The organism is Paracholeplasma brassicae, from assembly GCF_000967915.1.
Taxonomy (GTDB): domain Bacteria; phylum Bacillota_I; class Bacilli_A; order Acholeplasmatales; family UBA5453; genus Paracholeplasma; species Paracholeplasma brassicae.
In genome coordinates this window covers 288,357-346,027 of sequence record NC_022549.1, presented here as the reverse complement: position 1 = coordinate 346,027, position 57,671 = coordinate 288,357, and the positions used below count along the sequence as shown (strand labels likewise).

General features: G+C 37.7%; 52 protein-coding genes and 2 other annotated features (1 of these 54 only partly in view). Of the genes, 2 read left to right on the top strand and 50 right to left on the bottom strand.

All coding sequences use genetic code 11. The features are described 5' to 3' along the window. The 50 genes from rpsF to BN853_RS01385 all read right to left on the bottom strand — a co-directional run. Window positions 1-280, bottom strand: partial view of a 30S ribosomal protein S6 gene (gene rpsF / locus BN853_RS01630; RefSeq protein ID WP_030004199.1) — the 5' portion only. It extends 8 nt beyond the left edge of the window; the window shows 280 of its 288 coding nt (coding positions 1-280); it begins with the start codon at window positions 278-280; its stop codon lies off the left edge, out of view. A gap of 111 nt (window positions 281-391) precedes the next feature. Then, on the bottom strand, window positions 392-865 hold the full coding sequence (locus BN853_RS01625; protein ID WP_030004198.1) for a CinA family protein: 474 nt from the start codon (window positions 863-865) through the stop codon (window positions 392-394). Further along, on the bottom strand, window positions 865-1,641 hold the full coding sequence (locus BN853_RS01620; protein WP_052591123.1) for a hypothetical protein: 777 nt from the start codon (window positions 1,639-1,641) through the stop codon (window positions 865-867). Before BN853_RS01620 ends, BN853_RS01625 begins: the two co-directional genes overlap by 1 nt. A gap of 11 nt (window positions 1,642-1,652) precedes the next feature. Beyond that, the gene (locus BN853_RS01615) at window positions 1,653-2,717 is read right to left on the bottom strand and encodes a S1C family serine protease (RefSeq protein ID WP_030004196.1); all 1,065 of its coding nucleotides are present in this window, start codon (window positions 2,715-2,717) and stop codon (window positions 1,653-1,655) included. 1 nt (window position 2,718) lies between these two features. Further along, on the bottom strand, window positions 2,719-3,480 hold the full coding sequence (locus BN853_RS01610) for a TatD family hydrolase (protein WP_030004195.1): 762 nt from the start codon (window positions 3,478-3,480) through the stop codon (window positions 2,719-2,721). A gap of 192 nt (window positions 3,481-3,672) precedes the next feature. Beyond that, complete coding sequence (gene tuf / locus BN853_RS01605) at window positions 3,673-4,857, bottom strand: elongation factor Tu (protein ID WP_030004194.1); 1,185 nt, start codon at window positions 4,855-4,857, stop codon at window positions 3,673-3,675. Between the two features lie 87 nt (window positions 4,858-4,944). Next, the gene (fusA, locus tag BN853_RS01600) at window positions 4,945-7,014 is read right to left on the bottom strand and encodes an elongation factor G (RefSeq protein ID WP_030004193.1); all 2,070 of its coding nucleotides are present in this window, start codon (window positions 7,012-7,014) and stop codon (window positions 4,945-4,947) included. A 15-nt stretch (window positions 7,015-7,029) separates the two neighbouring features. Then, a complete protein-coding gene (rpsG, locus tag BN853_RS01595) occupies window positions 7,030-7,500 on the bottom strand; it encodes a 30S ribosomal protein S7 (protein WP_030004192.1) in 471 nt (156 codons plus the stop codon). 49 nt (window positions 7,501-7,549) lie between these two features. Next, on the bottom strand, window positions 7,550-7,984 hold the full coding sequence (gene rpsL / locus BN853_RS01590; protein ID WP_052591120.1) for a 30S ribosomal protein S12: 435 nt from the start codon (window positions 7,982-7,984) through the stop codon (window positions 7,550-7,552). 247 nt (window positions 7,985-8,231) lie between these two features. Further along, complete coding sequence (gene rpoC, locus BN853_RS01585; protein ID WP_030004190.1) at window positions 8,232-12,329, bottom strand: DNA-directed RNA polymerase subunit beta'; 4,098 nt, start codon at window positions 12,327-12,329, stop codon at window positions 8,232-8,234. Window positions 12,330-12,331: 2 nt separating this feature from the next. Beyond that, window positions 12,332-16,786, bottom strand: coding sequence for a DNA-directed RNA polymerase subunit beta (rpoB, locus tag BN853_RS08795; RefSeq protein ID WP_030004189.1), 4,455 nt, complete (start codon window positions 16,784-16,786; stop codon window positions 12,332-12,334). 116 nt (window positions 16,787-16,902) lie between these two features. Further along, window positions 16,903-17,499: a class I SAM-dependent methyltransferase gene (locus BN853_RS01575; RefSeq protein WP_030004188.1), complete on the bottom strand. Its 597-nt coding sequence runs from the start codon at window positions 17,497-17,499 to the stop codon at window positions 16,903-16,905. 61 nt (window positions 17,500-17,560) lie between these two features. Continuing rightward, window positions 17,561-17,929 carry a 50S ribosomal protein L7/L12 gene (gene rplL, locus BN853_RS01570; protein WP_030004187.1) on the bottom strand — a complete coding sequence of 123 codons (369 nt, stop codon included), beginning with the start codon at window positions 17,927-17,929 and terminating at the stop codon, window positions 17,561-17,563. 49 nt (window positions 17,930-17,978) lie between these two features. Beyond that, complete coding sequence (gene rplJ / locus BN853_RS01565) at window positions 17,979-18,476, bottom strand: 50S ribosomal protein L10 (protein ID WP_030004186.1); 498 nt, start codon at window positions 18,474-18,476, stop codon at window positions 17,979-17,981. A gap of 18 nt (window positions 18,477-18,494) precedes the next feature. Then, window positions 18,495-18,614: a sequence feature (ribosomal protein L10 leader region), on the bottom strand. Beyond that, window positions 18,615-19,307, bottom strand: a complete 693-nt coding sequence (gene rplA / locus BN853_RS01560) for a 50S ribosomal protein L1 (protein ID WP_030004185.1) — start codon at window positions 19,305-19,307, stop codon at window positions 18,615-18,617. It abuts the feature before it with no gap. A gap of 82 nt (window positions 19,308-19,389) precedes the next feature. Further along, entirely contained in the window at window positions 19,390-19,815 is a 426-nt protein-coding gene (gene rplK / locus BN853_RS01555) for a 50S ribosomal protein L11 (RefSeq protein ID WP_030004184.1), read from the bottom strand. Between the two features lie 122 nt (window positions 19,816-19,937). Beyond that, the gene (locus BN853_RS01550; protein WP_030004183.1) at window positions 19,938-20,336 is read right to left on the bottom strand and encodes a hypothetical protein; all 399 of its coding nucleotides are present in this window, start codon (window positions 20,334-20,336) and stop codon (window positions 19,938-19,940) included. A gap of 68 nt (window positions 20,337-20,404) precedes the next feature. Beyond that, window positions 20,405-20,944 (bottom strand): transcription termination/antitermination protein NusG, encoded by a 540-nt coding sequence (nusG, locus tag BN853_RS01545; protein ID WP_030004182.1) that lies wholly within the window; start codon window positions 20,942-20,944, stop codon window positions 20,405-20,407. Then, window positions 20,944-21,351, bottom strand: coding sequence for a preprotein translocase subunit SecE (secE, locus tag BN853_RS01540; protein ID WP_030004181.1), 408 nt, complete (start codon window positions 21,349-21,351; stop codon window positions 20,944-20,946). The genes nusG and secE overlap by 1 nt, the downstream gene beginning before the upstream one ends. Before the next feature lie 10 nt (window positions 21,352-21,361). Further along, window positions 21,362-21,511, bottom strand: a complete 150-nt coding sequence (gene rpmG / locus BN853_RS01535; protein ID WP_030004180.1) for a 50S ribosomal protein L33 — start codon at window positions 21,509-21,511, stop codon at window positions 21,362-21,364. A 78-nt stretch (window positions 21,512-21,589) separates the two neighbouring features. Then, window positions 21,590-22,129 (bottom strand): sigma-70 family RNA polymerase sigma factor, encoded by a 540-nt coding sequence (locus tag BN853_RS01530; RefSeq protein WP_030004179.1) that lies wholly within the window; start codon window positions 22,127-22,129, stop codon window positions 21,590-21,592. A gap of 8 nt (window positions 22,130-22,137) precedes the next feature. Beyond that, a complete protein-coding gene (gene rlmB, locus BN853_RS01525; RefSeq protein WP_030004178.1) occupies window positions 22,138-22,833 on the bottom strand; it encodes a 23S rRNA (guanosine(2251)-2'-O)-methyltransferase RlmB in 696 nt (231 codons plus the stop codon). An 11-nt stretch (window positions 22,834-22,844) separates the two neighbouring features. Then, on the bottom strand, window positions 22,845-25,304 hold the full coding sequence (locus BN853_RS01520) for an HAD-IC family P-type ATPase (protein ID WP_030004177.1): 2,460 nt from the start codon (window positions 25,302-25,304) through the stop codon (window positions 22,845-22,847). After that, window positions 25,297-25,695 carry a Mini-ribonuclease 3 gene (locus BN853_RS01515; protein ID WP_030004176.1) on the bottom strand — a complete coding sequence of 133 codons (399 nt, stop codon included), beginning with the start codon at window positions 25,693-25,695 and terminating at the stop codon, window positions 25,297-25,299. Before BN853_RS01515 ends, BN853_RS01520 begins: the two co-directional genes overlap by 8 nt. Next, complete coding sequence (gene cysS / locus BN853_RS01510) at window positions 25,692-27,005, bottom strand: cysteine--tRNA ligase (protein ID WP_030004175.1); 1,314 nt, start codon at window positions 27,003-27,005, stop codon at window positions 25,692-25,694. Before cysS ends, BN853_RS01515 begins: the two co-directional genes overlap by 4 nt. Before the next feature lie 71 nt (window positions 27,006-27,076). Then, complete coding sequence (locus BN853_RS01505) at window positions 27,077-28,909, bottom strand: DUF2779 domain-containing protein (protein WP_030004174.1); 1,833 nt, start codon at window positions 28,907-28,909, stop codon at window positions 27,077-27,079. Window positions 28,910-29,018: 109 nt separating this feature from the next. Beyond that, window positions 29,019-30,659: a GLUG motif-containing protein gene (locus BN853_RS01500; protein ID WP_030004173.1), complete on the bottom strand. Its 1,641-nt coding sequence runs from the start codon at window positions 30,657-30,659 to the stop codon at window positions 29,019-29,021. After that, window positions 30,656-32,002 (bottom strand): glutamate--tRNA ligase, encoded by a 1,347-nt coding sequence (gene gltX / locus BN853_RS01495; protein ID WP_030004172.1) that lies wholly within the window; start codon window positions 32,000-32,002, stop codon window positions 30,656-30,658. Before gltX ends, BN853_RS01500 begins: the two co-directional genes overlap by 4 nt. A gap of 190 nt (window positions 32,003-32,192) precedes the next feature. Continuing rightward, window positions 32,193-36,524, bottom strand: coding sequence for an InlB B-repeat-containing protein (locus BN853_RS01490; RefSeq protein WP_030004171.1), 4,332 nt, complete (start codon window positions 36,522-36,524; stop codon window positions 32,193-32,195). A gap of 16 nt (window positions 36,525-36,540) precedes the next feature. After that, the gene (locus BN853_RS01485; protein ID WP_030004170.1) at window positions 36,541-36,996 is read right to left on the bottom strand and encodes a hypothetical protein; all 456 of its coding nucleotides are present in this window, start codon (window positions 36,994-36,996) and stop codon (window positions 36,541-36,543) included. A gap of 4 nt (window positions 36,997-37,000) precedes the next feature. Beyond that, window positions 37,001-38,770, bottom strand: a complete 1,770-nt coding sequence (locus BN853_RS01480) for an exopolygalacturonate lyase (RefSeq protein WP_030004169.1) — start codon at window positions 38,768-38,770, stop codon at window positions 37,001-37,003. After that, entirely contained in the window at window positions 38,767-39,645 is an 879-nt protein-coding gene (locus tag BN853_RS01475; protein ID WP_030004168.1) for a hypothetical protein, read from the bottom strand. The genes BN853_RS01480 and BN853_RS01475 overlap by 4 nt, the downstream gene beginning before the upstream one ends. A gap of 8 nt (window positions 39,646-39,653) precedes the next feature. Continuing rightward, window positions 39,654-40,556, bottom strand: coding sequence for a carbohydrate ABC transporter permease (locus BN853_RS01470; protein WP_030004167.1), 903 nt, complete (start codon window positions 40,554-40,556; stop codon window positions 39,654-39,656). A 4-nt stretch (window positions 40,557-40,560) separates the two neighbouring features. Further along, window positions 40,561-41,445: a carbohydrate ABC transporter permease gene (locus tag BN853_RS01465; RefSeq protein WP_030004166.1), complete on the bottom strand. Its 885-nt coding sequence runs from the start codon at window positions 41,443-41,445 to the stop codon at window positions 40,561-40,563. Between the two features lie 2 nt (window positions 41,446-41,447). Then, window positions 41,448-42,767, bottom strand: coding sequence for an ABC transporter substrate-binding protein (locus BN853_RS01460; RefSeq protein WP_030004165.1), 1,320 nt, complete (start codon window positions 42,765-42,767; stop codon window positions 41,448-41,450). A 2-nt stretch (window positions 42,768-42,769) separates the two neighbouring features. After that, the gene (locus BN853_RS01455; RefSeq protein WP_030004164.1) at window positions 42,770-44,656 is read right to left on the bottom strand and encodes an immunoglobulin-like domain-containing protein; all 1,887 of its coding nucleotides are present in this window, start codon (window positions 44,654-44,656) and stop codon (window positions 42,770-42,772) included. A gap of 214 nt (window positions 44,657-44,870) precedes the next feature. Beyond that, window positions 44,871-45,266: a 30S ribosomal protein S9 gene (gene rpsI, locus BN853_RS01450; protein WP_030004163.1), complete on the bottom strand. Its 396-nt coding sequence runs from the start codon at window positions 45,264-45,266 to the stop codon at window positions 44,871-44,873. A 1-nt stretch (window position 45,267) separates the two neighbouring features. Then, entirely contained in the window at window positions 45,268-45,702 is a 435-nt protein-coding gene (gene rplM, locus BN853_RS01445) for a 50S ribosomal protein L13 (protein ID WP_030004162.1), read from the bottom strand. Between the two features lie 158 nt (window positions 45,703-45,860). Next, window positions 45,861-46,745 (bottom strand): YitT family protein, encoded by an 885-nt coding sequence (locus BN853_RS01440; protein WP_030004161.1) that lies wholly within the window; start codon window positions 46,743-46,745, stop codon window positions 45,861-45,863. A 12-nt stretch (window positions 46,746-46,757) separates the two neighbouring features. Continuing rightward, window positions 46,758-48,314, bottom strand: a complete 1,557-nt coding sequence (gene metG, locus BN853_RS01435) for a methionine--tRNA ligase (RefSeq protein ID WP_030004160.1) — start codon at window positions 48,312-48,314, stop codon at window positions 46,758-46,760. A 39-nt stretch (window positions 48,315-48,353) separates the two neighbouring features. Beyond that, window positions 48,354-48,562, bottom strand: a binding site (T-box leader). A gap of 98 nt (window positions 48,563-48,660) precedes the next feature. Continuing rightward, window positions 48,661-49,515: a 16S rRNA (cytidine(1402)-2'-O)-methyltransferase gene (gene rsmI / locus BN853_RS01430; RefSeq protein ID WP_030004159.1), complete on the bottom strand. Its 855-nt coding sequence runs from the start codon at window positions 49,513-49,515 to the stop codon at window positions 48,661-48,663. A gap of 1 nt (window position 49,516) precedes the next feature. Then, window positions 49,517-49,927 carry a hypothetical protein gene (locus BN853_RS01425; RefSeq protein WP_052591115.1) on the bottom strand — a complete coding sequence of 137 codons (411 nt, stop codon included), beginning with the start codon at window positions 49,925-49,927 and terminating at the stop codon, window positions 49,517-49,519. Further along, a complete protein-coding gene (locus BN853_RS01420; RefSeq protein WP_030004157.1) occupies window positions 49,902-50,660 on the bottom strand; it encodes a tRNA1(Val) (adenine(37)-N6)-methyltransferase in 759 nt (252 codons plus the stop codon). Before BN853_RS01420 ends, BN853_RS01425 begins: the two co-directional genes overlap by 26 nt. Next, window positions 50,650-51,456 carry a PSP1 domain-containing protein gene (locus tag BN853_RS01415; RefSeq protein ID WP_030004156.1) on the bottom strand — a complete coding sequence of 269 codons (807 nt, stop codon included), beginning with the start codon at window positions 51,454-51,456 and terminating at the stop codon, window positions 50,650-50,652. Before BN853_RS01415 ends, BN853_RS01420 begins: the two co-directional genes overlap by 11 nt. An 18-nt stretch (window positions 51,457-51,474) precedes the next feature. Next, the gene (locus BN853_RS01410) at window positions 51,475-52,419 is read right to left on the bottom strand and encodes an AAA family ATPase (RefSeq protein WP_030004155.1); all 945 of its coding nucleotides are present in this window, start codon (window positions 52,417-52,419) and stop codon (window positions 51,475-51,477) included. Further along, the gene (tmk, locus tag BN853_RS01405; RefSeq protein ID WP_030004154.1) at window positions 52,419-53,021 is read right to left on the bottom strand and encodes a dTMP kinase; all 603 of its coding nucleotides are present in this window, start codon (window positions 53,019-53,021) and stop codon (window positions 52,419-52,421) included. The genes BN853_RS01410 and tmk overlap by 1 nt, the downstream gene beginning before the upstream one ends. Before the next feature lie 18 nt (window positions 53,022-53,039). After that, the gene (gene truA / locus BN853_RS01400; RefSeq protein WP_030004153.1) at window positions 53,040-53,768 is read right to left on the bottom strand and encodes a tRNA pseudouridine(38-40) synthase TruA; all 729 of its coding nucleotides are present in this window, start codon (window positions 53,766-53,768) and stop codon (window positions 53,040-53,042) included. Further along, a complete protein-coding gene (locus tag BN853_RS01395; RefSeq protein WP_030004152.1) occupies window positions 53,758-54,732 on the bottom strand; it encodes an energy-coupling factor transporter transmembrane component T family protein in 975 nt (324 codons plus the stop codon). The genes truA and BN853_RS01395 overlap by 11 nt, the downstream gene beginning before the upstream one ends. Continuing rightward, on the bottom strand, window positions 54,725-55,576 hold the full coding sequence (locus BN853_RS01390) for an energy-coupling factor transporter ATPase (RefSeq protein ID WP_030004151.1): 852 nt from the start codon (window positions 55,574-55,576) through the stop codon (window positions 54,725-54,727). The genes BN853_RS01395 and BN853_RS01390 overlap by 8 nt, the downstream gene beginning before the upstream one ends. Continuing rightward, the gene (locus tag BN853_RS01385) at window positions 55,552-56,367 is read right to left on the bottom strand and encodes an energy-coupling factor transporter ATPase (RefSeq protein ID WP_030004150.1); all 816 of its coding nucleotides are present in this window, start codon (window positions 56,365-56,367) and stop codon (window positions 55,552-55,554) included. Before BN853_RS01385 ends, BN853_RS01390 begins: the two co-directional genes overlap by 25 nt. Window positions 56,368-56,485: 118 nt before the next feature. Between BN853_RS01385 and trxA the strand changes: the two genes are divergently transcribed. Then, window positions 56,486-56,797, top strand: a complete 312-nt coding sequence (trxA, locus tag BN853_RS01380; RefSeq protein ID WP_030004149.1) for a thioredoxin — start codon at window positions 56,486-56,488, stop codon at window positions 56,795-56,797. Window position 56,798: 1 nt separating this feature from the next. Then, on the top strand, window positions 56,799-57,656 hold the full coding sequence (locus BN853_RS01375) for an NAD(P)/FAD-dependent oxidoreductase (RefSeq protein WP_030004148.1): 858 nt from the start codon (window positions 56,799-56,801) through the stop codon (window positions 57,654-57,656). Window positions 57,657-57,671 lie beyond the last annotated feature (15 nt).

Here is a 57,671-nt window from a genome sequence, read left to right as displayed (position 1 = left end):
CGTCTTTTACAACGATGTAACGAATCACTGATTCAGTAATGCGAATCACACGGTTAAACTCATCGATCGCTTCGTTATTAGCGTTAACTAGTGTCCACACATAGTAACCCTTTTTAAGATGGTCGATTTCATATGCCAAGTCTTTCAATCCGATTTCTTTAAGTTCTAAAACTTGTGATTGTCTTTCAGTAAAAATGTTACTTAAGTTCGCAATCACTGCTTTGGTTTCTTCACTTTCTAAGTTCGGACGAATGATGTACATAATTTCGTATTTCTTCATCTTCATACCTCCTTTTGGTCTATTGGTCTTATTCGAAGATAAGACAAGGATGGTTATATATAATATAAACCACGCTTTGATATTATATCACAAGTTTCCTTGGAATACAAACTATTTTTTTAACAACTGATTGAGCATTGAATAGACCACTTTAACGGTTTGCTCAATGACTTCTTCTCTACTTAATTGTTTGAGCTGTAGATGATAAGAATACACCTCACCTAAGTAGTCTACTGCGACCCAAACTTCGCCTACCTGAGCGTTTCCTGTGGCTGTTGGACCAGCATTTCCAGTGATACCAACCCCAATATTTGATTCTGCAATTTGTCTAACTGACTTTGCCATTTCCATGGCAATCACATTAGAAACAACACCATGAATATCAATCAGCATTGGATTGATGTTTAAGTGTTTGATTTTTACTTGATCACTATAAGTGACGACCGAATAGCCAATGACATCAGATGCCCCTGGATTTAACACCAGGTTAGAGGCAAGTGCCCCACCGGTCATGCTTTCTGCAAACGCAATCGTGTAGTTGTATTTCAGTAGTTGTAAAAATACATCCTTTGAGTAATTAGTCACTACACCACCTCCCTAAGAGGTAGTGATTTTTTAAGACAGTCATAACTCTTGTAACTTAAGCGAAAGACGGTACCATTATTTAGTTTTAATGTGACATAATGTCTGTCTGTCATATACTGATTTTGATCTAAAAAATTCTTAAAGTAGGTTTCATATTTCTTGATTTTTACTTTTTTATCAACTGGATAATCGTCATTCGATAAGCGGAAATTTTCAATCATACTGACATCAAGTAATATACGCGATTGATCGTTTTTATCTTTATCTATGACACGCATATAGATTGTTTGCCCATTAGATAAATAGCTTGGTAACTGATACGCAGTATCTTTAAAATAGTCGTCAATAAATAGAATGTGAAACCCATCAGATAATAAGTAAATCTTTGAAGATCTTAAGCTTCTAATGTGTGGTGATTTATGTTGACCTATGTAGTATAGATCAAAATGATCAAGTCCTTCAAACTTGGTCTCATAAAACTTTTCCACCGCTTGAAGATACTTCATAATATTTTTTCTTTTTGGAAAAATTGTGACATACAAATAAACTAGAAACACCACAAAACTCGCCAAGTAAAGAATGGCTGGTTCGACTTCTTTAATGGTATTTGTATAGGCCATTAAAACCAATATTAGGATTAATACGCCAAAAAACAAATTCATTAGGGCTCTTGAAAACGATGGGATTAAATATAATCTAGAGGCTAATTTCTTTTCTTGCTTTTCACTTAAAGGCTGTCCTGTTTCAATTTTTAATAACAAACCTCTTAACATCATATAACCACTCCCTACATTATAATTGTAACTTCGATTGTTTTAAACTGATTATCCACAAAGCGTCTGAGTTTAATCGTAAATGTATCACCATAGTTTGCTTGTGACACAAGAGGAATTAAATCCTCAGTGGTTGAAATCGCGATACCATTAACCTCAATGATTATATCTTTTGAAAGAATGACACCATATGAAGGTCTTAGTGGCACAACACTACTGACAAACACACCATCAGTTTGAGTGCTTTCAATAAACTCAGGTCTTACACCCTCATATACTTCATCAATCACTTTTGCTACATCAATCACCGTTACACCAAGTTTAGGTTGTGCAAATGTAGAATTGCCAGCTCTTAGGTTGTTGACCTCAGGTACTGCAATAAACATCGAAATTGCCATACCAATGCCCTCAACGGAGATGGTGCCATCACTCGTGGTGGTTTCGGCACGTTTCCATGTGTTAAAACCGAGTAGATTGCCATTTAGATCAAATAGTGGGCCACCACTATTACCTGGGTTAATGGCTGCGTCGTGTTGAATCACGCCTAGATTGGTCGTCACACCAACAATCCCTAAGGTTGCGGTATTAAAATAATCAAGATCAAGCGGGGTACCTACGGCAATCACAAACGAACCCACTTTTGGTGAAACAAACGTAGAGCCTGTGAATTGTTCTGTGCCATAAACTTCTAAATCCGCCGTCGTTTCAAATGAAACAATCGCTAAATCTTTATTCTCATGAACGGCGTGAGGCATTGCTTCATAATAGGTATTTTTGCCCATGTATATTTTTAGATACGCCTGAGATTCAACGACGTGGTAATTCGTTATCACAAAGTATTTAAAGCCTGTGGTGGTTTCAATCTTATCGTAAAGTAGGCCTGAACCGTGCCCTGCGTAAGTTTGATAATCTTCTAAATAGGAAACAACCGCGACTGTAAATGGGCTGACCTCGTCATAAACATCCACAATCTGGCCTTGGACATCTTCTAATGTAAAGGTTGTGGTTTCTGTGTTAAAACAACCAGTTAAAATTGAAAAACTTAAAATAATTAATAAGAAAGTTACTATTTTCTTCATGTTATCCCTCCATTTTATTAAATAAACGCTTAGCGTTTTTTGTCGTAATGTCATTAAGATCTTCTTTTGTCATTTGTCTTAACTGTGCAATCGCTTCTAGCACGTAAGCGGTATACGCCGGCTCATTTTTCTTTCCTCTATGTGGCGTTGGCGCCAAATAAGGACTATCCGTTTCAACTAAAAGCCTTTCTAGTGGCACGTTTTTAGCCACTTCTTTGACTTCTTTAGCATTTTTAAATGTCACAACCCCACCAATACCAATGTAAAACCCGAGATTTAGAAATTGATTAGCCCAGGACATATCATCAGAAAAGCAGTGCATCACACCCGTGATTCTTCCTTGATATTCTTTTAGAACCTCATAGATTTCACTGCTTGAATTTCTGCTGTGGACAATGATTGGTAACTTGTGTTTGATGGCAAGTTCTATTTGTTTTTTAAAGTACCTAATTTGTTTATCAAGATTGTCTTTTACCCAGTAAAGATCGATGCCAATTTCACCAAGTGCAACCACTTTCTCATCTTGTAACTGCGCCTCAAGTAGAGAAAAATCAATACCTTCATCCACATACGATGGGTGTAGTCCAACGCTTGCGTACAGGTTATGGTACTGTTTAGTTAACGTTAGTGCCTTTTGGTTTGCTTCTTCGTACATACCAACAACGATAATTTCATCAACACTTGCTCGTTTTGCACGGTTGATGACGTCTTCTAACTCATCTTCAAACGCTTCGATATTCAAATGTGCGTGTGTGTCAATCATCTTATATTATACTCCTATTTTCTTTAACTGTTAATCCTAATCTTTATGATACGTATTACTATTTTACCACGATTCGACTTGATTTTTAACTAAGAAACATTGATTAATATTAATAAAGATTAGACTTACTCGTGGTAACAAAAAAACCACAAGCTTTTGCTTGTGGTTTATCCATTTAAGTTTTGGTGGTTACTATTCTAAAATCTTAGTAACTGAACCAGCGCCTACGGTACGTCCGCCTTCACGGATTGAGAACTTAGTACCATCTTCGATAGCGATTGGGTGGATAAGTTCAACGATCATAACCGTGTTGTCGCCTGGCATAACCATTTCTGTACCTTCTTGAAGTGTAATAACACCTGTAATGTCAGTTGTACGGAAATAGAATTGAGGACGGTAGTTTGAGAAGAACGCTGTATGACGTCCACCTTCTTCTTTAGAAAGAACGTATACTTGTGCTTCAAACTTGCTATGAGGTTTAACTGAACCTGGTTTAGCTAATACTTGACCTCTTTGGATTTTGTCACGTGTAACACCACGTAATAAAGCACCAATGTTGTCTCCAGCTTCTGCTCTGTCTAATAATTTACGGAACATTTCAACACCTGTAACAACTGATTTTTGAGTGTCAGTGATACCGATGATTTCAATTTCTGTATTGACTACGATTGTTCCACGTTCTACTCTACCTGTAGCAACTGTACCACGACCTGTGATTGTGAATACGTCTTCTACTGGCATTAAGAATGGCTTGTCAGTTTCACGAACTGGGTTGTCGATGTAAGTATCAACAGCTTCCATTAATTCGTCAATTTTTGCAGCCCATTTTTCGTCGCCTTCAAGCGCTCTAAGAGCTGAACCACGGATAACAGGAACGTCATCACCTGGGAAATCATATTCTGAAAGTAATTCACGAACTTCCATTTCAACTAAGTCGATTAATTCTTCATCATCAACCATGTCGCATTTGTTTAAGAATACAACTAGTTTAGGCACACCAACTTGACGTGATAACAAGATGTGTTCACGTGTTTGTGGCATTGGGCCGTCTGCAGCTGATACAACTAAGATACCACCATCCATTTGAGCAGCACCTGTGATCATGTTTTTAACATAGTCGGCGTGACCTGGGCAGTCAACGTGTGCATAGTGACGTTTTTCAGTTTGGTATTCAACGTGTGATGTATTAATTGTAATACCACGTTCTTTTTCTTCTGGAGCTGAGTCAATTGAAGCATAGTCTCTCATTTCTGCGAAACCTTTTTTAGCTAAAACTGTTGAAATTGCAGCTGTTAATGTTGTTTTACCGTGGTCAACGTGACCGATGGTTCCAACGTTAACGTGTGGTTTTGTACGTTCAAATTTTTGTTTTGCCATTTTAATATTCTCCTTTATAATTTGTATTTATATTTATTTTCTAATCCAAGTTATATTTTAACTCAAATTTATATATTTTGCAAGCGTCTACGCGTTGCGCTTCTTAATGATTTCTTCAGTGATTGACTTCGGTGCTTTTTCGTAGTGGTCAAATTGCATTACGAATGTTGCACGTCCTTGAGAGTTTGAACGAAGTGAGGTTGCATAACCAAACATTTCTGATAGTGGTACCATCGCTTTAATTGAGATGGCGTTTCCTCTATTTTCTTGTGACTCAAGGCGTCCACGTCTTGATGTAATATCACCAATAACGTTACCTACATAATCCTCAGGTGAAACAACTTCCACAACCATGATTGGTTCAAGAAGTGCTGGTTGACATTTTTCCTTAGTTGCTTTAAGTGCGATTGAAGCCGCAATCTTATAAGCCATTTCAGAGGAGTCAACGTCATGGTATGAACCGTCAAATAGCGTTGCTTTAATGTCCATTACAGGGTAACCTGCAACAATCCCATTTGGCAATGCTTCTTCAAGTCCTTTTTGTACCACACCGATGTATTCTCTAGGTACAGTACCACCAACAATTGCGTCAACGAATTCAAAGCCTTTACCAGGATTTGGTTCAAACTTAATCCAAACGTGACCGTATTGTCCACGACCACCTGATTGACGAATGAACTTACCTTCAATATCTGCAGTTCCACCAATGGTTTCTCTGTAAGATACTTGAGGTGCACCAACGTTCGCTTCTACTTTAAATTCACGTTTCATACGATCAACTAAGATGTCAAGGTGAAGTTCACCCATACCTGAGATGATGGTTTGTCCTGTTTCTTGGTCTGTATAAGTTCTGAATGTTGGATCTTCTTCTGATAATTTAACAAGAGCGTTTGACATCTTGTCTTGGTCATTTTTGGTTTTTGGTTCAATTGCTACTGAGATAACAGGCTCAGGGAATTTCATACTTTCAAGAATGATTGTATCTTTTTCACCAGCAAGTGTATCACCCGTAGTTGTGTCTTTTAAACCAATCGCAGCTGCGATGTCCCCAGCGTAAGCTTCTTTAATTTCTACTCTGTGGTTCGCATGCATTTGTAGTAAGCGTCCTAGACGTTCTTTCTTACCTTTGGTTGTATTTAAAATATATGAACCTGATTGTACGCTACCCGCATAAATACGGAAGAACGTTAAACGTCCCACGAATGGGTCAGTCATTACTTTAAATGCTAAAGCGGTAAATGGTTCGTCATCAGAAGCATGTCTTACTACCTCAGCGCCGTATTCGTCATGACCAATAACCGATTCGATATCGGTTGGTGCAGGCAAGTAGTCAACTACTGCATCAAGCATTTTCTTAACACCTTTGTTTTTGAATGCAGATCCACAGATCACTGGGAAGAATTCAACTGCAAGGGTTCCCTTACGGATTGCACGTTTGATTTGTTCGTTAGTGACTTCTTCACCTTCAAGGTAATTCATCATAATTTCTTCATCAAAATCAGCAACCGCTTCGATTAAGTCATTGCGTTTTTCAGTAGCAACATCTAATAAATGCGCTGGGATTTCTTTTTCGACAGAATTTTCATCGGCGTTACCATCATAGTAGTAAGCTTTCATTGTAATTAAGTCGATCATACCTTCGAATTGAGTCTCTGCACCAATTGGCCATTGGATAGGGTTTGCTTTAACTCCTAAACGATTGCTAATTGATTTAACTGAGTATTCGAAGTCCGCACCTGTTTTGTCCATTTTGTTAATGAAAACAATACGAGGTACTTTATATTCAGTTGCTTGACGCCAAACAGTTTCTGTTTGTGGCTCTACACCAGCTTGAGCGTCAAGTACGGTTACGGCACCGTCTAATACACGTAGGGAACGTGAAACTTCTACTGTGAAGTCCACGTGGCCTGGGGTGTCAATTACGTTGATGCGGTGTTCTTTCCAAAAAGCAGTGGTTGCTGCTGATGTGATGGTAATACCGCGTTCTTGTTCTTGTTCCATCCAGTCCATTTGAGACGCACCATCGTGCGTTTCACCAATTTTGTGAATTTTCCCAGTGTGGTATAAGATGCGTTCTGTAGTTGTAGTTTTTCCCGCGTCAATATGGGCCATAATCCCAATGTTACGCGTTTTGTTTAATGGGAATTCACGAGACATAACTTATACTCCTTCTTACCAACGATAGTGAGCAAATGCTTTATTTGCTTCAGCCATACGATGGGTATCTTCACGTTTTTTGACAGCTGCACCTGTACCGTTAGCAGCGTCCATAATTTCTTTCGCTAGTTTTTCTTCCATTGTTTTTTCATGGCGTAGTCTAGCGTAGTTGATTAGCCATCTTAATCCAAGCGTTTGTTTACGCTCTTGACGCACCTCAACTGGTACTTGGTAGTTTTGTCCCCCGATACGTCTAGAACGTACTTCAAGGATTGGCATAATATTTTTCATTGCTTCATTAAATACTTCGATTGGGTCTCTTCCTGTTTCTTCTTTAATGCGATCGAACGCACCATAAAGAATACTTTGAGCAGTACCTTTTTTACCGTCTAACATGATTGTATTGATAACTCTAGTTACTAATTTTGAATTGTAAATTGGGTCAGGTAATACGTCACGTTTTGCAATATGTCCTTTTCTTGGCATATTTACATCCTCCTTTCAGATTATTAATCTATATGATTTTTATTAGTTTTTATTTTTTAACTGGTGCTTTTCCAGCTTTTGGACGCTTAGCGCCATATTTAGAACGAGCTTGTTTACGGTTAGCAACACCGGATGTATCTAGGGTACCACGTACGATATGATATCTTACCCCTGGCAAGTCTTTTACACGTCCACCGCGAATTAAAACAACGCTGTGTTCTTGTAATGAGTGACCTACACCAGGAATGTACGCATTAACTTCGATACCGTTTGATAATCTAACACGAGCGTATTTACGTAGTGCTGAGTTAGGTTTCTTTGGTGTCATGGTTGTAACACGGACACAAACCCCACGTTTTTGTGGTGAGTTTAAAGAAGTTTCCTTCTTTTGTAAGCTATTATATCCAATCCCAAGGTAAGGTGATTTAGATTTCGTAACTTTGTCTTGTCTTCCGTTTCTAACTAATTGTGCAATAGTAGGCATAATTTGATCTCCTTTCTTTCTAGAACACATATCCGTGTGTTCCTTTTTTCTTTCAAAAAATATATTTTGGCGTAGTAACTAGCCAAAACTGTCCTTTAGACATAACATTTTTACAGCGTTTTAATTATATCGTTTTTGATTCTTAATGTCAATACTTTTAATCAAGAAAAAATATTATTTGTTTAACTCTTCATTTAAAAAAATAGATGCCCCAATTTTTATTGAGGCATCCATCCTAATTTAAATATTATAAATCTAATTCGTCTTCTTCATCAAACTCTTCTGCTTTTTCATAATGGAAGAATTTGTCTTTCAAGATTCCGGTACCCGCTGGAATTAATCCACCAATGATGACGTTTTCTTTTAAGCCATGAAGTTCATCGACTTTTCCTCTAATCGCTGCATCGGTTAAGATACGCGTCGTTTCTTGGAAGGAAGCCGCTGATAAGAATGAATCTGATTGTAGCGATGCTCTAGTAATACCAAGTAATTCTGGTTGACCTACCGCAGGTCTTACACGATTTTTGAATGCTTCAAAGTTTGCACGTTTGAATTCAGCAATCGATACTTTTGATCCAGGTAGTAATGTCGTATCACCTTCATAAATGATGGTAATCTTACGAATCATTTGACGAACAATGATTTCAACGTGTTTGTCAGAAATTTCAACCCCTTGAGAACGATAAACTTTTTGCACTTCTTCGACGATGTATTTTTCCACGGCTTCAGATGATGACACACGAATCAATTCTTTTGGATGAATTGAACCCTTGTTTAGTTTTTCGCCCGCTTCAATTTGTTGGCCTTTTTTCACAAGTATTTGAGCATTTGCGTCTAATTGGTATTTGTATTCTTTAGGTTCTTCACCGTTTTGTGAATCGCCTAAGATGGTTACGATTGAACCAGCTTGTTTTGTTTCGATTTGTCTAACTTTACCACTAACTTCTGAAATGGTTGCTTGTCCTTTAGGTTTTCTTGCTTCAAATAATTCTTGAATACGTGGAAGACCCGCGGTGATATCGGCAGCAGATGCCACCCCACCGGTATGGAATGTACGCATGGTTAACTGTGTACCAGGTTCACCAATCGATTGCGCAGCAACTACCCCGACGGCTTCCCCTACTTCAACGGATTTATTCGTTGCAAGGTTTCTACCATAACAGTGTTTACATACCCCATTTTCAGAGTCACAGGTTAGAACGCTTCTAATTTCAACGGATTCAATGCCTGCTTTAATAATGTCTTCACCAATTTCATTTGAAATCAGTTTGTTTTTATCAATAATGAGTTCCTTAGATCTTGGGTCAAAGACTGGTTGAGACGTATAACGTCCGATGATACGGTCGTATAGAGGTACCACTTCTTTGTCATCCTCACCCTTAACGGCTTCCATAACTACCCCTTTATATGAGCCACAATCCTCTTGATCAATGATCACGTCTTGTGAAACGTCAACGAGACGTCTAGTTAAGTAACCTGATTCCGCCGTTTTTAACGCGGTATCGGTTGACCCTTTTCTCGCACCATGGGTTGAGATAAAGAATTCGGATACGGTCAAGCCTTCTCTAAAGGACGCTTTAACTGGAATTTCGATGACTTCCCCGGTTGGGTTGTTCATCAGTCCACGCATACCAAGTAACTGTGCGAAGTTCGATTTCGATCCACGCGCACCTGAATCATACATCATGTAGATGTGGTTATTGTGGTCGAACTCTTTCATAACACCAGCTTCGATGTCATCACGAGCAGTCTTCCATTCGTCAACAACGAGTTTGTAGCGTTCTTGATCGGTTAACACACCATCTTCAAAGTATTCTTCAAGTTGTGAAATCTTCGTTTCTGCTTGATCAATACGTTCTTTTTTATGAGAGTAGATGTTCATGTCTGAAGCAGATACGGTAATACCAGCAACCGTTGAGTATTGGAATCCTAAATCTTTTAAGCGGTCTAGCATTCTAGATGTATCAGTGATTTGGAATTCTTTAAATACTTGGGCAATGATTTTACCTAAATACTTCTTACCAAAAGGATTAGCCTCTGCTAAGTTATTAATAAACTCGATGGCATTTGTTCCTTTGTTAAAGAAGAATTTATCTGGGGTTTTTTCATACAAGTTCTCATCACTTGGTTCATTAATGTATGGGAAACTTTCTGGTAAGATTCGGTTGAAGATAACCTTACCTAAAGTTGTTACTAAATATTGGTTTAATTGTTGTTCAGTAAACGCATGTCCAATGGTTTTTGGATCAAATACGATTTGTGTATGAAGGGTAATTTCACCATTCTTATAAGCCATGTATGCTTCATTATACCCGGTATAGAAGTGACCTTCGTTTTTCTCGCCTTTACGGGTGATTGTTAAGTAATAGTTACCTAAAACCATATCCTGTGAAGGGGTAACAACTGGCTTACCGTCTTTCGGGTTAAGAATGTTATTTGAGGCTAGCATCAATAATCTAGCTTCTGCTTGAGCTTCGTGTGATAGTGGGACGTGGACCGCCATTTGGTCACCATCAAAGTCCGCGTTAAACGCAGGTGTTACAAGTGGGTGCAAGCGAATTGCTTTACCTTCAATTAATTTTGGTTCGAACGCTTGGATACCAAGTCTGTGTAGTGTTGGGGCACGGTTTAGTAATACCGGGTGCTCAATCACGACTTTTTCAAGGGCACTCCATGCGTCATCATTTAATTCTTCATACGCACGTTTCGCTGCTTGAATTGACCCTAACGCATCGGTTAATTCTTTTAAAACAAATGGTTTAAATAAGGTGATTGCCATTTCTCTTGGAATACCACATTGGTACATCTCTAAGTCTGGTCCGACGATAATAACCGAACGACCTGAGAAGTCCACACGCTTACCAAGTAAGTTTTGACGGAAACGACCTTGTTTACCACGTAACATATCCGAAAGTGATTTTAAGTGTCTGTTTCTTTCAACAACCGCTTTTTTACCACGTTTCGCATTATCGATTAACGCATCAACGGCTTCTTGTAGCATACGTTTTTCATTTTTCATGATTAGACGTGGTGCCATTTGTTCTTTTTGACGTTTTAAACGATTATTACGGTTTAGAATACGACGATACAAGTCATTAAGGTCTGTGGTTGCGAAACGTCCACCGTCTAGTGCAACCATCGGACGAATGTCAGGTGGAATCACAGGAAGGACATCAAGGACCATCCATTCTGGTTTGTTGTCTGAATTATTAAATGCTTCCACCACTTCAAGACGTTTAATGATACGATCACGTTTTTGTTTTGAAGGGGATTTGAGTTTTTTACGAAGTGTTTTAACTTCCTTATCTAAATCAATGTCTTGTAAAAGCTTTTTAACGGCTTCTGCCCCGGTCATTGCTCTAAATTTGTTGCCAAATTCTTCGTATTTTTGGTTATATTCCATTTCACTTAAAATTTGTTTTTTAGCTAGGCCAGTATCGCCTGGATCTACCACGATATAAGACGCTAAGTAAACCACTTCTTCTAAGTCTTTGGCTTTAATATCTAATAATAACGCAAGGCGTGATGGTGAGTTCTTTAAGTACCACGTATGAACAACTGGTGCTTCAAGTTCAATGTGACCCATACGTTCACGTCTAACTTTAGATTCGGTAATTTCAACACCGCACTTGTCACAAACTTGGCCTTTATCAAGGTTACGTTTCTTACCACAAGCGCACTGATAATCTTTGGTTGGACCGAAGATTCTCTCACAGAATAGCCCACCTTCTTCTGGTTTTAGTGTACGGTAGTTGATGGTTTCGTGTTTTAAGACTTCCCCATAGCTCCATGCTCTGATTTCTTGTGGTGAGGCTAGACGAATCTTAAGGTGTGAATAGTCCGTAGACCCATACGCCTTTGATCTTGGGTTGGCTTGTTGTGCTTTGACATAAGCATCCACACTAATTGGCGTATTATCAACGATTTCTTCTGCTTTTTCCGTGACAGAAACGATATTTGTCTTTTCAGGTAATTTATGGCCATAAAGCTCAAATAAGTCGTTTAACTCATCGTAAAGCAGACCGTCCTGTGCGATCACTTCAGAAAGCACAGGTTCTGTTATTGCTAATAGGTCTTCTAACTTTGTAATGCCTTTTTGTTCTAAGCTTTCTTCAAGCTCTGAAGATAGGGCGAGATTTGAAATTAAAACTGGTAACACGTATTTTCTTAACACAGGCACCATTTCTTCAAATGATTGATCTGTTTTTAAGATTAATTTTAATTCTTTTAGCGTAAATGTGTTTAAATCATCCAAATAATCAATCCCAGATAGGTTTAAGTTATCCGTGGTTGCTTGTGATAATTTTAACTCTTTGATCGATATATTTTTCTTATCTTTCGCCATGTTTAAAAGCCCCCTCTTCTATCAAATGGGTTCGTTTGATCGACTAGTGATTTATTCACTTCGTTTTCACCGGTCTCTGCATCAATTAATTCAACGTATAAGCCAAGGGATTGTAATTCTCTTGTTAATACTCTAAATGATTCAGGGATGTGTGATTCTGGAATTGGTTTACCATCAGTAATCGCACGATAAACTTTGTTACGTCCAATGATGTCATCAGACTTAACGGTTAGAATTTCTTTTAAGGTATGAGCAGCTCCATACGCATACAATGCCCAAACTTCCATTTCCCCGAAACGTTGTCCACCATTTTGAGCTTTACCACCCATTGGTTGTTGCGTAACAAGTGTGTATGGCCCAACGCTTCTAGCGTGAAGTTTGTCGTCGACCATGTGGCTTAGTTTGATCATGTACATGATACCAACTGAAATTCTATTTTCGTATGGTTCACCAGTACGTCCGTCGTATAAGACTTGCTTACCATCAGGTGCCATACCAGCTTCTTTTAAGATATCATTTAAATCGTTTTGTTCAAGACCGTCAAACACAGGTGTTGCAACTTTTAAGCCAAGCTTTTTAGCTGCCATACCTAAGTGAATTTCAAGTACTTGTCCGATGTTCATACGAGAAGGAACCCCTAGTGGGTTAAGCATGATGTCGACTGGTGTCCCATCCGCCATGTATGGCATGTCTTCTCTTGGTAATATTTTGGAGATAACCCCTTTATTACCATGTCGTCCAGCCATTTTGTCCCCTTCGTTAATTTTACGTTTCTTAACAATATAGACACGGATAACTTCATTAACACCAGGTGCTAATTCATCGCCGTTTGATTTTGAGAAATATTGGATTGAATGAACGATACCGCCACCACCGTGAGGTACTTTTAATGACGTATCTCTAACTTCTCTTGCCTTCTCATTAAAGATGGCTTGTAGTAGTTTTTCTTCTGGTGTTGGTTCGCTTAATCCTTTAGGTGTGATCTTACCAACTAAGATATCGCCTTCTTTAACTTCGGTACCTGGAATGATAATCCCACGGTCATCTAAGTATTTAAGCGCATCGAGTGAGGCGTTAGGGATTTCTCTAGTGATTTCTTCTTTACCTAATTTAGTATCTCTTGATTCGACTTGGTGTTCATCAATGTGAATTGAGGTATACACGTCGTATTTTACTAGGTCTTCACTCATGATGACGGCATCTTCATAGTTATAGCCTTCCCATGTCATGAATGCCACGGTAACGTTTCTTCCAAGTGCTAATTCCCCATTACTAATGGATGGACCATCCGCAATCACATCACCCTTCTTGATGTTTTCACCGATCTCAACGATTGGTTTTTGAAGGATAGCTGTGTCTTGGTTTGAACGCAAGAATTGCGTTAACTCATAGTTCTTAAATACCAATAAGTCAGTCATTTTCGCTTGTCTTAATAGGTCATAAGCTTCCCAGTTGAATTCTTCATTGTGGTCATAAACCACTTTTCCTCTTGGGGTTTTAATGCTTGCCTCAGGTTTCACAGCGATGATAATTTTCTTACCATCCGCGTAAGTGACGACGCCATCAACTGAAGAAACAAGTGCACTACCTGAGTCTTTTGCTGCACGGTATTCAACCCCTGTACCAACGATTGGTGAATCTGGTACTAGTAGAGGCACGGCTTGACGTTGCATGTTGGCACCCATTAGGGCACGTGATGCGTCATCGTGTTCTAGGAATGGAATGGTTGATGTCGCAACCGAAACAATTTGTTTAGGTGAGACGTCCATGTAGTGTACATCGGTAATTTTAAATTCGTTGGTTGCACCATTCAAACGTCCAATGACGGTATCATTAATGAAATGACCTTGTTCGTCTAATGGGGAGTTTGCAGAAGCGATAACGAATTTTTCTTCTTCACCAGCCGTTAGGTAAATGTATTCATTTGAAACGGTTGGGTTATTTGGATCCGTAAAATCGACGGTTAAGTATGGGGTTTGAATAAAGCCATAACGGTCAACCTTCGCGTAAGAAGCAAGTGAGCTAATTAACCCGATTGATGGACCTTCTGGTGTTTCAATTGGACAAATACGACCGTAGTGCGATTCGTGAACGTCACGCACTTCAACACCGGCTCTGTCTCTTGCAAGACCACCCGTACCTAAAGCAGAAACTCTACGTTTTTGTGTTAATTCAGCCAGTGGATTGATTTGATCCATGAACTGAGACAACTGTGAACTACCGAAGAATTCTTTTAATGATGCCGTTAATGGCTTGATATTGATTAACGATTGTGGTGTCGTTTCTCTAGCGTCTGCCGTTGACATCTTATCTTTAATGTTCTTTTCAAGCTTAGCAAGACCGATTCTAAATTGGTTCTTTAACAGTTCACCAATTAAACGTAGACGGCGGTTTGATAAGTGGTCGATGTCATCTAAGTCACCAACGTTATCGTAAAGATTCAAGTAATAGCTCATTGTGGCAATAATATCAGAAACCGTCACGTGGTTACGTTCTTCTCTTGAATCGTTACCTAGAATTTCGATGATTTCTTTTGGATCTTCTTTTTCTTTTGCAGGTTTCACTAAGATGGTTTCAACAAACACATCTCTTCTTTGTGATTCTTTGCGGTAGAATTCGTTTTTCTTACCAACGACTAAGAAGTATTTAATGACTTGTTCGTCTAATTTATTACGATGTCTTTGAAGTTCTAATAAATCATCTTCGGTGATTTCTTGACCAGCAAAGATAAGTGGTTTGTGTTCTAGTTTTTGTTCCGCTGTTTCATGTCTGCGGTAATCATCTAGAATATCGACATCAAATTTCGCATAAACCGTCGCATATCTTAAATCATTAAGATCTTTTAGCGAATTCATATGCTTGTAAATTTGATAGTAAACTTCATCCGTTACTAACGTACCTTCTTCGAATAAGACGGTTTCATCCGCTAGTAAGATATCTTTGTCGATGAATGTTCTTAAATATTTAAGTCCTTCATAAGTTAAACCAACACGGTTCATTAAGAGTAACTGTCTTACCTCAGCGGTCACTGGCGTGCCAGCTTCAACAACGATTTCACCAGTTAATAGGTTAACGATGTTTGAAGTAACTGTCATGTCTTTTTGATATTCGAGTGGTTCGACGTTATCGATTTTGCCATATAGGTCAAGGATTAACTTAGTGCGTTGCGCGTCTTTTTCAAAGTAAGTGGTGTTGCCATCATTCTTTTCAAAGACGATGTTATTTCTATTTTTGTAGAGTTGGTTACGAAGTTCAGGTGTTACTTTAGCACCCTTCTTCACTAACACATAAGGCTCTTTTTCATCGGTTGGAATGGTATAGATGGTCTCATGAATGTATTGTTCAAATAAGTCTGAGGTCTTAACGGCGAAAATTTCAGTTTCCGTTTCGTTTTGAAGGCTCTTTTCTTTTGGAAGTAATACTTTTCTAATCGCATCTTTGTTATTTTTAAGTAATTGAATTGAATCATAATCGATGACTTGATCTTTTTTAATGATGACTTCTCTTGTCATTGGATTGATGACGTCTTGAGCATACTTATAGACCACTGGATTGTTGTGGTAAGGTACACCTTGTGCAATACTCATCAAACGTGAAGCCACGTCCAATTTAAGATTGAATTTGTAACGACCAACGTCTTCTAAATCATATCTTCTTGGATCGAATAAACGTAAACGAATGAAGTCTTTAGCAGCTTCAACAGGAATTTTTTCACCTTGTCTTAACTTAGCATACAAGTCATTAATCGCTGCATCGACGCCTAAAATACCTTCTTTTTCATCTTTCTTGAAGGTTTCTTCTAACGTTTTCTTGTAAGTTGGGAAAATACGTTTAACTTCATCAATTCCGTCAAAGCCGAACGCTTGAACCATTGAAGTGAAGCTAACTTTCTTAGAGCGGTCTAGTTTACCATAAAAAATGTTCTTAGCGCCCATTTCGTATTCTAACCAAGCACCTCTTGTCGGAATGACTTGAGATAGATAGCGTTGTGTATTGGTCTTTTTGTCAAAATCACCCGTGAAGTATACGCCTGATGAACGAACAATTTGAGATACAACAACACGTTCTGCACCGTTAATGATGAACGTTCCAACTGGCGTCATGAATGGGAAGTCTCCCATGAAAAGTTGCTTTTCAATGATCGCACCAGAAAGAATATTTTCTAGTCTTACAGTGACAAAAAGTGGTTTGGAATAGTTAATATCCCTAATTTTACAATCAGTAATGCCATACTTTGGCTCTTCGAAACGGTGGTTCGTGAAATACAGTTTAAAATCGCCGTTATAAGATTCGATTGGAGATAAATCGTCAAATAAGTTTTTTAACCCCTCGTTGACAAACCATTCAAACGAACTCGTTTGAATTTCTACTAAGTCTGGCAACTCAATCTCGTGACGCATTTTTGAGTAGTTGCGTCTAACTGCTTTCTTCCCGTATTGTACGGTGCGATATCCCATATAGCCACTCTCCTATCATTTTTCTTGGGTTTGACATTTATATATTTATATAAAGTTTTGCATCTTTATGCATTTTACTATGTTATCACAACTAACACTAGATGTCAAGGTAAAATCTAGCTCTTTTTTGAAACCAGGATGTAATACCCTTTATTTTTATCAACAACCATACAATTACCAAATAAATTTGTTAAGTATTTTACGGTTGATTCTGCCCCTTGTTTTTTTTGAATCACAATCCAAAGTTTGCCACCAATCGTTAAATGTTCAAACGATTCGTCGTACAATCTAAAAATGACTTCTTTTCCCGCTCTGATTGGCGGATTTAAAGTAATCACGTCAAACGTGTTTTTTAGATGATTAAATCCGTCACTCACAATGGTTGTTAGGACGACTTGGTTTTCTGTTGCATTCTTTTGTGCCAGCAAAACAGCGCGATCATTCACATCACTTGAATAGACTTCTAGATTCGGATGGTTCTTTTTCACGTAGATGCCAATCGGTCCATACCCGCAACCCAAGTCTAAGAATGTTTGTGCCTGATCATCAATTTCAAGTACGTCTAACAAACTTCTTGTCCCAAAATCTAAGTACGTTTTTGAGAAGACGCCTGCATCAGTCAAAAAACGGTACTGATGACCGTTAAGTTCAATTGTGTACGACTGGTAAGCATGTTTTAACGCTGGATTATTCTTAAAATAATGTCCACTCATATGTTACCTCAGTATAAAGCGAAAAACCTGAGGTGTACTCAGGTTTATTCGATGTTGTTAATTATTTAATTTCAACAGTTGCGCCAGCTTCCATTAAAGCTGCTTTAGCCGCTTCAGCGTCTTCTTTCTTAACGTTTTCTTTGACAACAGCGTCAGCAGTTTCTGCTACTTTCTTAGCGTCAGCAAGTCCAAGACCTGTTAATTCTCTTACTACTTTGATAACTGCAATCTTGTTAGCACCGAATGATTTTAAGATTACATTGAATTCTGTTTGTTCTTCAACTACTGCTGCAGCTGCTGCTGGAGCTGCTGATACTGCAGATGGGTCAATACCGAATTCTTCTTTTAGTCCGTCAACTAATTCTTTGATTTCAAGAATAGTCATTTCTTTTAATGCTTCAATAAAAGCTGCTTTTGTTAATTTAGCCATGTTAATTTATTCTCCTTTAAGTTTGTAGTGTATTGTTTTTAAAAATTGGTTAGGCTGCTTCTTGTTCGCTTGAGATCATGTTTAATCCAATCGCTAATTCGCGTAATGGCATTAATAGACCTGCTGCTAATTGTGTTAATAATGTTTCGTATGATGGTAATGTTGCTAACGCTGTAATTTCTTCAGCCGTTGCTGCTTTGCCTTCAATGATACCTACGCTCATTTTAACTTTTGGATTGTCTTTTGCAAATGTGTATACCACACGAGCTGGTGCGATAACGTCTGTGTAACCGAACGCTAATGCTTTACCTCCAACTAATGCCTCTGCAAGAGATTCCATTCCTAAATCAGTTACTGCACGACGTGCGATGTTGTTTTTGAATACGGCAACATCACATCCTTCTTTACGTAATTCGTTACGTAATTTAGTAAATGCTGCAACGCTTAGTCCTAGGTAATCAAACGCAACGATCGTCTTTGCAGAATTGATTCTTTCGACAAGAGCTGCCACTTGACTTTGTTTTTGTTCTAAGATAGAACTTTTCATTTGGCTTCCTCCTTATGTGATTTAAAATTAAAACCCTCTTAAGCCAAGACAAAAGAGGGTTAAAAATAGTCATTTTTAGTCCTCGGCAAGAAATTAAGCTTACGCACTTGCTGTCTTTGGCAAATTAGATTTTGTTAATTATCCTTTTAATGATTCTTCATCAAGACGGATACCAGGTCCCATTGTTGATGATACAGTGATGTTTTTCATGTATACACCCTTAACGGTCGTTGGTTTTAGACGATTCATTGTTTGATAAATTGCTTTTGCATTGTCAGCCAATTTCTCAGCGCCGAATGATACTTTACCAATCGGTGCTTGGATGTTACCAACTTTGTCAACGCGGTACTCAATTTTACCGTTTTTGATTTCATGAACTGCTTTTGCTACGTCCATTGTAACTGTACCAGTCTTAGGGTTTGGCATTAGGCCTTTTGGACCTAAAACTCTACCTAGTTTACCTAGTTCAGCCATCATGTCTGGTGTTGCTACCATGACATCAAAATCAAAGAATCCACCAGCAATTTTAGCGATCAAGTCTGAATCACCAACATAGTCAGCGCCAGCTTGAGTAGCTTCTTTTGCTTTATCACCACGTGCAATTACTGCAACGCGTTGTGTCTTTCCGGTTCCATGAGGTAAAACGATTGCGCCACGAAGATTTTGTTCAGCCTTACGTGGGTCAATGTTTAAGCGAAAAGCAATTTCAACTGTTGCATCAAACTTCGTAGTTGATGTTTTTGCAACTAAGTCGAACGCTTCAGACGTGCTATAACGTTTGTCTTTATTGACAAGTTTAGCCGCTTCAACGTATTTTTTTCCTCTTTTCATGTTATTTCCTCCTAAAATGTGGTCTAGCGGGATATCCTCCCACAATTTAGATGCTAGTTATCTAAATTAATGTAATTCTGTTTTAGTCTTCGACGACTACGCCCATGTTTCTAGCTGTTCCTTCAACAATATTCATTGCTGCTTCAACAGTATAAGCGTTTAAATCTGGCATTTTCATTTCAGCGACTGCACGTAATTGCTCACGTGTGATCTTAGCAACTTTAGTTTTTTTAGCATTGCTTGATCCACTTTGAATGTTAGCTGCCTTCTTAATTAAGTCACTTGCTGGTGGTGTTTTTGTTACAAATGTAAATGAACGATCATCATATACACTAATTAAAACAGGAATCATATAACCCATCTTGTCTTTTGTTGCTTCATTGAATTGAGAACAAAACGATGGAATGTTTACGCCTGCTTGCCCTAACGCTGGACCAACTGGTGGCGCTGGGTTTGCTTTCCCTGCTGCAATTTGTAATTTAACTACCTTAACGAGCTTTTTAGCCATGCGACACAACCTCCTTTAGTTTACGAGTATGTGGTCAACGGAAAACCTAAGTTGTCCTTCCACTACGGTGTATCCATACACGCCTTATGATTTTATCATTAGAGACATGAATTGTCAACACTTTAATTTGAAGATGTTGAAATTTGTTCCAACTTATCTATAAATGCTTCGATATTCTCTTTTTGAACGTCGAAGTCCTTAACTTTTAGACGATAATTAAACGCAATAAAACGTGTATCACTAAAAACCAATTTAATATATCTTTCTTTGAAATTGTATTTTCCAAGTTCAATTTCTCTTAAATCACTAAATGAAAAACGATAGTTTTCCCCGGCATATTTCAATCGAATTAAACCATCAAACAAATAAACGTTGAATGTTGTTTCATCAAATGTCAAAATCGCCTGTGGAAACGTATTGATAATACCGCCATCGTTTGGAAGTATCCCGATGTAGGTCGGTTTGTTACCTGAATAATCACTTGTTTGTTTGATTTGATCAATCAATTCATTAACTTTCATAAAAACCTCTTCTCTAAAATGGTAAAGAGTTAATCCAGATGCCTGAATTAACTCTACGCTTGTTTTAGTTATCGTTCTTTGATATTTGAGAAAGAAAATTCAGTTGGCGTACCGCGACCAAACATTTCAATGTTAATCACGCACGTTTCTTTGTCATTATCAAATGAAATCACTTCACCAGTTTGACCGGCAAATGGACCTGTAACAATTTCCACTTTTTCACCAATATCGTATTTAAATCTTGGTTTCTCAATGATACCAACCTTAAGTAAAATTTGGTTGATTTCTTCGGTTGGAATTGGCACTGGTTTTGTTCTATTACCACTTGAACCCAAGAAGCCTGTAACTTTCGGTGTATTTCTAATCACGTGCCAAGATTCATCAGTGATGATCATCTCAACAAATACATAACCTGGAAACATTTTACGTACTTTTTCTTTTAACGTACCGTCCGCTTTTTTTTCTTGATAAGTTTCTTCTGGTAATACAACACGGTGAATCAAGTTTTGCATCCCCATGCTTTCAATACGACGCTCAAGGTCTTCTTTGACAGACGTTTCAAAACCTGAGTACGTCTGAACAATATACCAACGAGGCATATCTGACATTAGAGAATGTACCCCATAATTAATTGGATTAATAAGTCAAAACCAAAGAAAATCAATGCGAATGCTAAAACGAAGATAATAACTCTTGCGCTTGCATCTAACATCGTTGGCCAATTTGCCCAAGACATTTTCTTTAATTCTGGCACTGCAGGGATGAAAAACGGGTAAATGACTAATAGTAAACCAAGGATTGAAATTCCAAGTAGAATACCCGCAAATACCATTGGGTAGTCACCAATCACAGGAAACGTGTCATTAACAACTAAAATACCACCTAAAATCATGATTGAGAATGCGGTTGATAAAGTTGCCAAAATACCTAAAAGTAAATTTTCCCACTTGTATTCTGTTGTTAAAATTTCAACCAATTTGCTTTTGCTCTCAACGTTTTTTGCTTTGATTGCCATAAAAAGCCTCCTATTTACTTTCTTTGTGCATTGTATGCTTATTGCATTTCACACAAAACTTTTTTACTTCCAAACGATCTTTATTCGTTTGTTTGTTCTTCGTTGTTGTGTAGTTTCTGCTTAAGCATTCTTCACAAATTAATATTACTTTTTCTCGCATAAAAAAACCACCTTTGTGGTCATTTGCAAATGTATTTTAACATTTACAAGTGACTTCGTCAATATATTATACTATAAATCAAACCATTTGTGTTAGTTTTTTCTTAATTCGATAAATGGCATTATATACTTGTTTGGTATTTAGGTCTAATTCACCAGCAATCTCTTCGATTTTAGAACCCTTTTGATAATACGCCTCATAAATTTGTTGTTCGATATCTGACTTAAAACTTATTTTTGGGATGACGTACTCAACCGGTTCTTCAAAAAACAAATACTTTGGTTTTGTCATTTCTTCTTGAATTAAATAAGACTCGCACTCGTATTTTCGTTTTCTCGCTTTGGTTAAATTGATAAACTTTCGTTCGAGTAACACCTCAAAATACCGCATGAATGTCTTGTTATATTCCGGTTTAAATGTCATAACGGCTCTGTGCAGTACAATTAACCCCTCTTGGTGAAAATCGTCTTGTTCTGAACCGTATATGTGAAACGATAAAATCTTTTTATAGATGAATCGGTCGTATTTAGCAAATATCACATCTAACGCCACCATGTCCTGTTGATCTTGAACCAAATAGATTAGTTCATAATCGTTGTGTGCGTAGTAGTACGACATAATTCCTCCTATAATTTTTTCATTTGATACATCAACAATGCGGCAGCAACGCTTGCGTTTAGTGAATTGACTTTCCCTACCATTGGGATCTTCACTAAATAATCACAAGACAGTTTGACTAACCTAGACATGCCAGTTCCCTCGTTTCCGATGATGACGGCTTGACTTACGTTAGGGTCTAACTCATGATACGTTTTATCGGTATCCAAATCCGTACCAACCACCCAAAAGCCATTGTCTTTTAATTTCTTGATGGTTTGTACAAGATTACCCACTTGGATCACTTTAACGTATTCTAATGCGCCAACGGCGATTTTAGCCACGGTTGGATTGATTTCAGCGCTACGATTTTTCGCAATGATAATCGCATCAATCTTAACCGCCTCAGCACTTCTTATGATTGCACCTAGGTTATGTGGGTCTTCCACTTGATCTAGGATTAATACCTGTTTAATTGTCCCATCAAAAAGGCTTTCTAATGGGGTATAAAGATAATCTTCAACTTCCGCAACCATCCCTTGATGATTTTGATCTTTTGTCATGAGGTTGAGCTCATGTTTTGAAGTCATTCGATAATTGATTGTGTTGTAATCAAAAAATTGTTTTACTTTGGCATCTGTGTTTTTTTCATCCAGCCATAACTTATGAAATTTTCGTTTGGCTAGCACCGCTTCTTTGACGGTGTTTTTTCCGTATATGATCATTGTAGTTCTCCTTAGATGTTGGATAGTTTGATTAAAATGAATCGAACACCTTTTCGAATCATCGATGGAATACTAGAAACAATACTCATTAATGGTAAACTTGCTTGAATTAACACAATCATTAACAAAAGGTGTGCAATTGGTAGTCTAGGCACAAGTGCCCCAGTGTCTTGATTATAATAATCTTGCCATAACGAGTTAAACTCAAAGAACCCCGGGAAAACAATCACAGCCACAACAAAGATTGTAAACATGATTGCAAATAACAACCGACGTAACCCATTAAACGGTCTTAATACCCGATACAAGACCATCATGGATGTGAAGGTTGCACAAATAACGATGATGGTGGATGCTTGTTGATCCGTCATCGCGATCAATTTTTTCATATTAAAAATAATCACGGTGTTTAATGTCACCACAATTGCCCCAGGCAAAGCCCTTCTTAAAACGTTAAATAAGAATTTACCTTTGACTAGGTTATTATTTGGTTCAAGTGCTAAAATGAATGATGGAATCCCAATGACTAAGAAATCAATCATAAACAACTGAGAAGGTGTAATTGGGTAACTCCCTTTTGATAGTAAGGCGATCATCGCAAGCATGAATGAGAAAATGGTTTTTGTTAAAAACAATACCGCTACTCGTTGAACGTTATTGATGACTCGTCTACCTTCACTAACCACTTTTGGCATGGATGAGAAGTTTGAATCAAGAAGCACTAAATGTGACACGTTTCTTGCGGCTTCACTACCAGAGGCCATCGCGATTGAGGTGTCGGCTTCTTTTAACGCTAAAATATCATTAACGCCATCACCCGTCATCGCGACCGTACGACCACTTGATTTAAGAGATTGTACTAAAATCTTCTTTTGTGATGGACTAACACGACCAAACACGGTGTATTTATCCGCTATTTTCGCAACTTCCTTATCGGATAAACCATCCAGTGAAATATATCTTTCGGCATCAACGATACCAGCTCTTTTTGAAATGTGTGACACGGTCATCGGGTTATCCCCTGAAATGACTTTCACGTCAACCCCATGATTCTTGAAGTACTCAATTGTCAGAATTGCGTCTGGTCTTATGGTGTCTTCAATCACAATCAAGGCAATCGCTTCAAGGTTATTTGGCGCTTTATCTTTATCAATTGGATCTTTAGAGTGCGCTAGAACCAGTACACGGTAGCCTTCTTTAGCGTTTTTATCCACGTCATCCGATATTTTATCTAACGCTTCTTTTTTTAAGACAAACTCGGGTGCACCAAGGGCAAACGTCCCATATTTATCAAACTCAACGGCAGAGAATTTTCTTGAAGAAGAAAAAGGAATGATGGCGTTGGTTTTGATTTTCTTCTGTGCAATCCCAAACTTCTCTTCTAAGGCTTCTGAGGTTAAGTTTTTATCCTCTAGGGTCGCTAGAATCACAGAGATTGCTCGTTTAACTTGCATGCCGCTTGGATTAACGTACTCGATTGTGTTTTTAACACTCATCGTGCCATCGGTAATCGTCCCTGTTTTATCTAAACATAAGGTGTCCACACGCGCAAGCATCTCGATACAGTAAAGTTCTTGAACCAGTGTGTTGTTTTGAGCTAACCTTAATACACCAACCGCTAGTGTCACAGAGGTTAATAAGAATAGCCCTGAGGGAATCATCCCGATCATTGCGCCTGCGGTCCCACGAACCACCTGTTCGTACAAATGCGCTTGACCATCTAGGTTATTCATTTGCATGTAAAAGAGTGAAAAACCAATCGGTAAAATGATGATTGCCACGACAGTAATAACCAGTTTTAACGATTTTAATAAGTCCGACTTTGGACGTTTGTATTTTTTAGCTTGTTTCGTCAGTTTTTCAACAAACACGTCTTTACCTACAGCTGAAACCTGAGCCAAACAGTTCCCTGAGACAACAAAGCTTCCGGAGAACAATTCATCCCCAGGTCGTTTTATGATTGGATCTGATTCACCCGTTAATAATGATTCATTGACTTCAATCGATCCACTTCTTACAATCCCATCCGCACTGATTTGTTTACCGACCGATAGTTTTAGAATATCGTCCATCACCAAATCGCTGATCATGATTTCTTGTAGTTCAGAATCTCTTAATACCACGGCAGTAGGCGCGGATAAAAGAGACAATTTATCAATGGTCTTTTTCGCTTTAATTTCTTGAATAATCCCAATGGTAATGTTGGCTGAAACAATCGCCATAAAGACAATATCTTTATAAGCACCAACCGATAACAACCACCCTGCGATTGCGAAATTCAATAGGTTGAAAAACGTAATTAAGTTTGATAGAATGATCGATTTAATTGTCTTTGTACTACCTTGATTTGTCCGGTTTACAAGCCCATCGGTGATACGTTTTTCCACATCTAGTGTCGAAAGGCCAGCGTTTATGTCGGTTTCACGTTTTAATTGTTTGACTTCTTGTTTTAAATCGTCTTCTTTAGACATAGAGACCCTCCTTTTCGTTCACCAGTTCAATGGCTTTTTTGATGACCTCATCGGCTCTTTGACTATTTTCTAAATATAAATAGCCGATCATCGCTTCAAAACCCGTCGAATTATGATAGGTTTGCATGTCAATGTTTTTTCTACCAGGACCACTTGCGTTGCGCCCTTTTTTATAATATAGAATTTCATCTTCACTTAAATAGTTTGTTTCCATCATCTTTAGAATGATTTCAGATTGATTACTACCAGAGGTATATTTAATCGCTTTTTTATGTAACTCATTTACCTTCGTAAGACCCAAAGACAATAAGTATTTTCTGATTGATAACTCGTAATAAGAATCACCAATGTAGGCTAAAGCCACCCCATTTAAAAGTCTGGCTTCAATCATAGAATACCTTCTTCTGATAATCGATTTCTAATCACATCCGCGTCTTGGTATCTTTTTTCATTTCGTGCTAATTGCCAAGCGTTATAAAGTTCAATTTGATTGTTCGTTAATGGGACTAAATCCATTTTGATACCAAGTAACTCCAACATAGTTATGATTGTGTTGAATAGTCGAGCGATCTCTTTAATGTCTTTCGAACGATTTAACGCTTTTAATTGATCGTATAGTACGGTCATTGAATTAGAGATATTAAAGTCATCACACATGTGATCGACAAATAAGTTGATTGCGTCCTCATTTTTATCCGTTAATTGGAAATGTTTAATGCTAATTTCAACAAACGCTTGTTTTAACGCACGTTTGATTCGTTGCCATTCATTATCGAACTGTTTCATTAACGCATCGGAATAATTGATTGGCTGTCTGTAATGATGCGATAACACTAAAAGACGAAACGCTTGATAGTCGTATGCCTCTAATAAATCTTTTACTAGAATAATGTTACCCAGTGATTTACTCATTTTTTCATCTTTAAAGTCAAGTCTACCGACGTGCATCCAATAATTAGCTAAGTGATGGTTATCATGAGCACAACTTTGTGCCATTTCATTTTCATGGTGTGGAAACTTCAAGTCCGAGCCACCACCATGAATATCAATCACGTCTTTAAATATTTCATGATTCATGACCGCACATTCGGTATGCCAACCAGGTCTACCTTTCCCCCACGGTGAATCAAAACTGATGCCTTCTGTGGTTTGTTTCCAAAGGGTAAAATCAAACGGGTATTCTTTGTTTTGATCTTGTTCGATTCGTGCACCGACGTTTAAGTTTTCCAGAATTTGGTTTGATAAACGACCATAATCTTTTGATTGATTCACTCTAAAATAAACCGTATCCCCCTTAAAGTAGGCCGCGTCTTTTTCAATCAAGTCGTTAATATAGAACACCATTTCATTGATGTAGTTGGTTGCGTGAGGCATTTGATTGGGTAAATCTGAACCTAAGGCAGTCACGTCTTCTTTAAAGGCTTTAACGAAATACGCCGTTAGCTTTTGTTCTTCAATGCCTAATTTCTTAGCTTCTTGGATAATTTTATCATCCACGTCTGTAATATTTGATACGTAGTTGACTTGATAGCCAAGGTATGAAAATAAGCGTTTTACGACGTCAAAGAAAATGACCGGTCTGGCATTTCCGATGTGGATATAATTATAAACCGTTGGCCCGCAAACATACATGTTTAATTTCTTTTCTGTTACCGGGTTAAATGGTTCGATTTGATTGCTTAAGGAGTTGTAAAGCTTCATAAATTCACCTCTAATGTTGTATTAATTATAATTAATTCAATAGGAAAATACAAGTAAACACCCATCGCCTATTAATTATTCGTTTGATTGACTTGTTTTCTTAAGGCATTTAATATTTCTACCATTGCCCATGTGTCTTGTTTACAATAGTCAATTAAATCTTTGTAACGTCTTTGGTAGGTTAATTGATCCATCGATGGAAAACTTGCGTAGGTCACTAGTGCTTCGGTCCCGTTTGAGACATTTAAGTCTTGATACGATAGTGACGTAAAAATTGGAAGTACTTTTTTAATGGAATAAGACCCATTGAGCGCATCCGCGTAAAAATTGACGCGTTTGGCGTGTTTTTCATCATAGCCTAGGTCTATGTAAAACTTCGAATTGGTTTTTACAATATCCATCAAGTCAAATAAGCGATCTTTTAAGTCATAAAGCCGATCTTTGTATTTTGGAAAAAGTTCTGCTAGTTCAGCAATTCTCGTCTTTTCAAAGGCAATATTATAAACCAGTATTGTCCCACCATCTTCTTTAATCACATCAAGCATCGAAGTAATCAATTCTTCTCTGTGATCGTTTGTGTCTTTGGCTAAAAAGCCATAGTGATCGTTTTCTTTATCACAAGACGCTGGTGATTTCTCAATGTGAATCGAGTATTGAAATAGCGATTGACTATAACACTTTTCCCCTTTGAATCTTGGTAATGGACAAGGAAATGTTTCAAAGTCTAAATGATAAATCGGGTAGCGTAATTCACCTAAACCGGCCAAAATTTTACCCTCATCAAAAAACGTTCTATTTGAAGAGACGACCTGATGCTGTATTTGGTTATTGTCTCTTTCTAACCATTCGTAGGGAATGTCTAATAGTTTTGTTTTACCTTCGTTAATCAAGTCAAACCGGTCGTGCTTAATGCCATAAGGATCTTTAAATCCATAATGAGAGCCAATGTAGGTGAAAAGGCTATTTTCCTTTGGTACTTTGCTAAAACAAACCTCATAAAATGGGCATTCTCTTCGGTCGCCTTTTTGACAGTGTTTACCTAGTTTTACTTCTCTAGCGTCCATGTGGTTTAAGCGTTTGATGACTTGTTTGATGTCATTTTTGATTGTTTCTTGATAACGTTCTGTTACGCTTGTCAAATCGATTAGTTTAATGATGTCATTCGAATAGATCGGTTCATTTGAACTTGACACTTTGCCATCAAAAACGTAATCGCTATTGAGTACCGCTAGGTAATATTTACCGCTTTTCCTTGAATCAAAATCAGCGCGGTTTTCAATCACAAATCGTTGAAACGCTAGGTCATAGACGTAGCGGCCTGCGCTGTGGTATTTATCTAAGAGTTGCGCTTCTTTTTTATCGTATTTATCGTCCGTTTCTATCCCATAATCGTTTAATAACTGATAGATACCTTTGTCGTTTTCAATAAAGATTGATTCGCCCTTCACCTTCAAGTCAAGAAATTTCTTTGTCGTGGTTGCTTTGGTTTCAAAGACACGAAATACCTCATTATCCGTTAGGTAGCCATCCAAAAAACAATAGAAATAATAGCCATCGATTTGTGCTTCAAATCGTTGTTGTTTGTACGTATCAAACATATCGAAAACTAACTTCCCATCAAACGTATCTTTAACCACGGTCGCGGTTAAGCCTTCAATTTGATTGTAGTAAGGCATCATCACTTTTAGCTGCTCATCTTCCTCACTAATTAAGTCGTTGTCTTCCTCGTCATACATTTGATCAATAAGCAAGCGTTGTTTTTGAATGCGTTCTTCATTCATCAAATCACTTAAATCTTCTGAAAAAGTCACAATTGCTTCGCCTTTTTGTCGATAGATTTCTTCTAAAGCGGCGTAACGGTCACATCTCGTTAGGTTTAAAAACCCCGTTTTTGAAATTTTCATAAAACCGCCTCCTCTTGTCTTCTATTTTATCAAAAATAGGCTTTGTTTAACAGTATAAATAAGAAATAAAGGGTGGACTTTACGTCAACACCCTAAAGGTTTTCTTTAATTAAACGGATTCTTCAAGAATTGCTTTGATGTAAGCTGAGGTGAAATAATCACTCACGCTTGTTTCAAGGGCAACCAAGTCCACAAAATCAATGTCATCGGTTGTAGTTCTTACAACGGTTACTGCTGTGTAAGGTATCCCGTCATATGTGATTACGACATCTTTAAATGCGTTTGAATTCTCAAAGTCACTACCTACGACACTACTTAAGAACGCACTCATCGTGTTATCTAAATAGACATTAATCACAGCTTCAAGTGCAAGTGAATTCGTGGTTTTGTCTCCCACTTGTTGGCCGACTAAACCACCAACAAATAATTGTTCGATTGATAAGAAGCTAACTTCTTCACTACGACCTAGGATTAAATCGACACTTGCTAAAGCTTCGTTAATTGTGCCATTACTAAAACCAATTAAACCACCGATAACCAGACGGTCATTGTCTTTGTTATAACTTGCTGTGTTTGATGCTTTTTCAACGTCGATTGTTCCGTTTGAATAGACACTTTGGATGTTTCCACCAAAGTTACCACCAACCAAACCACCCGCATAAAGAGCCATCAATGCGTCTGTAGAAAGCGTTGAGGTTACGTCTAATGAAAGGTTCATTGAGACGTCTGATTTTGCGTTTGTGATTCTTGCAACGACGTTACCGACGTTTTCAACAACACCAACCAAACCACCATAATACGAAATGTCTTTCGTGAGTGATTTAATTTCACCAGTCGCTGATACATCGTTTAATTGACCTGCTTGCATACGACCAGCTAGAAGTCCAACAAATGGTTCACTGCGGCCGGTCATTGCAAGTTCAATTGTTACATTAGAAACACTTGAATTTTTGACCGATGATGGGTTTTCTAATAACCCAACCATTCCACCCACGTAAATTTGCCCAGTTCGAGAATAATTTAATGAGATTGATGAATCAACGATGTTGACATTTTCAATGATACCGGTGTTACGCCCTGCTAAGATTCCAATGTACTGTGTTGATTTTTCAACCACCATTTCAACATTACGAACCGTTAAATCTTTGATGTTTCCTTTGTTATATCCAAATATTCCTAGGTATGTATTAACCTGATCTAGTTTAACGTTTTTGATTTCTTTATTATTGCCATCAAATGACCCTGTAAACGTCGTTGAGAAAAAGATGTTATTAAATGATTCGTTATTAAAATCAAGATCGTTTTCTAAGCGATAATAGGCATTTGGGTCAAGCTTCATTTGATAGAAATCTTCGGTTGTGCTAATCAGTTTCGGGTTTGTTTCAGACCCACCAACCTCAGAGGTTGTAAAACTTGATTTTGTCATAACGTGTGTTTTTTTATCGTAAGTGGCAAAAACCGATAGGTTATAGGTTTTCCCTACCGCTAAGCCTGTAAACTCAACCGACGTGACGTCATCCGTTTTAGTTGCCGTCTTGCGGTTAACTTCCGTTTTACCTTCATAGACAACAACGTAAATGCTCTTATCAACAATGTTGTTGTATGGGTCATGAACATCAAGTTCTAAATAAACAGACGTTCTTGCTGGTTCCATATTTTCAATTGTAATTGCTACATCAAATTTTTCTGAACATGCAGAAACTAAAAATAACAGTAGTGCAACGCTAAATAATCCTAAAATACGTTTCATTGATTAGCCTCCAGTAGGTTAATGGTTTGTGTAATACGGTTTAGTACTTTTTCTTTGCCTAATAGTGATAATGCCATTGGTAATTCAGGCCCATGCATGACGCCGGTTGATGCAATTCGCACCGGCATGAACAAGAGTTTACCTTTGACCCCGACGTCTTTTCCAACCGCTTTAATTTCTTCTTTAATCGCGTCTGGTAAGAAACTTGATTGTTCTAATATCGATTTAAATGATTTAATCGTTTGAAGTGTCGTTTCATTTTCTTTTAAGAAGGCCATTGCTTCTGCTTCAATTTCAAATTCATCACTAAAAAATTCGTTGTATAAAGAGACGATTTCTTTACCATAACTTGTGCGGTCATGAAGTAAAGAACATAAATTTTCTAACCATTCATCGGATTTGATGTCAATTTTTGCTTCAACCAAGAAAGGTTTGACAAAAGACGCAAATGCCTCAGGTGACAGTTTTTTCATGTATTGGTGGTTGATGTACTGAAGTTTCACCACATCAAACATAGCAGGCGCTTTAGATAAACGCTTTGATTCAAATAGTTCGATGATCTGTTCTTTGGTTAATATTTCTTCGTTAATCGATGGGCTCCAGCCTAACAGTGTGATGAAGTTAAATAGTGCTTCTGGTAGGTAGCCCATTTCTCTGTATTGTCCAATAAATTGTACAATTGAGTGATCGCGTTTTGATAACTTTTTCTTTTGTTCGTTAACAATGATTGTCATGTGTCCAAAGCGTGGTATTTCCCAACCGAATGCTTCATAAACCATCATTTGTTTTGGTGTGTTTGTGATGTGTTCTTCCCCACGTAATACATGAGTGATCTCCATCAAATGATCGTCAATGACCACAGCAAAGTTATACGTTGGTATACCATTATCTTTGATCATAATCCAGTCTTCAACTTCTTTTGATTCAAACTTCAACGTCCCTCGAACCAAGTCATCAAAGGCATAGGTTTTATCCTTTGGTACTTTGAAACGAATCGCATAAGCGTCCGAATCTTCCTTGTACTCTTTATAAGCAAGACCACGTTCAAGTAGTTCATTTGCGTATTTTTGATAGATGTCTAATCGTTCTAATTGACGATAAGGGCCATAATTGCCACCTTTATCTGGTGATTCTTCCCAGTCAAGACCTAGCCATTTTAAATTGTCTAATTGAGATTTTTCGCCACCAACGACGTTTCTTTTTACGTCAGTGTCTTCAATACGGATAATAAAATCCCCACCTAGATGTTTTGAAAACAGGTAATTAAATATGGCTGTTCTCGCATTTCCGATGTGTAGTAACCCCGTTGGGCTTGGTGCATATCTTACTCTTACTTTTGTCATAAAATCCACTTCCTTACGTGCATGTTATATTATACGCTATATTGACTATTTTAACAATAATAAAAGGGATTTTCACGATATTTTCGATAATTGCGATCATTTACTCGATTCAATCACCTTTTAGAGCCTTTTAAGAACGTGAAAAAGGCACCCTGTTGGATGCCCTTTGATCATTTAATTATTAAAACACTTAGTTTAATACCGGTAAAAAACCCGTCATATCCCAACCATTTAAACCAAAGTTTGGAACATTCGTGTTAAACCAAGCAATGTCAACCACTGTTTCTAAGTCAATCAAAGTTGCTTGTTGACCTTCGTCTGCACGACCAGTCAACGTACTGTTTTGTGCAAACACATTGGTTTGAATCGTCTTTGTGTATCTACCATTTACTTCACCTAAATAACGTGTACCTGTAACTGATGAATTTAATATGACAACATCAGTAACTGACAGTATGTTTGAATCTGGTACTCTACCTGAAATAAATGCGCCATAGTTTGGTGAAACAGTCACAGATAAATCAATCAGCAATGCACGATTTACAACTGCAGATTTCGGATTATTAACATAACCAAAGAGCCCACCAGCACCTTCTGTTGCAGTAATTGTGACATTATTTAAATAGATGTCTTCTACGATTGTATCACCAATACCTCTAACATAACCAACTAGTCCACCCGAATTCTTCTTTAAATTAGTGACAGTCAAATCAATAATCTCGATATTTCTTGCAGTTAATTCACCTTTGCCGTCTGTAACTAATCCAAAGAGGCCACCAGCACCGTTATCATGGTTGGCATTAACAGACGAATTGATGATTTTTATGTTTTCAACGACCACACCAAGTGCGTCAACTTCACCACCAATAATACCTGCGCGATCATTTAAAGATGTGACTTGTGCGTTATCAAACACAAGATTCATTGCGCTACCTCTAAAGTAAGTAAATAACCCACCACGGCCTTCGCCATTAAAAGTGAAATTGCTGATTGTAAAGCCTTTACCATCTAAGATCCCCTTAAATACAGTAGGTGTATGTGATAAGCCTGTTAAATCAAGATCAGCACCGAGATGATATTCTCTTTCCTCAGGCGAATTAAGCATATCGACAAACGCTTGTGCTGTTAATATAACAGTAGGTGTTTGTTCAACAAATTTAGCATATAATGTTAAGTTTGTTGTAATCTCTGTATCAAATGAAAACTCTGTTGTAAAGCTATCTTCTAAATACCAACCCACAAAATCATAAAAGCCTTTTGAAGTGGTTGGTGAATCAATTGTAAGACCTTTAGCTACTTTGACATCAGTGACGCTTGAGCCTTCAGTAACAAAACTAACCGTCATTTCTTCAATCCATTTAGCGTATAGTGTGATTGAAGCAGTTATTTCTGTTTGAAAATCAAATGGATTTTCAAGTGAAACATCAAGATACCAACCACCAAAAACAAACAGAGGTTTCGACGGTTCACTTGGAATGACTGCTAATTCATTTTCAATCACTTGTTGAGGATCAACGCTGCTACCTTCGTTGACTTCAAACGTCACGATATAGATAGGTGCTTGTATTTCTGTCCATTTTGCGTATAGAATGGTTGCTTGTAAAATTGGGGTAGTTTCTTCAAATGGCGTTAACAATTGAACGTCTGTAAACCAACCTTCAAATGTAAATCCATCTTTGGTTGGTTCCTCAGGTAATATCAATGTGTTTCCAACCTCAACTGAGATTGGGCTGATTGTCACGTCGTTTTCAAACGAAACCTCAACGAACACTTTTTCTTCAACAATCACAAGATTAAGAATAATTGATCCATCTGGGTTAACTGTCCATAAATCACTTGTTGTAAACGCAGATAAGTTTTCAGTCCACCATGAATCCGATGTTGGAATGACGGTGTTTGCTAAATCTTGTACCGCTGTGCCTGTCATTGCATTCGTTAATGACCCATAAATTGTTGTTTGCGTTAATTTAGATACTTCATCGTTGATACGGCCAAGTAAGCCAGCACCAACGGCATTTCTAAATTCAACTTCTAAGTATAGATTTTCTGCTGTTGCAGAACCTGCCGCTCTAACGTAACCGATGGCTGCACCTGCGACTTGTCCATCTAGGATTGTGTTTAACACCACCACACGGTCTAAGTTTGCAATGCTTGTGGCTGAATCTCTAATGTAGCCAACCACACCACCAACAGCCACATCGCCGCCAGTTGCATTTGAGCTAACCGTCACACCATCAACAAAAATATCTGAGGCGCTTAGAGTTGCACCATCCACACGTCCAACCACTGCACCCACGTTCTTAACTGCTTCTGCATGAACGGTTGTGTTAATGATTGCGATGTTTGAAATCATTAGGTCTTTAGAAACTAAACCAACCAATCCACCGACACCGTTCGAATCCCCACCAATTAAACTTGAGTTTTTAATGGTGATATTTTCAAATACAGAAGCGGTATTTTCATTTCGTCCCGTTAGTAGACCACTACGTGTGGTTGAACCACTGATTGTGATGTGATCTAACACAAGGTCTTTTATGGTTGCCCCGTTAGTTCTTGAGAAGATACCACCATAAATGGAGTTACCTGAAATTGTGATTGAGACATTTCGAATAACGAAACCTTCACCATACAGTTTTCCTTTAAATGAGCCATTAACCGCCGTCCAAGTGAATCCTTCAAAATCAATGTCATTTAATAACACGTAGGTTGGTTGATCACCGGTAGAGGTTGTAATATCATAGAATTCTTGCGGCGTTGAAAGGTATACGACTTCTTCGTAGTTTACCACTTGTGATACCACATTCGAATCCCCATTTAAACTAACATAGACATGAATATAGTCCATGGCATTCGGATTTATTTCTTCTAATGTAACAGTTAATGAAGTGACTTCAACGGAACTACCTGTCTTAATCGTCTCAATTGATTCGACTTCATTGTCGCTAAATAGATAATAAAGTGTCCCATTCGGTTGTAACAAGTTCACCGTTACCGTCGTTAGCGATTCTTTGTAAGGAATTTCTTCCATTGTGACCTCAGTAATTTCGTTTGGTTGAGCTTTCGAATAAACGGTCACTACTTGTGTTACTTCTACGACGTCAGCTTCATTTGACTTGTTTGTAAATGTATATACGACATTGTATTCACCAGCGATTGCTGTGTTCACTGGATTTGTTACGACTAAACTGTAGTCTGTATCTAAAACAAGTAATCGTTGTTCACCAAATAAGTTATATACCTTAGGAATGCTTGGTGTAAATGGTTGATCTTGTTCAATCGATACACTTGACTCAATACCTTCAACTTCACCTAAGAAAACTAGTTCTTCAGGTCTAGGCATCGATTCGATACGATTAGCTCTAATATTAGTTACGTAAGCAGGTGCTCTTAATTCAGTAGTCGTTGATGATCCAGTTCTTAAGAACAATTGCGTCATCGAAGTAACTGTAGTATAAGAAACTTTCCCTGGTGTTACTTGGACAAGTTGACCTTCTAGACTATAATAGAACACTTCAAAAGTTTGATTGACTAGATCGACTTCTAAGCGAAGCGTATGCCATGTATTTAGTTCAACTTGGTATATTTTGTGTTGGACGTTATCCACTCGATAATAAATATCTCTACCATCAATCCCAAACCCAATGGCTGGTGATGAGGCAGACGTTTGAATGTGTACGGCTGAACCGTTAGATGCGGCTGTTTGCATCACGTCCATTTCAACCACAACGACAGCATAACTGTGTGTAATTGAGGCTTCTAATTGAGTTTCGGTTAATGCTTCTACTTTTAATGCTTTTGATCCCTCAGGTAGCATGACCCCTGGAATTGAATCAACCACCGTATATAACGACGTCCCTGTTTTACCAGACACTGGCGCCCATGGGGTGACTGACTCTTGGATTAACCCATTGGTGTAATCGAATGTTTCATCAATTAACAGTGGGGCTTCCGTCACATCAGGTAATGCTAAGACTATGGCATTAAATACTTTTTCTTTTGTCACTGAGTTAAGGGTTAAGGTGGCTGTTAATTTAACTACTTGGTCACCGACTTCGGCTTCCGGTTGACTTACCACACCATTTACTGCAATGTAGTCCGTTTTATCAATATGCCAACTAATTGAAACGCCATCTCGTTGTGTGGCAAGTGTTAATCTTGGTGATTGATTCGTTAATGCTGAAATATCCCCAAGGTCGAGCATAGAGTGTACACTATCTACCTTTTGAACATCGGTTGGGCCGTCTAAGGTATATTTCGCATAAAGAGTTAAATCACTTTTAACCACCATTGTGTCAAATAGCCACTCGGTTGTAAATGTGCTTTCTTTATACCAACCATCAAAGACATACCCTGTTTTAGAAGGTTCTGAAGGCTCGGTTGCTTTTTTCCCATCTTCAACTGTTTGTGCAGGCACATTAGGCCCACCATCGGTGTCAAATGTCACTGTAAACGTCTTAGTTTGACATGCCACTAAGGCAAGGACTAAGGTTAGAAATGCAAATACAGTCAATAGTTTTTTCATTTTTTCTCCCTTTCTATTATCCTAAATATTTGTCGCAAGTATAACCTGTTCTTGGTGCAACCACAAACAGGAGTTTTGCGTTACGGCTTTGATTCTCGTAGGTTAAAACCACATCAAGCACCACTGGCCAATTGTCATTTAAGTTCTCAAACGTCACTTCACCTTGTTGATCTCTTGATTCAATCCAACATTGGTTTGGTTGTGTTACCACACCCTCATTTGAAATGATTTCTGGGCTTCTAGAGGTGTAGGTGATTAAAACCCCCTCATAACTCGTTGGTAATCCTAAGCTGCCATCTGCTCGAATTACCGTACCCATTTTTGAGGTCATCCCTGACAACGTTTCTGCTTGAACGAGTTTTTGATAGGCATTGGTGCCTTCTTCGACTTCCTTACTTAACGTTTTACTGCCACAAGCAGCTAAACTGAGTGCGAGTAAAAGAACCGTTATGACACTATATATTTTTTTCATCTCATCACTCCCAATCGTAAATTGTCTTTGTGTAAATCACATTTTGCGTGTAGCTTCTGTCTTCTGTGACGCCATCATCTGCGAGTAAATAGCCATGAATATAACCAGAATCTGCTAAATAGAATGGCATGTTCTCTAAATCGATTCCACGAATGACCGCATCAAGCGACAATAACGCAAGCGTATCCGGTTGATCGAGTCTTGAATAAAGCATGATTTCACTATCTACAAAGAACCCACGATGGAATTTTTCTCTTACGATGTTATTTCCAATTGTTCTTGCTGAATCTAAATACTGTGGGTTTTTAGTTAAATCATAAAGTTCGACCATCGTCATTAAAGCGAATGGGTCATCGATCGATGTATCAAGGTTCAAGTTAGGGCTTAGACCGCCATTTGGACCGATGTCACCCAAACCAAATGCGTGCATAATGTCTCTTAAATGATTCCATAACGTTATCGAGTCTTCTTGTTTTGTTTGAACGATGGTTCTTAAAATCGGCAATAAGTATGACGTCGGCATCGCTACGTAATCAAGTCTCATGTTTGACGGCCCAAAATAACCTACCTCAGGTACGACATAACCATAAGTGAGTGTCCCATCAATAAACATCGGAATGATTTTGTTTTGGCCATCAACTCGAATATAAGCGTAATCGAGATAGCCTTCTAAATACTGTCTTGACCAGTCAACAAACTCAGTCATCCCGTATTTGTCTCCTGCTTCTAGCAACATTAGAATGTTATCAACGTAAACGGCTTGTGTGTTTTTCCAAGCAACGTTCGCTTCACGTGCGATTGGCCCAAAATCTCTAAATTGTCTTGCGACACGATCCCCACAGCCTGAATTGGTGTAGGCTGGGTTTGCACATTCGATGGCCGATTTTGTAACCGCGGTCGACTTAAATTGATAAACCGTCATTCCAGTGACTGGGTTTGAGGCGAGGTTGTATTGTCTCATTAAGTATTCTGCCCATTGTTTTGGTACAGGATCACCGGTGTGATTAGATAGCGTTAATGCCGCGTAAGCCAAATCCGTTGCGGAATTGACAAAAGGCAATAACCCTGGTGAATCATCTGGAATGATTGGATTGCCTTGTTCATCCATTTTAATTACGTCTTCTGGGATGGGTGCACCAAACACGTTTTGATCAAAAGCGGTTGAATAAGACCCATGTCTGTTCATGTTTTGCGAATCCCAATAGAAGTGTGCTGTCCATAATTGTTTCATAAACCGAGTGGTTTTCTCTTCATCGACTTCGAGCATTAGTTCGTAAAACGGCATCATGTTTTTCAACTCATGTGGGCCGTTTGGACCTTCGGTCGATTGTACTTCTAAGTTATCTAGGTTAATCGCACGGTGACCGCCCCAGTTAAACAGGCCATTTGGGTTTTGATAATTATCCATAAAATAACCCACGATTTCCTTTGCCTGAAGCTCGTATTTATCACTTCCGGTTACTTTGCTTAAGCCCACCAAGGTTCTAAAGAAGTTTTGCTGATTTGCTAAGTTAGCGTAAGGCACTTCAGCCCGGTTTGGAAACACCCACCTGGCTGGTTCACCAGTTAGGGTGTTAATCGCATCTGGAAGTAACTTGGTTTCTTCATTGTAGGCATGACCATAATGAAGAATATTCTCAACGTGGTTAATCACCGCATGTAGTCGATCGTAATCTTCATCGGTATAGACGACATTAGATGTTTCTGCTTTAATTGTATTTGGAATAGAAACAAGTAGGGTAATCATCAAAAATAATGTGACATATTTTTTCATGTGTTATGCCCCTTTCTCGTTACGATAACGTCATCAATGTACGCATACCCTTGCATATTTAGCGCTTTTGGCATCGTGACTTTAAAGACATTTGGCACTTGTAAAAATTCAGTGGCTACTGCGTTTGTTCTAGCTGAAATATGAAACTCACCTTCATAAAGTATGACGTCTGTTGTTTGATTTAGGACAACCTTTAATAGATTAGTGTTGCCGTCCCAGTAAAAACTAAACTGATGAAACTCATCTCTTGTTAATGTCATGTTTGTGTCAATATAGATGCCACTATCACCACTACCACTATGATAAAAGAATGGGCCACCAATCTTTACAGTTAACTTCATTTGTCTGTCAATCAGGATTGAAGCGACATTGACAGCACCCGTATAAATGCCAAAACTTACTTCATTGCCTTCGTTAGACGGTACCATAATCTTGCCTGTCGCAACGCCTGAACGAGTTTGATCTAAGTTGAACTTTGTTGACAGAATCAAGGACTCAGGTTTACTCACACCTTGAGGAAAGGCTGGTGAGTACTTACCATCTGAAAAGACCTTAACAACCTTATTTCCATCCATTTCAACCACTCGAGCAGAAACCGAATCGGCTTGGTATTCTTGATTACGATACAACAACCAGTTGTAAGGTTGTTGATTTAAAAATTCCGTTTCAAATGTTTCTGAAATTAGAAATTCTTCTTTGGTCGGTGAGATAAAATCTAAATCAAAATTCGGATCGAAACACCCACTTGATAGTGGTTGTTCCATACAAACGGATTGTTTTTCTTCATCGACGATTGGTTCTTCTTTTGTCTTATCACAAGCACCTAGTGTCAATGTCATGGACACTAAGATAAAACTAATCACTATTTTCTTCATAAACCCTCCTAACCTTTAATGGCTGAATCTGAGTCATTACCAACAAAGTATCTTTGTGCTGAAAAGAACACGATAATCAATAATAAAACCCCAAAAATACTTTTAGCATACACATGCGCATACGTTGTCATTGAATCCACAGTTAACGTGGATAAAACAATTGACAGTGGGTATGTCGAGGTTGCCCCACGGTAAATCAACGGGCCTTGATAATCATTAAATGCTGAAATAAATAGAAGTAAACCAACCGTCATAATGATGGGTTTTAGAATTGGAATCAACACGTATATCAAGACTTGAAATGTGTTTGCCCCATCCATATAAGCCGCTTCATCTAAATCTTTTGGAATGCTTCTAAAAAACTGTATGTACATGAATACCGAAAATGAATTAACCGCAAATAGTGCCCCAGCCCATAAAGGCAGATAGGATAAAAACGGTAACTCATTGTCCCAAAATGGCAACATGAAATCCGTTGTCCAAAAAGCGAACATTGGTATTCTAAATATCGTATTTGGCATCAAAATGGTTGCGATGATAATCGCAAACACAATCTTCTTACCCTTAAACGTCATTCTTGTCATCACAAATGCCGTTAGTAGTGTCGTAAACGTCATAAAGAAGGTTTGAGGCAGTGTGTATTGTAAGGTATTCCACAATGCCCTAAGCATTGAATACCCTTCAATCGATCCCCAACCAGGTGCCTTTAAAACACCTTGCCATCCCACAAGCGTAAAATTCTCTGGGATAAACCAAAAACTCGCCATTGGTCCATCATTAAATGATGCACCAACAATCCAAAGTAGTGGGTATAACATCACAAATCCGACCCCCACCAAAATGGTGTATTTGACTATTTCTTTGATGCGTTTTTTTCGTTTGTGTAATTGGATTCTCTTATTTGTTGTCATCGGCTTAATCCTGATAGTAAACCCAATATTTTGAGCTTCTAAAAATACCAACCGTGAAGATCATGATGATGACAAACAAGATCCAGGACATTGCACTACCTGTGTATAGATCATTAGACCCACTAAATGCGACTTGGTAAATTAACATATTGATTACACGTGTGGAGTCGGATGGTCCACCTTGTGTGATTAATTGTGGTCCATTGAAGACCTGAAAACTATCAACCAGTCGCATGACCCCATTAAATAAAATAATTGGGGTAATCATTGGTAAGGTAATTCTTACGAACTGACTGGTTTTGGATGCGCCATCGATCGTTGCTGCTTCATATAAAGATTCAGGCACATTCTTTAACGCATTTAGAAAAATCAACATGGTTGAACCAAATTGCCAAACCCTTAAGGCAACAATTGAGGTCATTGCACCCCAACCGGTCCCTAGCCAAGAAATTGGTTTCAATCCAAAAATCATTAGAAACTGATTAATTAATCCATTGTATTCGAAGATATACCGCCACAAGATTACCACAGCGATATTTGCACCTAAGACCGTCGGGATGTAGTATGCCGTTCGAAATAACCCGACACCTTTAATCTTTTTTGATAATATATAGGCCACTAATAACGATACAATCAGAATTAATGGCACGGTGACAAAGACATAAATGCCGGTCACTTTGATACTGTTCATAAAGAGTTCTCCCCAGGTCGAGTCTTTATCAAACAAATCAATGTAATTTTGAAACCCAACGAATTCAACCATACCGCGAATTCGTTTAAATAAACTCATGTAAAACGAATTGATGAATGGGTAGAGTTTAAAAACGATAAATCCTATGACCCATGGCAACAATAAGACATAGGGTACCCATTTTTTTTCACCTACCATACTTAATTGTTCATCACATTAGAAAGCTCGGTATTGAACCTTCTATTGATGTCCGTAATGGCTTGCTGAGCGGTTGCGTTGCCAAATAAAAAACGCTCAATTGGTGCTTCATAAATTAGTCTAAATGTGTCGTGTTCATAATATGGGTGAATGTATAAATCCACGCCTTTTGCGATTTGATCGGTAAATATATTTTGTACAACGTTATGCCCTTGCCATTCAAGCGATTTCGTAAAATCTGTGGTTTCTGTGTCTAGTAAAATTTGTTGTGTTTCCGTGTTATTAGAAACCCCGCGGTCGACACCAAGTATTCTAACCGCCTCAGGATCGGTTGTCATGAACTCTAAGAAAGCCTTAACCGCAGCTGTTTTTTCCTTGGTGGCTGCAACACGAGGACTTACCGCATAGGCCATTGATATTTTTTTATACATACCTTTTTGTTCGCCTTCATTTTGTTGGAACATACCAGCCATTACGATTTTTTCACTGCCACCAGGTAAGGTGTTTTCGTATTCTGAGATCGATGTGTTCCAAGTCATAATCCCACCATAATTTTCATACAATTGCCAGTTTGGATTAGATGGCCCATCGTTGTGTGTGTCGGTTGCATTCGATTGAATGAGTACGTTGTTGTTTCTTAACTCATTTAGAAATCCAAATCCCATTTGTAATTCTTGTTCACTAAAAGCTAATTGATTTGCCTCATTGATCACATTTTTACCCGTCACTTGTGACAAGTAGCTAAACATCAACATGGCAACTTGTTGCGCATCTAATCGCCCTAGTGCGTATTTGTTTGAATTGTAGGCACCGATTTTTTTACCCGCTTCAATCAATTGATCCCAGGTTTTTGGAATGGTTGCGCCAGCTTTATCATACAAATCTTTATTTAAATAAAAGACGTAGCCTGTTTCGGAGACCGATAAGGCGAGTGTTTTTGAATCAACGGTGATTGGGGTGTGTTCGTCTTCTGGGTATTTTGATAAATCAAGGCCTAATTCATTGATGTCTAGGAACTGATTAATCCCATACATCGAATATACCCAGTTATAGTTAATTTGAAAGACATCGGCTTCACGATTTCTTGATAATCGGTTTGATAAGGTTTGTTGATACCCACTCCAAGGGGCTTCTTCCCCTTCGACTTTATATTGAGGGTATTTCTTTTCAAACAGCTCGATGGCTTGATAGGTTGCTACGTTTCGATCAGAAGTCCCCCACCACGAGAACGAAATCGTGTTTGAATCATCTTTCTTTCCACCACAGGCAGTAAGCAAGAAGATACTTGAAGCCAGTACTACTACAATCCAAAATTTCTTCATATCTATTTTTCTCCTTGTAAGTTATTATTTGCACCCACACGGTTAACCTCAAAGTGACTCTCTAAATCAAGTGCACTAATCATTTGGTAATCGTAGGGGATTTCATCATAGTTATTTAATTCAAAAGGTAGGACTGCTGCGTCATTTGCACGCCAGATTGTGAGTTTGTCCGTCGAACTTGAATAATCATAATAATTGCCTAGTTGATAAATAGAAGCTCTAACTAAAAACTTCCCTGTGTAGCCTTCAGCCCCACTTTTTTGGTTATTTCGAATGGGTGTATCGATCCCTTTGAAAATTGAATTTTCCATGAGCACTGCACCGTTTTCAGTTGTGACAATGCCTTGGTTAGTAAAACTAATCTTGTAAGTCACATTCACATAAGTTCGAAACGCATTCGCCTCAGACGCATCGTGTATTATGTTATACATGTGTACATCACCACCTCTTAATCTAGGGATTCGATCTAAGATATTAATGTAGTGGTTGTTTGATAGGGTTACCGTGTAGTACTTATTTTCATCATTGAACTCACCTGAGCCGATTAGATGCCCCTTCTTTTGAAAACTAAGCAGTGTCACAAGTTCTTCTTTGGTCATCCCAAGCGTACGATAGGCATTGTACGTTGGAAATTGACTTCGATTATCCTCTAGATAATCCACTTGTCTTCTGATGTGTTCGTTTTCTCTTGCGACAAATAGAGAGTTTGAAATTGTGATGTGATCACTGTACCCTTTGACATCAATTAAGCCATCGTAGGCTTGGTGAAGCGTTACGTGATTGATAAATACGTTCTTTGAGTCTTCGATGGTGATGTAATCGTAGTCATTTCTGTCGTAATCAAACGAATCATCATATTCCCAAATACCATCAAAACTCAAATTTTCAATCCATACGTTCGTACTGTTCTTTATTAAAAAGGTTGCGTATTTAATTGTACTTCCGTTTTTTGAAAACAATTTGAGGCCAACCCCATGGCTAAGACCTTCCGACCGATCTCTGATTTGTATTCTTGAAACACCATGCTCAATTAAATCTGGGTGCGTCAAGGGTGTGTTGTGATTTCTAAATACCCTCGAATCTAAGGCAAGTTCCGGGTAGGTTTTTCTCACATAGTGATAACCAAGGTTTAAATCGTTCATAATTTCAATCACTCTAGCGGCTTTATCACCGGTCATCGAAAGTGCCTCAATTAACTCCTTTTCATTTGAAACCACGTAGTAATTACCTTCATTAAAGACTGATTCATCAAAGTAAATACTTGCAAAACCCGTTACGTTGGTTTCTAATTTCTCTTCTTTTAAAATAATCAATGTGATGTCTTTTGACATCTCATATTCGCCATCAAAACCCGTCACAGTTAAAGTAACGCTCAAGTCATCTTCGTTATAGTAAGGTCTTCTTAGTAAGTCACCCTCATTAGTTAAATCCATTGGGTGACTTGATTGATAAGAGAGTAAAACCCCATTAACTTCATAGACTAAATTTAAACTTTTTGTGATTGTGTTACCGAATTCAATTTGGTCTAATACTGCTTTTAGTATCTCTTCTCTTGTTTGTTCGTTTTTAACGACAGTCAATGTAAATAAAACGCGCTTTACCTGGTTTTGATAATTAAGAATCATTGTTAGTGTCACTTCTTGGTTTTCCTCATCAAAAAGCGGACGATTCACTTTCCCTTTTGAGGAAAGAATTTCTTCGTTACTCGATTCCCAAGTAATCAAAACTTCTTTATAACGATTTGGCAAATACAAATCGTTATGGACTTCAGAGTCAAAAGTTACTGCTTCAATGACTTCTTTAAATAATTCTTCAGCGTTATTTTTTTGACATGCGGTTACTACAAACATTAAAGAAATCAAGAGACCTAGTGCCATCCATTTCGTCATGAGATCCTCCATTCGTCTATATATGCGAACGTTGTTTATATACACTTTATTTTAACATAGGTATACAATTAATGTCAACGCTTACATTATTGTAAATAATGAACACTCCCAGATAAATCGATTATCTCATAAGATAGTAAGTGATTTTTAGACCAAAAAAAAAACAAAGGGTGAGAAGTCCTTTGTTTTTGTTTTGTCCAATTGTGATTGAAAATTAACGTTTAGAGAATTGAGAAGCTTTACGAGCTTTCTTAAGACCATATTTTTTACGTTCTTTACTACGAGAATCTCTCGTAATAAGTCCTGCTGGCTTTAATGTTGCTCTTAGCTCTGGGTTCACTTCAAGTAACGCTCTTGTGATACCTAAACGGATTGCACCAGCTTGACCTGTGATACCACCACCATAAACGTTAACGCGGATGTCGAAACGACCTTCGTTTTCAGTTAATGCTAATGGTTGTACAACGTCAAGACGTGTTGCTGCTGAAGGGATATAATCTTCAAATGGGCGATCATTAATAACGAATTCGCCTGTTCCGGTAGTAAGAATTACTCTTGCGACAGAACTCTTACGACGTCCTGTACCTAAATATTGAACTGCTTTTGCCATATTATTTTACCTCCAACTTTTCTGGTTTTTGTGCGATATGTGGGTGTTCGCTACCTGCATATACGTATAATTTTTTATACATATCTCTACCTAATGTCGTATGAGGTAACATACCTTCTACTGCTTTTTCAACCATTCTGGTTGGGAACTTTTCCATCACTTCTTTAGCAGTTCTTGATTTTAAAGAACCGTTGTATTCGCTGTGACGGTAGTATAACTTGTCAGTCCACTTTTTCCCTGTTAATTCAATTTTGTCTGCGTTAACGATAACAACGTAATCGCCACAATCCACGTGAGGCGTGAATGTTGGTTTTAGTTTACCTCTTAATACAGATGCTACAACAGTCGCCAAACGACCAAGTGTTTTGCCTTCTGCGTCAATAACATACCATTTTCTTTCGATGTTTTGAGCGTTGGCCATAAATGTTTTACTCATAATTTTCAATTCCTCTCCTTATTTTATAATAAGGGCTATTTTGGGCTTTTTAAAACGTACCGTATAAATATTACTATAAGTCGTTTGTTTTGTCAATCTTTTTATCAATAAACTTTGAACCGTTTTTTATCCTACTTATTATTTGCTAAAATCTTTTTTTAAACAATGGTTTTTCTTGCGAAATTACCATAAATTGTTTTAACTGGTTGTGTAATCATAAATGCGTGTGAATCAATGGCTCGAACTAAATTTTTGATTTGTGTCAGCTCATAACTTGAGATGACTACAATCATCATAGTTCGTTCGGTGTGTGAATATGCCCCTTCAACTTTGATCAAGGTCACACCTCGATAGACTTTTTCTAATATACCCTTATAAATATCTTGCGGATGTTGTGTGATAATTTCAACTTGTAAAAAGTGATACGCCGTATGAATCTTATCGGTGACAATGGTTGCAACAATGATTCGAATAATTGTATACGCCGCCACACTCGCACTGCCAAACACGAGGCCACCCATAAGTGCAATAAAGACGTTTAAGATCATGGATATAAAGCCCACACTGGTGCCGTTTTTTAATGAAAAATATTGCGCGATGATGTCTAGTCCACCGGTTGATGTGCCATATTTAAGCGCCCCACCGACACCAACACCGGTTAATAAGCCACCCATGACAGCTAAAACAAATGTGTCATCAATTCCAACATCAAACACCGGGATGAAACCTAGAATGGTTGCTTGTATCACAACCGAGATTAAACTATAAATTGTAAAGCGTTTTGATACCCCATACCATCCAATCACCATGATTGGGATGTTGCCTAAAAAGACAAATGCACCTAGGAAAAAATTACCTAGATTCATGTCAAAATGTTGATTTATGATATTCCTTGCAAGCTGGGCTAATCCAGGGATACCACCGGTGTATAATGGTTCAATTGACGCTTCTAAAAACCAAGAAACACCAATACCATACACAATTGTAAATATCGTCACTGCTAAAAGTGCTCTAAGCTCAATTAGCAATTTTTCATTCTTCATCACTTTACTAAACTAACCTCTTAAGATTTCTTCAAGTTTTTGTACTAAATCGTATCGTTCAAATAAGACCTTTGCCTGATTTAGTAGGGTTTGATCTTTAAAGCTGCCAAATGAAGTAATTGAATCGAAGCTGACGTCATTTGAGTTAATTTGGTTTAGAATTTCTTTGGCTGTTTCAGGAATGAACGCTTGTAAAATCACCGCGACCACACGAATGGTCTCAATGAGCTCATATAAAACACCGTCGAGCTCTGCTTGTTTTGACTCATCTTTGTATAGCTTCCAAGGTTCAGTGACATCAATGAACTTGTTAGCCAATCTTGTTACCTTCATCACTTCTTCTAGTGCATCTGACACACGGTATTCATTCATCTTTTGTCTAACACTACTTAGTAATTGTTCACAAGATTCAACCAAATTGATTTCATAAGTTTCTTTTGTGTTCGCCTTCTTAATTAAACCGCCACGGTACTTATTAGCCATACCAATGGTACGGTTAACTAAGTTACCTAAGGTGTTAGCCAAATCGGTATTGTTGCGTTCAATTAACAACTCATAGGTTAAATTCCCATCGGTTTGATAAGGTATCTCATGTAGGACGTAATATCTTAATGTATCTTTCTTGAAGAATTTTAATATGTCGTCGGTGTAGAGTGTATTTCCAACTGATTTTGACATTTTTGATTTATCGATTAATACCCATGGATGCCCAAAAATTGTTTTTGGTAAATCCAACCCTAATGCCATTAACATGATTGGCCAGTAGATGGTATGAAAGCGTAAAATATCTTTGCCGATTAAATGAATGTCTGCAGGCCAGTACGTTTTAAATTTTTCACTAACTTCTAAGGACCCATCTAAGTCAAGGCCAGAAATGTAGTTAGTGAGGGCATCAAGCCACACATAGATAACGTGTTTTTCATTAAACGTTTTAATCCCCCATTCAAATGAGGTTCTAGACACCGCAAGATCATGTAACGGTTCTGATAAGAAATTATTAATCATTTCATTTTTACGTGATTCCGGTTGTATAAAACTTGGGTGTTCGTTAATGTAGTCAACCAAACGTTGTTGGTACTTCTTTAAATCGAAGAAGTACGTTTCTTCTTCGGTCCAAACCAAGGTATCACCGTTTGGTCCTTTGCCATCCACGATGTCCTTTTCTAAAATAAAGGATTCTTCTGAAACCGAATACCATCCTGCGTATTTTCCGAGGTAAATATCGCCTTGATCATAAAGCTTTTTAAAAATATGTTGAACGGTTTTTTTATGATTCTCATCGGTTGTACGAATAAAGTAATCATAAGACACATCAACCGATTGATAAATCCGTTTAATTTCGTTTGAAATCTGATCGGTATAGGTTTGTGGGTCAATGCCTTTTAATTGTGCTTTTGACTCAATCTTTTGTCCATGCTCGTCGGTGCCTGTTTGAAAGTAGACATCATAGCCATCAAGTCGTTTGAATCTTGCGATTGCATCAGCTAAGATTGCTTCGTAGACATTACCAACGTGTGGAATGGCAGAAGCGTATGCAATTGCAGTTGAAATATAAAATGGTTTTTTCATTTTCTTCATCCTCCATAAAAAAAACGTCCTTAAAATAAATCTAAGGACGAATGATCGCGGTACCACCTTAGTTCTAAATAACTTTTTGTTACTTAGCCCTTTAAACACTTAACGCGTGTCTACGATTTAGCCTACTTATCGGCCAAATAGCTCAGAAATCATGTTCAACTAATCAATACGTTTGTTTACACCAACCACAAACTCTCTACGGTATCTAATTAGCCTACTCTTTTCATCATAGCTATATCAACACTATTATAGTGAATTAAGATATAAAAATCAACCTTTAATTTCACGTTTTTTTCCACTTGAAAGATAAAGCGTTTTTATTTGAAATAAGGGGGTCTTATTTGGTTTTAATTCCACCTTGATTAATCACTTCTTGATAAACAATATTCTTATTTACGCCCATCTCTTTAGCTACCATTTTGATGGCTTCCTTATGGTCATAACCAAGTTCGATATACTCTAATACTTTGTCCCTTGGTGAGGTAATCTCTTCTTCTATTTTTTGATAGCCTTCACAAATAATGACAAATTCACCTTTTTCAACTAGGTCTGCTTCAATTAACTCTAGAAGATTACCTTCAATGTAGGATTCGTAATGCTTGGTAAGCTCTCTTGCTAAACAAACGTGTCGATTTCCAAACACATCAAGGAGCGCTTTTAGCGTTTCTTTGATTCGGTTCGGGCTTTCATAAAAAACAAGTGTGTGAGGAAGAACTCTAAGTTGAGTAAGTTCTTTTTCTCTTTTTTGTTTCGCACGATTTAAAAACCCATAAAAGGTAAATGGTTGAACGACTAAACCACTACCAACAAGCGCAGTTAGAATCGCAGAAGCCCCTGGGACAACCACCACAGGAAATTCATTTTTCACGTGAAAAACCAGTTCGTAACCAGGGTCACTGATTGCCGGTGTGCCAGCATCTGTCACAATCGCAATCGATTTACCTTGCCTCAATTGGTTTAAAATCGTCTCTTTTTTCTCTTCTTTGTTGTGTTCATGATACGTATCAAGCAAAGTCTTTATCTCAAAATGAGTCAGTAATTTTCTTGTATTCCTTGTGTCTTCTGCATAAATCAAATCGACACGTTTTAAAGTGTCGATTGCTCTTAATGTAATATCACCTAAATTACCAATCGGTGTGGAGACAACGTATAATGAAGCAACATCGTCCTTAAAACTATCTCGTATCTTCATTCTATTCAAGGACCGTGCGTTTGGCTTTTTCGTGCCAATCACGTTCGTCAAAAATTAATTGCATCAGTTCTTTTCTCTTCGCGTTCGTTATTTTAAACTGACGACGCAAGTTATCTAAGAAGAAATGCTCAGATGTATTGTATAAATCGTCAAACATCGATAATTTCAATAAATTTAATAGCACAATGTGTCGAACGGTTTTAGGACTATTGACGAAAAAATCAATGGTTACGTCAAGATCACTTGATAAGCTAAACGTGTATTCGTTGATGATATCATCGCCTACTTCGGCTAGCATCATATTCAGAATTCGTTGTTCAAAGATCGTCGGTTCCCCATCGACCGCAACCATTTGAATCGCAATGTCTAAAAATTTCAGTTTCTCTTTACGGTTTAGTTGGCTTAGTAGCATACGTCTCACTCCCTAAATTATAAATTTCTAAAACCTCTTTTGTCCACTTTTCTTTATTAAATAAAATCAGTGGCTTCATCACATCAAGCCCACCAGGCATCCCAAATTTAATGGCTTCAATCAACACGTGGTTTGGTTTTTTATCCCGTCTTGGTTGAACAAATCGGATTCGTTTGGGCTCTAAGTTATGTTTGGTCAGGCTATTGATGATTTCAGTTAGTCGATCTGGTCTATGCACTAAATAGAACACACCACCTTGATTCAACAATTTTGATGCTTCACAGATCCACTCATCAAGGGTAATTAACACCTCATGACGTGCAATTGTGACTGATTCATGCTCATTCTTTTTTGACTGTTCATGAATTTTAAAAAATGGTGGGTTAGATATCACCACATCAAACGCTTGAAAACCAATGACTTTAGAAATGCCTTTTACGTTATGGCAGACCGGTGTGATTTGATCTTCTAGATGGTTGTGTGCGATGTTTGTTTGTAATAATTCAAACACATTTTCTTGCACTTCAACCGCCGTAATTGGTCGTTTGGTACGAAGTGAAAGATAAAGCGGTATTGAGCCATTACCTGATCCAAGATCTACGATTTTCTTTACTCGATTATTGATGCGGACAAAACTCGCAAGAAGGATCGAATCGGTATTAAAGGAAAATAGCTCTGTGTCTTGATATATTTCAATTCTTGGATAACCAAGTAATTCGTTTTTAACTCGCATTTTTAAAATCTAAATACGTTTTTAGTAACAATTGTTCATAGGAACCATCTTCATAAACCACGCGCATACTTTGTCTTAAAATATTAATTCCAAGCACGGTTGCTTTACCATCTTTTGTCATAATTCTATCGCCAACGTCAGGCATATTGATTCGCAACTCTTCGTATACGTCATTTTCAAATTTAATGCAGCACAATAGTTTGCCACAGTTCCCACTAATCTTTTGAGGGTTTAGAGATAAGTTTTGATTTTTCGCCATCTTAATCGATACGTTATCAAACTCACCAATAAAGGTTGTACAGCAGGTGATTAATCCGCAAGGGCCGATGCCTCCAATGAATTTCGCACCATCTCTAGAGCCAACTTGTCTTAGCTCGATGCGCGTTTTAAATACTTCGGTTATGTCTTTAACTAATTGTCTAAAGTCAACTCTGCCTTCGGCTTCAAAATAGACAACCAAACGATCGCGGTCTAAGGTATATTCAGCAGCAAGTACTTTCATCTCTAACTGATTTTTCTTTGCCAATTGCTTGGTTACTTTAACCACATTATCTTCTAAACTACGATTATATTCACTATCTTTAATGTCCTTTTCACTAGCGACACGAATGACTGGTTTGAGTTCTGAGTGAAGTTGTTCCTCACTTACTTCTAATAACTTACCAACGACTTTTCCTAATTCGATGCCTCGTACGGTTTCAACAACCACTAACGAGCCATTTCCGATGTCAAACGATTTCGGATCGAAATAGTATTTTTTGCCGGCGGGTTTAAATTGGACTTGTGCTACAAGCATAGAGTCACCACCTTCTTATTATTGTAAATCTAAAATCAATTGGCTAAATGCCATATCGATACTTATATTATAGTTTAAACGATGCAAAAATGTTTGGATTTGTTTCAAATTTTCAGATATTTTTTCGTAAGTTGTTGTTTTGATGATATTATCGTAGTCATTTTTTAAAAACTCAAATGAAAATAAATCACCATTATAGGCCTTGATAAAATCAAGGTAGTATATCATTAATAGATTTGAAAACTGCATCATGAGTGTTCGATCATACCTAATTAAATCAAACCGTTCATCAGCCATAAACCAAAGCGGTTCATCTTTTAGCAGTGTCTCATGAAACACCTTTATTAACGATAACATTGCTAATGCGTTGGGATCTTCGGCCATTTTCTTAGCCACCACCATATCTTTGTTTAAGTAAGGTAGAAAAGAAGAAATAAACGGGTCATAACCCTCTTCTAACAGTATCTCCGTTAGCTCTTTTTCACTTCTAGGCTTCAAATAGATCACTTGACTGCGACTAATAATCGTATTAATCACTTGATCAGGATTATCCGTTAGTAAAAATCCAATGGTCTTTTTTGAGAGTGGTTCTTCTAAAAACTTTAGTAAACCATTGGCAGCGGAGGTGGATAATTTATCAACTTCATCAATCATATAAATACGACTCCCATCGGTTAATGATGTTTTTGAAAACTCAGTTTGAAGCTGAGCGATTTGTTCTTTTTTGATATTCTGTCCACTAGGTTCGATAAACATCAAATTAATATGGCCATTGGTCATCAATTGAGTTTTCATGTCCGCGTGATAGTGATCATTTAATAACCGTGCAGCGATTTCATAAGCCAAATCTTTTTTTCCACTGCCTTTTGGACCTGCAAAAAGATACAGGTGTGATAACCTGTTTTTCTTAATTGCATTTTCAAACATGTGGATGATTTTGGCTTGTCGCTCTATTTTGGTCATTAAATCACTTCCTTAATTTTCGCTAGAACTTCCTTGATTATGTCTTCTATCGGTTGATTCCCGTTAATCACACTAATGCGATCTTTATATAGCTCTGCTAGTTTTAAATAACCTTCTCTAACCTTCAAATGAAACGCCAACTGCTCTTTATCGAGTCGATTTTGAGAGCGATTTTTGATGCGTTCTAATCCGATGTTAGGATCTAAATCAATATAAAATGTTAAGTTAGGTAAGTAATCAAGAGCGTAAGTGTTAATTTTTAATACAGATTCAAAACCTAAACCTCTTGCGTAGCCTTGATAAGCCAAAGAGGAATCTAAATACCTGTCACATAAAACAACTTGATTAGCGTTTAATGCCGGTATAACGACTTCATCTAGATGTTGGACTCGAGAGGCCGCATAAAGAAGCGCCTCAGTTCTAGGTGTCATATCCGTATTTTCAATATCTAAAATGACTTTTCTAATTTTCTCAGCAATTCTTGAGCCACCTGGTTCTCTAGTTGTCACTACCGATAAATTCATTTCTTCTAAATAACTTCTTAAAGCTGCGATTAACGTGGTCTTCCCTGACCCCTCGCCGCCTTCAAATGTAATAAACATGATTTTCCTCCTCTAATGCTATTCGTCATATAAGACATATTCTAGGTATAAACCTTCGGGTTTTGCTGTTTTACCAGCTTTACTTCGATCTTTACTTTCTAATACTTCTTTAACGATGTCTTTACTTAGTTTTCCTCTGCCAATATCAATTAGGGTACCAACCATGCTTCTAACCATGTATTTTAAAAAGCCATCAGCAACAAAAGAAATGACAATTTTGTCGCCATCTTCTGTTAATGTTGCCTCAAAAATCTCTTTAATTGTTGGTTTATTAATGACATAAGTAGAAAAACCATAAAAATCATGTTTGCCAACAAAATCCATCAAGGCCTCTTTCATTAATCTCACATCTAGTGGGTAGTGAATATAGGTTTGATGGTTTCGTTTAAATAAATCGTATTTTCTCGTAATTACGTATGAATACTTTTTCTTCTTTGCGTGAAATCTGGCATGAAAATCATCAGAAACCTCAGTTACGCTTATCACTCTAATATCGCTTGGTAAAAACGTATTCAGTGCTTTTGTCCAATTGGATTCTTGCAAATTAACGCTTGAATCAAAATGACAGACTTGCCCATACGCATGGACACCTCTATCGGTTCTACCAGATCCAACAATGTTTGTTTCTTCCTTTGTTATTTGAAATAATGCCGTTTCTATTACTTCTTCAACCCCAAGCCCATTGTTTTGTTTTTGAAACCCATGATAATTAGAACCATCATAAGAAACAATTAGCTTATAACGCATGAATAACGCCTGTATTTACAAGAATATTAAAGGTTAAAAGAAGTACTAATATCGACACAGAAACAAGATCCACAAGACCTAATTTCATTTGATCGATTTTTGTGCGTTTCGCACCAATGACGTAGCCACGAGCTTCCATTGCGTTGGCTAGATCTTCTGCGCGTTTAAATGATATAACAAATATTGGAATTAACAAACTGATGATTTGTGAGATCTTGTCTTTTAACTTAGATTCACTAAACTCAACCCCACGGCTGGCTTGTGCCTTCATGATTTTTGTTGTTTCATCTAGTAACGTCGGAATAAACCTTAAAGTAATTGATAACATCATTGAAAGTTCTGCCACTGGAAATCGAACCACTTTAAACGGTTTTAATACAGATTCAAGGCCGTTGTTTAAATCCGTTGGCATCGTCGTAAATGTCAACAAGGACGAGAGCATTACAACGATCAAAATACGGAAAAGCAAGAACCCAGTCTTGTATAAACCACCTTCGTATAAGTTAAATTCGTAAGAAAATATCTTTCCATAAGGTAAAACGGCTTGTAAGAAAAACACCATAAAAACAAATGCTAGAAATAGCGTTGATTTGAATTTTGTTCGTTTTTTCGCAATGTTATATAGCACAATTAAAACAACTAAAGCCCCTATCGATGAAAAAGATAAATGCATATCGGTTTCAAACAGTAGGTTGCCAGACTGCACATAAAACACTTGAATCACAAAGGTAAAGGTTAATAAAAACAACAGCGCCTTCATTCCTTTGATCATTTTTAAGAACGGAATCCCCGTCGTTAAAATCATCATGAGCGTCAGAACTAGTAAAACGGCCATGTGATTAAAACTTGAGATTGTAAATGTCACTACTAAAGCTAAGACCAAGGCGATAATTTTGATCCTTGGATCCATTTTATAAATCCAGGAATCCCCTGGGACGTATTGACCAATTGTAATGTTATTCATGATTGACCTCCTTTAAATACTCAAGGAGTTCTTCTTCTGTAAAGACTTGCTTAAACGGGATGTTCAAGCTTTCGGATAAATAGGTCATCATTTCATACGCTTGAGGTCTTGCCAAATGGTAAGATTCAAAATTAGGATCGAGAAATAACGTTTCTTTTGTCCCATCAAATGCTATTTTAGCTTTGTCCATCACAATGATTCGTTTTGCATATCTTGAGACAATATCCATGTCATGTGATATTAAAACAATGGTGATGCCGTGTTTGTCGTGCAGTTCATTAAATAATGCCATCATTTCTTTTGAACCTTTAGGGTCTAGCCCTCTGGTTGGTTCATCTAAAACAAGCATATCGGGTTTCATTGCAAGTATACCTGCAATGGCGACTCTTCGCATTTGACCCCCGCTGATTCGAAATGGTGACTTAGACAATAGCTCTTCAGGAATTTTGCATAATAAAGCCGCTTCTCTAGCTCTTTGTTCTGCCTCTTGATCTGATAATCCAAAATTTTTCGGACCAAACATGATATCTTTTAATATGGTCTCTTCAAATAATTGGTATTCTGGAAATTGAAAAACAAGTCCCACACGTTTACGTATCGGCCCTATTTTGTCGGTTCTTTTTTTCACCGGGATTGTGTGTTCATAAATTTGAACTTCTCCCTTTGAAGGTTGTAGTAATGCGTTCATGTGTTGAACAAGCGTGGTTTTACCACTACCTGTTTGTCCACAGATTGCTAAAAATTCATGGTCTTCAATCACCAAATTAATTTGGTTAATTGCCTCGAAGGATTCATTTTTAATCCCTCGATAAAAGTAACTTACTTCTTTAAACTGTATGCCCATGCTTTATCGACCAATTCCTTTTTATTCTTTAACACTTCATCTTTAATGATTTGTTGATAAACCTTAAGACCAAAAGGAATATCTAAATCGGTTTGTTCTAAAATATCTTGATGCTTAAAAACATCATCGGGTGTTCCCTCAAGAACAACAGAGCCTTTATTTAGGACGATGATGTGATCGGCTCGTCTAGCAAACTCTAGGTCGTGTGTGATCGCAATGATTGTCTTTTTTAACTCTTTGTTCAACCGAACAATGAAGTTCGTAATCTCTTTGGTCCCTTCAGGATCTAGCATTGATGTTGCTTCATCAAAAATCATGATGTCTTGATTCATCGCAAGTGCACCTGCGATTGCGACGCGTTGTTTTTGTCCACCAGAGAGTTGATGTGGTTCTTTATTTAGGTATTCATTCATCCCAACAACTTTTGAGAACTCTTCTACCAGTTCAACCATTTTCTCTTGTTTTACGCATTGGTTTTCAAGACCAAAAGCAATGTCATGCTTTACGGTTACTCCAACAAACTGATTGTCTGGATTTTGAAACACAATCCCAACTTTTTTTCTTATGTCGTGAACATTTTCTGCGTTCATTTCAAGCCCATCAATGACTATTTTACCTTCATCGGCTTTTAAAAGTCCAATTAATAGTTTTGCTAGTGTGGATTTTCCTGAACCATTATGGCCAACCACACACACCCATTTGCCTTCTTCAATTGAAAAAGACAACTCTTTAATTGCCTCATCTTTACTATTATAAGAAAATTTTAAATTTTCAACGGATATTTTTGCCATTTCTTCACCTTCTATATACCTTATCTATTATAACATAATATTTGTTGCAAATTACTAGATTTATACTGCGTTAACGTTTATAATGAATAAGGAAATTATTTATAGGAGGTGCCTTTTTATGGCAAAAACCATTACAAAAGAAAATTTTAAAGAGATCGTTTTACAAAGTGACAAACCTGTGTTAGTCGATTTTTGGGCAGCATGGTGCCGTCCATGTCAAATGTTAGGACCAATTGTTGAGCAATTAGCATCTGAAGTCGATGGATTAGCTGTCGTTGGAAAAGTAAATGTTGATGAACAACCAGAACTTGCAAATGAGTTTAGAATCATGAGTATTCCAACCATTTTAGTTTTCAAAAACGGAAAACTAGCTGGTAATACTGTAGGTGTTCGTCAAAAAGACGAATTAAGAAGATTACTTGGCGTTTAATATGTACGATACAATCGTCATCGGTAGTGGTCCCGCTGGGATCACTGCTGCGATTTATCTAAAACGTTCAAATAAGAATGTTTTAGTTATCTCTAAACCAGGTGGGGCAATGGCTCATGACACACTAATTGATAACTATTATGGTTTTCCAGGCGGTGTCACAGGGTCACAACTACTTGACTTAGGCATAAAGCAAGCCAAGGATTTAGGTATCGAAGTCATTTCTGAGGAAGTGATTGCGATTGATAAATTAACTGATTTCTCTGTCATAACAAGCAAACATACATTTGAAAGCAAAACCGTTATTTTAGCTACCGGAAAAGCAAGACAGACACTTAAAATTAAAGGCTTTAACCAATTCAAAGGTAAAGGCATTAGCTTCTGTGTCACTTGCGATGGCTTCTTCTTTAGACAAAAGAAGTTAGCTCTTGTTGGTTATAATGACTATATGTTTCACGAATTAAAAGATATGGAATACCTAACCAACGACATCACAATTTTTACAAACGGCCATGAGTTAACGGTTGACGTTAATTACCCCGTTGTCAAAGACATCATCACAGAAATCAAAGGTGATGAATTCGGTGTCACGCACATTTTGACTGCTGATACTCATTATGACGTACAAGGTATATTTGTCGCCTTAGGTACACCAAGTGCCGCAGATTTTGCCACACGGATTGGTGCAGTTGTCGAAAATGGTAATTTGATTGTCGATCAAGACTATCAAACCAACGTGGAGGGTTTATTCGCTTGTGGCGATGCCATTGGCGGTGTTTTACAAATCACAAAAGCATCCAATGATGGGATGCAAACAGCCATTTCTTTAAAAAAGTACTTAAAAAGCAAAACAGCCTAGATTTTGACATCTAAG

Coding starts and splice junctions, on each gene's coding strand:
- BN853_RS01390 (WP_030004151.1), bottom strand. CDS start 55,576: ATGGGCATACAGTTTAAAGAAGTAAGTTACTTTTATCGAGGGATTAAA.
- BN853_RS01575 (WP_030004188.1), bottom strand. CDS start 17,499: ATGAGTGGACATTATTTTAAGAATAATCCAGCGTTAAAACATGCTTAC.
- BN853_RS01410 (WP_030004155.1), bottom strand. CDS start 52,419: ATGACCAAAATAGAGCGACAAGCCAAAATCATCCACATGTTTGAAAAT.
- BN853_RS01620 (WP_052591123.1), bottom strand. CDS start 1,641: ATGATGTTAAGAGGTTTGTTATTAAAAATTGAAACAGGACAGCCTTTA.
- BN853_RS01530 (WP_030004179.1), bottom strand. CDS start 22,129: ATGTCGTACTACTACGCACACAACGATTATGAACTAATCTATTTGGTT.
- rpsL (WP_052591120.1), bottom strand. CDS start 7,984: ATGCCTACTATTGCACAATTAGTTAGAAACGGAAGACAAGACAAAGTT.
- rplK (WP_030004184.1), bottom strand. CDS start 19,815: ATGGCTAAAAAGCTCGTTAAGGTAGTTAAATTACAAATTGCAGCAGGG.
- BN853_RS01490 (WP_030004171.1), bottom strand. CDS start 36,524: ATGAAAAAACTATTGACTGTATTTGCATTTCTAACCTTAGTCCTTGCC.
- BN853_RS01420 (WP_030004157.1), bottom strand. CDS start 50,660: ATGCGAGTTAAAAACGAATTACTTGGTTATCCAAGAATTGAAATATAT.
- cysS (WP_030004175.1), bottom strand. CDS start 27,005: ATGAAGCTTTACAACTCCTTAAGCAATCAAATCGAACCATTTAACCCG.
- rpsI (WP_030004163.1), bottom strand. CDS start 45,266: ATGGCAAAAGCAGTTCAATATTTAGGTACAGGACGTCGTAAGAGTTCT.
- BN853_RS01425 (WP_052591115.1), bottom strand. CDS start 49,927: ATGCTACTAAGCCAACTAAACCGTAAAGAGAAACTGAAATTTTTAGAC.
- BN853_RS01500 (WP_030004173.1), bottom strand. CDS start 30,659: ATGAAACGTATTTTAGGATTATTTAGCGTTGCACTACTGTTATTTTTA.
- BN853_RS01455 (WP_030004164.1), bottom strand. CDS start 44,656: ATGACGAAATGGATGGCACTAGGTCTCTTGATTTCTTTAATGTTTGTA.
- BN853_RS01460 (WP_030004165.1), bottom strand. CDS start 42,767: ATGAAGAAATTTTGGATTGTAGTAGTACTGGCTTCAAGTATCTTCTTG.
- BN853_RS01395 (WP_030004152.1), bottom strand. CDS start 54,732: ATGAATAACATTACAATTGGTCAATACGTCCCAGGGGATTCCTGGATT.
- truA (WP_030004153.1), bottom strand. CDS start 53,768: ATGCGTTATAAGCTAATTGTTTCTTATGATGGTTCTAATTATCATGGG.
- BN853_RS01520 (WP_030004177.1), bottom strand. CDS start 25,304: ATGTCTAAAGAAGACGATTTAAAACAAGAAGTCAAACAATTAAAACGT.
- rplL (WP_030004187.1), bottom strand. CDS start 17,929: ATGGCTAAATTAACAAAAGCAGCTTTTATTGAAGCATTAAAAGAAATG.
- secE (WP_030004181.1), bottom strand. CDS start 21,351: ATGGCAATCAAAGCAAAAAACGTTGAGAGCAAAAGCAAATTGGTTGAA.
- BN853_RS01515 (WP_030004176.1), bottom strand. CDS start 25,695: ATGATTGAAGCCAGACTTTTAAATGGGGTGGCTTTAGCCTACATTGGT.
- rplJ (WP_030004186.1), bottom strand. CDS start 18,476: ATGAAAAGTTCTATCTTAGAACAAAAACAAAGTCAAGTGGCAGCTCTT.
- trxA (WP_030004149.1), top strand. CDS start 56,486: ATGGCAAAAACCATTACAAAAGAAAATTTTAAAGAGATCGTTTTACAA.
- fusA (WP_030004193.1), bottom strand. CDS start 7,014: ATGTCTCGTGAATTCCCATTAAACAAAACGCGTAACATTGGGATTATG.
- BN853_RS01615 (WP_030004196.1), bottom strand. CDS start 2,717: ATGAAGAAAATAGTAACTTTCTTATTAATTATTTTAAGTTTTTCAATT.
- BN853_RS01485 (WP_030004170.1), bottom strand. CDS start 36,996: ATGAAAAAAATATATAGTGTCATAACGGTTCTTTTACTCGCACTCAGT.
- BN853_RS01470 (WP_030004167.1), bottom strand. CDS start 40,556: ATGACAACAAATAAGAGAATCCAATTACACAAACGAAAAAAACGCATC.
- BN853_RS01505 (WP_030004174.1), bottom strand. CDS start 28,909: ATGAAAATTTCAAAAACGGGGTTTTTAAACCTAACGAGATGTGACCGT.
- BN853_RS01480 (WP_030004169.1), bottom strand. CDS start 38,770: ATGAAAAAATATGTCACATTATTTTTGATGATTACCCTACTTGTTTCT.
- rplA (WP_030004185.1), bottom strand. CDS start 19,307: ATGAAAAGAGGAAAAAAATACGTTGAAGCGGCTAAACTTGTCAATAAA.
- rpoC (WP_030004190.1), bottom strand. CDS start 12,329: ATGGCGAAAGATAAGAAAAATATATCGATCAAAGAGTTAAAATTATCA.
- BN853_RS01385 (WP_030004150.1), bottom strand. CDS start 56,367: ATGGCAAAAATATCCGTTGAAAATTTAAAATTTTCTTATAATAGTAAA.
- BN853_RS01465 (WP_030004166.1), bottom strand. CDS start 41,445: ATGGTAGGTGAAAAAAAATGGGTACCCTATGTCTTATTGTTGCCATGG.
- tmk (WP_030004154.1), bottom strand. CDS start 53,021: ATGTTTATTACATTTGAAGGCGGCGAGGGGTCAGGGAAGACCACGTTA.
- tuf (WP_030004194.1), bottom strand. CDS start 4,857: ATGGCAAAACAAAAATTTGAACGTACAAAACCACACGTTAACGTTGGA.
- gltX (WP_030004172.1), bottom strand. CDS start 32,002: ATGACAAAAGTAAGAGTAAGATATGCACCAAGCCCAACGGGGTTACTA.
- BN853_RS01550 (WP_030004183.1), bottom strand. CDS start 20,336: ATGAAAGTTAATGAATTGATTGATCAAATCAAACAAACAAGTGATTAT.
- BN853_RS01475 (WP_030004168.1), bottom strand. CDS start 39,645: ATGAAGAAAATAGTGATTAGTTTTATCTTAGTGTCCATGACATTGACA.
- metG (WP_030004160.1), bottom strand. CDS start 48,314: ATGAAAAAACCATTTTATATTTCAACTGCAATTGCATACGCTTCTGCC.
- BN853_RS01440 (WP_030004161.1), bottom strand. CDS start 46,745: ATGAAGAATGAAAAATTGCTAATTGAGCTTAGAGCACTTTTAGCAGTG.
- rsmI (WP_030004159.1), bottom strand. CDS start 49,515: ATGAAGATACGAGATAGTTTTAAGGACGATGTTGCTTCATTATACGTT.
- BN853_RS01375 (WP_030004148.1), top strand. CDS start 56,799: ATGTACGATACAATCGTCATCGGTAGTGGTCCCGCTGGGATCACTGCT.
- rpoB (WP_030004189.1), bottom strand. CDS start 16,786: ATGGGATATCGCACCGTACAATACGGGAAGAAAGCAGTTAGACGCAAC.
- BN853_RS01610 (WP_030004195.1), bottom strand. CDS start 3,480: ATGATTGACACACACGCACATTTGAATATCGAAGCGTTTGAAGATGAG.
- BN853_RS01415 (WP_030004156.1), bottom strand. CDS start 51,456: ATGCTTGTAGCACAAGTCCAATTTAAACCCGCCGGCAAAAAATACTAT.
- nusG (WP_030004182.1), bottom strand. CDS start 20,944: ATGTCAGATATGCCTCGTTGGTATATTGTTCAGACGTACTCAGGTTTT.
- rpmG (WP_030004180.1), bottom strand. CDS start 21,511: ATGCGAGAAAAAGTAATATTAATTTGTGAAGAATGCTTAAGCAGAAAC.
- rplM (WP_030004162.1), bottom strand. CDS start 45,702: ATGAGTAAAACATTTATGGCCAACGCTCAAAACATCGAAAGAAAATGG.
- rlmB (WP_030004178.1), bottom strand. CDS start 22,833: ATGATCATATACGGAAAAAACACCGTCAAAGAAGCGGTGCTAGCCAAA.
- rpsG (WP_030004192.1), bottom strand. CDS start 7,500: ATGCCAAGAAAAGGACATATTGCAAAACGTGACGTATTACCTGACCCA.